The sequence below is a fragment of the Kitasatospora sp. NPDC002551 genome, from assembly GCF_040296005.1.
GTDB lineage: Bacteria > Actinomycetota > Actinomycetes > Streptomycetales > Streptomycetaceae > Kitasatospora.
The window spans coordinates 1-57,671 of record NZ_JBEOWI010000038.1 but is presented as its reverse complement, the minus strand read 5'-3'; the positions used below and the strand labels follow the sequence as shown (position 1 = coordinate 57,671).

Below are 57,671 nucleotides of genomic sequence, written 5' to 3'. Positions count from 1 at the left end.
CGCGGTGCCCGCCCCGGACGCCGTCCCGCAGCAGCGCGGCCCGCTGGAGTCCCGCGGCATCGTGATCGACCGCGAACGCCGCCGGGTCAGCGTCGACGGCCGGGACGTCCCGCTCACCCGCAAGGAGTTCGACCTGCTGGCGCTGCTCGCCCAGAGCCCCGGCGTGGTCTACCGCCGCGAGCAGATCTTCAGCGAGGTCTGGCGCAGCGGCTGGGAGGGCAACGGCCGCACCCTGGAGGTGCACATCGGCTCGCTGCGCACCAAGCTCGCCCTGCCCGGCCTGGTCGAGGCCGTCCGGGGCGTCGGCTACCGGCTGATACCCGAGTGCCCGGCCGCGGCCGGTGACACCCCGCCCCCGGCCCGCGCGGAGCGCTGACCGCACGTGCGCACCCGCCTGCTCGGCATCCTGCTCGCGCTGATGCTCTGCGTGCTCGCCGCGCTCGGCATGCCGCTCGCGGCGGCGTTCGCGGCCGCCGAGCAGAGCCGGGTGGTCGTCGACCGGCTCGACGACGCCGCCCGGTTCGCCCAGGACCTGCCGACCTCCGGGCTCTCCGGTCTGGAGTCGGCGCTCAAGGGGGACCCGCAGCCCGCCCCCGGCGACGTCAGCCGCCGGCACGCGCTGGACGCCGAGGTGGCGCGCTACCACGAGCTCTACGGGGTGCGGATCGGCATCTTCCAGCGCGACGGCATGCCGATCGCGGTGGCACCGGCCGGCTGGGGGGTGCCCTCGGAGGGCTGGGGCGACCAGGCCTTCCAGGAGGCGCTGGACGGCCGGCGCAGCCACAATCCGCCGCAGGTGTGGCCGTGGACCCCGGACCGCACGCTCACCGTCGCCACCCCGGTGGTCCGCGACGGCGACGTGGTCGCCGTGGTGCTCAGCGAGTCCCCGACCGCCGCGCTGCGCGCCCGGGTGGTGCGCAAGTGGCTGGTGATCGGCGCCGGCGAGGCCGCCGCGATGATCGTCGCGGTGCTGCTCGCCGCCCGGCTCACCGAATGGGTGCTGCGTCCGGTCCGCACCCTGGACCGGGCCACCCACGACATCGCCACCGGCCGGATGAACGCCCGGGTGGCGTCCGGCGGCGGCCCGCCCGAGCTGCAGCGGCTGGCCCGCTCGTTCAACGAGATGGCCGACCACGTGGTGCTCGCCCTGGACCAGCAGAAGGCCTTCGTCGCCGACGCCTCGCACCAGCTGCGCAACCCGCTGGCGGCGCTGCTGCTGCGGGTCGAGGTGCTCGGTCTGGAGCTGCCCGAGGGGCACGAGGAGGAGCTCGGCGGGGTCCGCGAGGAGGGCGTCCGGCTGGCCCGGGTGCTCGACGACCTGCTCGGGCTGGCCACCGCCGAGCACGCCCGCCCCGAACCCGAGCCCACCGACCTGGCCGTGCTCACCCTGGAGCGGGTGGACGCCTGGCGGCCGCTGGCCGGTCAGCGCGGGATCGAGCTGGCCTGGGAGGGCCCGGCGCTGGCGCTCGGCCTGGCCGACCCGATCGGCTTCGGCAGCGCGCTGGACGCGGTGCTCGACAACGCGCTCAAGTTCGGCCCCGGGGGGAGCCGGGTGCGGGTGCTGGTCGCGGTGCGGCGCGAGGAGGTCGCGGTGACCGTCTCGGACCAGGGCCCCGGCCTCACCGAGGAGGAGCTGGCCCGGGTCGGCGACCGCTTCTGGCGCAGCACCCGGCACCAGAACGTGGACGGGTCGGGCCTGGGCCTGTCGATCGCCCGCACCCTGCTCCAGGCGGCCGGCGGCTCGCTCACCTTCGGGACGGCGACCCCGTCGGGCCTCGCCGTCACCCTCGCGGTGCCCCGGGCCGGGCGCAAGAAGGCCTAGCGGGAAGGACCGGCGGGAAGGCCCGGCGGGAAGGCCTCAGGGCTTCACCGAGCGGTAGTAGCGGGCGGCGCCCTCGTGCAGGGGGAGGGGGTCGGTGTAGACGGCGGTGCGCAGGTCGACCAGCTGGGCGGCGTGCACCTGGGCGCCGATCTGGTCGCGGCTGTCGATCACCGCCCGGGTCATGCCCTGGACCAGGTCGGCGTTCACGTCGGCCCGGGTGATCAGCAGGTTGGGCACGGCGACGGTGGCGACCTCGTCCTGGGGCTCGGCGTTGGGGTAGGTGCCCTTCGGCATGGTGGCCGCCCGGTAGGCGTCCGTGCCGCCGCCCTCGACCAGGTGGATGGTCTCGGCGAGGTCGCCCAGTGGCACGATCCGGATCCGGACGTGCTCGGACAGCGTGGTGAGCGCGCTGGTCGGCAGGCCGCCGGACCAGAAGAACGCGTCCAGCCCGCCCGCCCGCAGCTCGTTCGCGGCGTCGGTGATGCCCAGGAAGGCCGGGGCGATGTCGCGGTCGGGGTCCAGCCCGGCAGCCGCCAGCAGCCTGCGGGTCACCAGGTTCACGCCGGAGAGCGACTGGCCGACGCCGACCCGCAGGCCCTTGAGGTCGGCGGCGCGGCGCACCGGGGAGTCGGCCGGCACGACCAGCTGCAGGTAGTCGTCGTAGAGCCGGGCGATGGCCCGCAGCTTCTCCCGGCCGGGGCCGGTGTACTGGGCCACGGCGTCGGCGGTGGCGATCGCGAAGTCGTCCCGGCCCGAGGTGACCCGGGCCAGGTTGTCGATCGAGCCCTCGGAGTTGTCCAGCTCCAGCCGCACCCCCGGCATGGCCTTGGCGAGGTGGGCGTCCAGCAGTTGCCCGTACCGGTCGTACACCCCCTGCTTCACGCCGGTGGCCAGCCTGGTCTCGCCGCGCGGGTAGCCGGTCGAGCCGCTCTCCGACAGCCACCAGCCGCCCAGGCCCGCGAGCACCAGGACGAGGACCAGCACGATCCGCCACAGCGGCCGGCGGGCCGCGGCGCGTAGGCGGGAGGGAGTGCTGGGGGCCATGCAGGGATAGTGCCAGGCGGGGGAGAAGAACGGGAGGGGGAAACCTCTTCACCGGTGCCCGTACCCTGGTCGGGTGAGCGGTGACAGCGGATCGAAGAGCTACAAGGTCGTCACGTACGGCTGCCAGATGAACGTCCACGACTCCGAGCGGCTCTCCGGGCTGCTGGAGGACGCGGGGTACGTCAAGGCGGGGCAGGACGGCGACCCCGACCTGGTGGTGTTCAACACCTGCGCGGTGCGGGAGAACGCCGACAACAAGCTGTACGGCAACCTCGGGCAGCTGGCCCCGGTCAAGAGCCGCCACCACGGCATGCAGATCGCCGTCGGCGGCTGCCTGGCGCAGAAGGACCGCGACACCATCGTCCGCAAGGCCCCCTGGGTCGACGTGGTCTTCGGCACCCACAACATCGGCCACCTGCCGGCCCTGCTGGAGCGGGCCGCGGTCGAGCGCAAGGCCCAGGTCGAGATCCTGGAGTCGCTGGAGACCTTCCCCTCCACGCTGCCCACCCGCCGCGAGTCCGCCTACGCCGCGTGGGTCGCGATCTCGGTCGGCTGCAACAACACCTGCACCTTCTGCATCGTCCCCGCGCTGCGCGGCAAGGAGGAGGACCGCCGCCCCGGCGACGTCCTCGCCGAGATCGGGGCGCTGGTCGACGAGGGCGTCATCGAGGTCACCCTGCTCGGCCAGAACGTCAACGCCTACGGTTCCGACCTGGGCGACCGCGAGGCCTTCTCCAAGCTGCTGCGCGCCGCCGGGCAGATCGAGGGCCTGGAGCGGATCCGCTTCACCTCGCCGCACCCGCGCGACTTCACCGACGACGTGATCGCCGCGATGGCCGAGACCCCGAGCGTGATGCACCAGCTGCACATGCCGCTGCAGTCCGGCTCCGACCGCGTCCTCAAGGCGATGCGCCGCTCCTACCGGCAGGAGCGTTTCCTCGGCATCATCCGCAAGGTGCGCGAGGCGATGCCGGACGCGGCCATCTCCACCGACATCATCGTCGGCTTCCCCGGCGAGACCGAGGAGGACTTCGAGGAGACCATGAAGGTCGTCCGCGAGGCCCGCTTCACCAACGCCTTCACCTTCCAGTACTCCAAGCGCCCGGGCACCCCGGCCGCCGAGATGGACGACCAGATCCCGAAGGCGGTCGTCCAGGCCCGCTACGACCGGCTGATCGCCCTCCAGGAGGAGATCTCCTGGGAGGAGAACAAGAAGCAGGTCGGCCGCACCCTGGAGATCCTGGTCGCCGAGGGCGAGGGCAAGAAGGACGACCGCACCGACCGGCTCTCCGGCCGGGCGCCGGACAACCGGCTCGTTCACTTCACCCGGCCCGCCGAGCCGGTCCGCCCGGGTGACACGGTCACCGTGGAGATCACCTACGCCGCGCCGCACCACCTGCTGGCCGAGGGCCCGGCGCTCGCCGTGCGCCGCACCCGGGCGGGCGACGCCTGGGAGAAGCGCCAGGCCAAGCCCGCCGCCAAGCCGGCCGGCGTGATGCTCGGCCTGCCGTCGATCGGCGCCCCGACGGCGCTGCTGCCGGCCGCCCCGGCCGGCGGCGCCTGCTGCGGGGACTGACCGCGCCGGAGCACGCGGGACGGCCCGGTGGGACCCCTCGGTCCCGCCGGGCCGTCCCGCGTTCTTGGCTAGAGTGATCCACATGCTGGTTGCCGCCGCCGTCTGTCCCTGTCCGCCGCTGCTCGTCCCGGAGGTCGCCGCCGGGGCGGCGCCGGAGCTGGAGCCGCTGCGCGCGGCCTGCGACGAGGCGCTCGCGGTGGTGCTGGCGGCCGCTCCGGAGCTGCTCGTGGTCGTCGGCACCGGGCCGCAGGCCGAGGTGTGGACCGAGGGCGGGGCCGGGTCGTTCCACCGGTACGGCGTGCCGCTGGTGGCCGCGCTGCCCGGCGGCCGGGCCGAGGGGCCGGAACTGGCGCCCGCGCTGACCGTCGGCGCCTGGCTGCTCGGCCGGGCCGGGGTGACGCTGCCGACGCACGCCTGCGCGGTGCCCGCCGACGCGCCCGCCGACCGGATGCTCGGGCTGGGCCGGGGGCTGGCCGGGCTGGCCGACCGGGTCGGGCTGCTGGTGATGGGCGACGGCAGCGCCTGCCGGTCGCTGAAGGCGCCCGGCTACCTGGACGAGCGGGCCGAGGGCTTCGACGCCGGGCTGGCGCGGGCGCTGGGCTCGGCGGACACCACCGCGCTGGCCGCGCTGGACCCGGGGCTGGCCGCCGAGCTGAAGGCCGAGGGCCGGGCGCCCTGGCAGGTGCTGGCCGGCGCCGCCGAGGGCGCCGGCCTCACCGCGCGGCTGGGCTACCAGGACGCCCCGTACGGCGTGGGGTACCTGGTCGCCTCCTGGAGCTGAGCCTCCCGGAGCCGGGCCGCGGGGCCCCGGCGGGGCCGGTCAGGCGGTCGGACCCGGGGAGCCGTCCGTCGGAGTGCCGGGAGCGCCAGGAGCGCCGGGAGTGCCGGGAGCGCCGGGCTTGTGGGCGAAGTCGTCGACGGCGTCCTTGGCCTTGCTGGTGCCGTGCTCGATCTTCTCGGTGTACTTGCCCTTGGTGGCCTTGTCGATCGCGCCGCCGGCCTTCTCCACCGCGCTCCCGATCTGATCGCTGTGCTTGCCGGCGAACTCGCTGGCCTTGTCCTTGAGCTCTCCGGCCTTGCCCTTGAGGTTGTCCATCAGACCCATGGCGCCTCACCCTTCCTCTCTGTCCCTCTCACAACGTCCGGCAGGACGGAACCGTTCGCAAGGGGACGGGCCGGTGGAAAACGGGTGCAACCGGGGCGCGGCGGGCCGGGCCGACGGCGGGCCGGCGTTCCCTGGCAGACTTGACCGGTGAGCAGCTCCACCACCGCCCAGTCCGCCCGCCCCCGCGTCGTCTCGGTCGTCGGCGCGACCGCCGCCGGCAAGTCCGACCTGGCCGTCGCCCTGGCCCGCGCCCTCGGCGGCGAGGTGATCAACACCGACTCGATGCAGCTCTACCGCGGCATGGACATCGGTACGGCCAAGCTCACCGAGGAGGAGCGCGGCGGCATCCCGCACCACCTGCTGGACGTCTGGGACGTCACCGAGGCCGCCAGCGTGGCCGAGTACCAGCGGCTGGCGCGGGCCGAGATCGACCGCCTGCTCGCGGCCGGACGCACCCCCGTCCTGGTCGGCGGCTCCGGCCTGTACGTCCGGGCGGCGATCGACGAGATGGACTTCCCGGGCACCGACCCCGCGGTCCGCGCCCGGCTGGAGGAGGAGCTGGAGCTGGCCGGCCCGTTCGCGCTGCACCGGCGGCTGGCCGAGCTGGACCCGCCCGCCGCGGAGGCGATCCTGACCAGCAACGGCCGGCGGATCGTCCGGGCGCTGGAGGTCATCGAGATCACCGGGCAGCCGTTCACCGCCAACCTGCCGAGCAACACCGCCGTGTACGAGGCGGTCCAGATCGGCGTCGCGGTGCCGCGTCCCGAACTGGACGAGCGGATCACCCTGCGGGTGGACCGGATGTGGCGGGCCGGGCTGCTGGACGAGGTGCGGGAGCTGGAGGGGGCCGGGCTGCGCGAGGGGCGGACGGCCTCCCGGGCGCTCGGCTACCAGCAGGTGCTGGACCACTTCGCCGGCCTGTGCACGGAGGACGAGGCGCGCGCCGAGACGGTCCGGGCCACCAAGCGCTTCGCCCGCCGCCAGGAGTCCTGGTTCCGTCGGGACGACCGGATCCACTGGCTCGCACGGCCGGCCGGCACCGACCCGGTCGAGCTGCTGGACCGCTCGCTGGAACTGATCGACCATCAGGAACTCGCCGTCCGACAGGCGCTTTCCGGCCATCCGGCGGTGCAGTTGCGCGCGCAGACGGGCGTGCAGGACGGCATGGCGGTCACGGCCGGATCACGTGATGGCCACGGATCACCCGCCGACCCCGGTCAGGCCCGGAACGCCACTCTGGACATGCCATCATCGATGCCGTAAGGGTCGGCCCGGCGGGCCGGCCGTGCCCGGCCGCGAGTCCGCGCTCGTGTCGAACTGTCAGGGGAGGCCGCGTGTCCACGGGTACCGGCCCCGAGACCGGCCGGAGCGCCAGGTCCGCGAACGGCGCGTCCGGCAACGGTGGTGGCCGTGCCACGGCGCAGGCCGGCGACCTCGACGCCTCGACGCTGCCCGACCTGCCGGTGCTGCCCGGCCTCGACGCGCCCACCTCGTACGCGGTCGCCCTGCCGGCCCTGGACACCCGCGCCCCCTCCGGCGCGGTGCACGAGCGGGAGATCCGCCCGCGCCGCCGGCTGCGCTGGTGGCAGACCCTGCCGATCGCCCTGGTGGCCACCGCCGGCTCGCTGATGTTCGCCTTCCCGCTGGCCTTCGGCTCGGCCGGGGCCGGTTCGGCGATGATCGGGATGCTCGGCCTGCTGCTCACCGCGGCCTCGCTCGGCTGGGGCGCGATGGCGGCCCGGCACGCGGGGTACAAGTGGCCCGGCCTGCCGCGCCGCGGCACCGGGGAGCGGGCCGGGTGGAAGGCGATCGTGATCTACACGCTGGTCGTGCTGGCCGCCTGCGCGCTGGCCCTGTGGCGGGTCGTCCGGCTGTCGGGTCGCTGAGGCGCCTGCGGGCCCTCCGGCTGTCGGGTCGGCAGCGGCTCGGGGCGGAACCGGAGGGTGCGGGTCCGGGGCGTCTCGGTACCATCGGGAGGGTGACCGCATCCTCCGCGCAGCCCGTCGGCCTCCCCTTCCTCAAGGGGCACGGCACCCAGAACGACTTCGTCATCGTCCCCGATCCGGACGGCCGGCTGACCATCGGCCCCGAGGCCGTGGCCGCGCTGTGCGACCGCCGGTCGGGCATCGGCGGTGACGGGCTGCTGCGCGTGGTGCGCTCCGCCGCCGACCCGGTCGCGGCGGGCCAGGCCGACCGGGCCGAGTGGTTCATGGACTACCGCAACTCCGACGGCTCGATCGGCGAGATGTGCGGCAACGGCGTCCGGGTCTTCGCCCGCTACCTGGTCGAGGCCGGGCTGGCGAAGCCGGGCGAGCTGCCGGTGGCCACCCGGGCCGGTCTGCGGACCGTACGGGTCGCCGAGGACGCCGAGGACGGCACGCCCGGCGAGATCACCGTGGACATGGGGCACGCGCTGCTGCCCGGTCCGGACGGGATCGAGGTGGCGGTCGGCGGGCGCAGCTGGCCGGCCCTGAACGTCAACATGGGCAATCCGCACGCGGTCGCGTTCGTCGAGAGCCTGGACCACGCCGGCGAGCTGCGGACCGCGCCGCCGGTGAGCCCCGAGGGCGTCTACCCGCAGGGCGTCAACGTCGAGTTCGTGGTGGACCGCGGGCCGCGGCACGTCGCGATGCGGGTGCACGAGCGCGGCTCCGGCGAGACCCGCTCCTGCGGCACCGGCGCGTGCGCGGTCGCGGTGGCCGCCGCCCGCCGGGACGGCGTGGACCCGGCGGTCACCGGCGAGGCCGTGACGTACGCGGTGGACGTGCTGGGCGGCCGGTTGACGATCACCGAGCACCCGGACGGCCGGGTGGAGAAGACCGGACCCGCGGTCATCGTCGCCCGCGGCGAGCTGGACCCCGCCTGGTCGGCGCTGGTCCTGGGGATCTGACCCGCCGTCGGCCGCCCGGGCCCGCCCGCTGGTGCGGGCCGGGGGCCGGCCGACTCGCGTTTGCCCAATTCGTCCTCGATCGAATCCCCCCGTTCGGGTGATACCCCTGACGGACGGGAAGCGGGGCCCCACGGAACGTGCTCTGCTCGGTAGCATGGACCACCGGGTCGGCCCACGCCCCCGGTACCGCTGCCGGAGGTGCCGATGACCATCGAAGCCGGGCAGCCCCTGGCGGGGCAGCCGACGTCCGCACGGCAAGCCGGGCCCAGACGCCCGCTCGGAGAGCTGGGCCGGGCCGCGCTCGGCCGCGCCGGGCGCGCCGCGCTGCTGGCCACCGGCCGTCCGCCGGTGCCGGACGCGCTGGAACCGCTGGTCCAGGCCCACCGCCGGCACCATCCGCAGGCCGACCTCGGCCTGCTCGGCCGGGCCTACCGGCTGGCCGAGGCGAGCCACCGCGGCCAGAAGCGCAAGAGCGGCGAGCCGTACATCACCCATCCGCTGGCCGTCACCATGATCCTCGCCCAACTCGGCGCCGGGACCACGACCCTGGTCGCCTCGCTGCTCCACGACACGGTCGAGGACACCGAGTTGACGCTGGACCAGGTGGCCGAGGGCTTCGGGCCCGAAGTCGCCTACCTGGTCGACGGGGTGACGAAGCTGGAGAAGGTGGACTTCGGCGCGGCGGCGGAGGCCGAGACCTTCCGCAAGATGCTGGTCGCCACCGGGGACGACGTCCGGGTGATGGTCATCAAGCTCGCCGACCGGCTGCACAACATGCGCACCATCCGGCACATGAAGCCGGCCAGCCAGGTGCGGATCGCCAAGGTCACCCGGGACGTGCTGATCCCGCTGGCCGAGCGGCTGGGCATCCAGGTGCTCAAGGCGGAGCTGGAGGACATCGTCTTCGCCACCCTGCACCCCGAGGAGCACACCCGCACCCGCGCCCTGCTCGGCCGGCACGAGGCCGGTCCCGACACCCTGCTGGCGCCGTTCGCGCGTGACCTGGCCCGCCAGCTCGCCGAGGCCGGGATCGTCGCCGAGGTGACCGTCCGCCCCCGGCACTGCGTCTCGCTGCACCGGGTGCTGCTCAAGCGGGCCGCCGCCCCCGGGCCGGACGGCAGGCCGCAGGGTCCGCAGCCGGCCGACTTCGGGCGGCTGCTGGTGGTGGTCGAGGAGAACGCCGACTGCTACGCGGTGCTCGGCGAACTGCACACCTGCTGGACCCCGCTGCCGGGGGAGTTCAAGGACTTCGTGGCCGCGCCGAAGTTCAACCTGTACCAGTCGCTGCACACCGCGGTGGCGCTGGCCGGCGGCGCGGTGGTCGAGGTGCTGGTGCGCACCCGGCGGATGCACGAGGTCGCCGAGACCGGGGTGGTCGCGCTCGGTGACCCCCGGCAGCCCGGGGCCGGCGCCGGCGAGCAGGGCCGGGACGAACTGGACCGCACCGACCCGGCCCGGCCGGGCTGGCTCTCCCGGCTGCTGGAGTGGCAGCAGGAGACCCCGGACCCGGACGCCTTCTGGTCCGCGCTCACCGCCGACCTGGCCGGGGACCGCGAGATCACCGTGGTCACCGAGCGTGGCGAAACGCTTCAGCTCAGGGCCGGCGCCACCTGTGTGGACGCCGCCTACCTGCTCGGCGAGGAGACCGGCCACCGCTGCATCGGGGCCCGGGTGAACGGCCGGCTCGCGGCGCTCTCCACCGTGCTGCACGACGGCGACCGGGTGGCGATCCTCACCGAGGAGGCCGCCGGACCCGCGCCCGAGTGGCTGGCGCACGCCCGCACCCCCGGTGCCCGGCTGGCCATCGAGCGCTGGCTGGCCGACCACCCGCCGCGCCGCCCGGTGGTCCGCACCGGCCCGTCCGCCGGGCAGCCCGCGCCGCCCGACCGCCCGGTGGCCGCGGGCCGGCCCGCCGCGCCGGTCACCGTGGCGGGCCGCCCCGGGGCGCCCGTCCGGCTGGCCCGCTGCTGCACCCCGGTGCCGCCGGACGAGATCGCCGGCTACCCGATCCGCGGCGGCGCGGTCGCGGTGCACCGGGCCGGCTGTCCGGCGGGGGAGCGGATGCGGGCCGACGGGCGCGGCGCCCTGGAGGTCCACTGGCGTCCCGGCGGCGCCCCGGCGGCCGGCTACCGGGCCACCCTGCGGGCCGAGGCGCTGAACCGGCCCCGGCTGCTGGCCGACCTCACGGCCGCGATCTCGGGGGAGGGCGTCGGGATCGTCGCGGCCGAGGTGGAGCCGCCGCAGGAGCTGCGGGTGCGGCACACCTACACCGTGGAGCTGCCGGACCCGGCCGCGCTGGCCGCGGTGCTGCGGGCCATGCTGCGGGTCTCCGGGGTGTACGACGTGGAACGCCCGCACGCGCCGGCGGGCGGCGGCCCGGGCCGGGCCCCGGCCGCCCCGGCGAACGCCCCGGCGCCGCTGGAGGAAATGAGGATGACCGGCACGCGCCCGGCGTGCGACCATCATGGGGAATTCACGGCCGGACCGCGGCGTTGACCGGGCGGAGGAGTCTCAGCCCGTCCCGCGGCCCCGAGGGGTAGCTCACACCTCGCCCGAGTGCTAGACGGGGCGGCAGCTGGGCAGACTCCGGGCACGACCGTCCGTACGGTCGCGCACAGGCCACCCGTTCCAGCAGCCAAAGGACAGAATGACCTCCACGTTCGACACCCGCGACCACGCCGACGCCCCGCGCCGCCTCGGCGGTCTGCGAGCGGAAGCCCTCATGGACGAGGACCTCGCGGCCATCGACGAGGACCTCGGCCACCACTACGACGGCGACCAGTACGACCGCAGCGAGCGTGCCGCGCTCCGCCGTGTCGCCGGCCTCTCCACCGAACTCCAGGACGTCACCGAGGTCGAGTACCGCCAGCTCCGCCTGGAGCGCGTGGTGCTCGTCGGTGTGTGGACCGACGGCACCCTGGAGGAGGCGGAGAACTCGATGGCCGAGCTCGCCGCACTGGCCGAGACGGCCGGCTCCGAGGTGCTGGACGGCGTCATCCAGCGCCGCGACAAGCCCGACGCGGCCACCTACATCGGCTCCGGCAAGGCGCAGGAGCTGCGCGACATCGTCTCCTCCACCGGGGCGGACACCGTGGTCTGCGACGGTGAGCTCACCCCGGGCCAGCTGATCCACCTCGAGGACGTCGTCAAGGTCAAGGTCGTCGACCGGACGGCCCTGATCCTGGACATCTTCGCCCAGCACGCCAAGTCCCGCGAGGGCAAGGCGCAGGTCTCGCTCGCGCAGATGCAGTACATGCTGCCGCGACTGCGCGGCTGGGGTCAGTCGCTCTCCCGGCAGATGGGTGGTGGCGGCTCCGGCTCGTCCGGCGGCGGCATGGCCACCCGCGGTCCCGGTGAGACCAAGATCGAGACCGACCGGCGCCGCATCCGCGAGAAGATGGCGAAGCTCCGCAGGGAGATCGCCGACATGAAGAAGGGCCGCGACACCAAGCGCCGGGAGCGCAAGCGCCACCAGGTGCCGTCCGTGGCCATCGCCGGCTACACCAACGCCGGCAAGTCCTCCCTGCTCAACCGGCTCACCGGCGCGGGCGTGCTGGTGGAGAACGCGCTGTTCGCCACCCTCGACCCGACCGTGCGCCGGGCGCAGACCCCGAGCGGCCGGGTCTACACCCTGGCCGACACCGTCGGCTTCGTCCGGCACCTGCCGCACCACCTGGTCGAGGCGTTCCGCTCCACCATGGAGGAGGTCGCCGACGCGGACCTCATCCTGCACGTGGTGGACGGCTCGCACCCCGAACCGGAGACCCAGCTGGCCGCCGTCCGCGAGGTCGTCGTCTCGGTCGACGCGCAGAACGTGCCGGAGATCGTGGTGATCAACAAGGCCGACGCGGCCGACCCGCACGTGCTGCAGCGCCTGCTGCGCCGGGAGCCGCACGCCATCGTGGTGTCGGCCCGCACCGGCGAGGGCATCGACGAGCTGCTCAAGCTCATCGACGAGGAGCTGCCGCGCCCGGCCGTCGAGGTGCACGCGCTGGTCCCGTACACCCAGGGCGCCCTGGTGTCCCGGGTGCACGCCGAGGGCGAGCTGCTCGCCACCGAGCACACCGGCGAGGGCACCCTGCTGCACGCCAAGGTGCCGGTCGAGCTGGCCGCCGAGCTGGAGCACTTCGCGGTGGCGCTGACGCCGCAGGGCTGAGCCGCGCCGCGCGGACGGGCCCCGGTTCCCTCCCGTGAGGGGGAACCGGGGCCCGCCCCGTGTCCGGCGCGGCTACTTCTTCTTCGCGATCCAGTCCAGCGCCTGCTTGGCGACCGTCTCCAGGTACGGCCCGCTCAGCGAGGTGTGCTCCTGGGTGCCGATCGAGGTGTTGGAGACCAGCGCCAGCCTGCCGTCCGGCATCGGCGCGAACCAGCCGCCGCCGCTGGAGCCCTGGGTCATGTTGCAGCCTATGGTCAGCATCGACGGGCGCTTCGGGTCGAAGGAGAGCCGGGTCGGCTTCCCGCCCTCGCACTTGTAGAGCTCCTGGCCGTCGAACGGCTTGTAGAGCGGGTAGCCGATCGCCGTCACGGCGAGCTTGTCGCGCGGCGCGTCGAACCAGACCGGGACGGCCCCGCCGACCGTCTCCTCCAACGACTTGCCGGTGTCGTTCTGGTTGTTCACCCGCATGATCGCGAAGTCGTACTGGTTCGCGGCGTCACCGGTGCCGCCGCCCTCGACCAGCCACTGCGGCGAGGTCACCACGTCCTTGGCCCACCAGGTGCCGAGCGGCGCCAGCTCGGACAGCGGGGCCTTCTTGCCGCCGCTGGAGGCGCCCGAGTTGTTGTAGGCCGGGACGAAGACCAGGTCCTTGAAGTAGCTGCCGCCCTTGCCGGGGTGGACGCAGTGGCCGGCCGTCCAGACCAGGTTGCTCTTCCCCGGGTGCGCCGGGTCCTGGATCACGGTGGCCGAGCAGTTGCCGCGGCCGCCCTCGGCCGAGAAGAAGACCTTCCCGGAGGGCTGCTTGGTGTACGGGCGCGGCACCGGCGCGGCCTTGACCACCGGCGGCTCGGGGTCGGTGACCCCGGCGTCCTCGGCGGGTTTGGCGGTGGGCGGTGCCGGGTCGGCCGGCTTGGAGTCGCCCATCTTGTCCGGGTTCCAGAAGTCCTTGACGATCGGGTTGTTGAAGACGTGCTTGGACGCCCAGTTGTCCCAGTCCTCGAACTTCCACTTCGTCAGGTCGTCCCAGCTCTTCGGCAGGCCCTCCAGCAGGCCGGTCGGAAGGCCCGAGGGCAGGGTGATGCCGCCGATCACGCCACTGCCGCCCCCCGCGGCGGTGGCGGACGCGGACGCGGTGGCGCCGCCGGAGGGCGGCGGTGCTGCGGTGCCCCCGCCCGAAGGCCCGTCCGGGCCGCAGGCGGTGACGGCGAGCAGGGTCCCCGCGGCGAGGAGCGCCGCCGCGGCTGACCGGTGGATCGCTGGCATGGTGCTGTCCCCCTGGTAGTTCGGTGTGGGCGGCGGACCGCCGTCCTGGAGTCTGCCACTGGCCACCAGGACGGTCCCGGGCGGCCCCCGGGTTCCGCCCCGCCACGGGGGTCACCGATCCGTGACGCGGGGGCGGCCCGCTATACCCCGTGCGGCGGGCCCGGGAGTCCTCGCGAACCGTGAAACCGACGGTCTTCACCCGGACGAGTGAGCCCTCCTTGTGATCACCGCTCAGGGATAGGTAACCCTTACCTGACGCGACGGTGTGAGCGCCCGCCAGTTCCCTCCACCTCCTGCGCGTCGGCACTCCACGCGCCTCAAGGAGCAGCATTGAGCACCGCCCTGACCGGAGCCCCGCCCCGTCTCCCGGCCCGCCGCCCCGCCACCGCCGCCGCCCCGGCCCGGTCCGACCGGCTGCTCCACCCGGACCCGGCCGTCGCCGCCGAACAAGCCGCCCTGGAGGCCCTGCTGCGCTGCTGGGCCCGCGAGACCGGCGCCGTCCCCGGCCCCGACGGGTACCTGCGGATCGCCGTCCTCGGCGGCGCCGCCCGGCTCTCCGCCCCGGTCCGGCACTGGTCGCGGGCCGGCTGGCACCGGTTCGGCCCGGCCGGCCTGGCGGCCGGCGAGGCCAACGCGGTCGGGGACTTCGCCGAAGCCCCGGTGGACGCCGTCACCGCCGCCGCCCTGCTGGCCGCCGCGGCCGCCGAGCGGCCCGACCCGGGGCAGGTCGCCGACCTCGCCGCCAGGGTCGCCGACTCGGTGGTCCGCACCGCCGACATCCTCGCCCACCACCGCGCCGCCACCGCCCCGGTGCCCGGCGGACCCGAGCGCTCGGAGTTCCTCGCCGCCGAGCAGTCCCTGCTGCTCGGCCATCCGCTGCACCCCACCCCGAAGAGCCGCGACGGCCTGGGCCCCGCCCAGAGCGCCGCCTACTCGCCCGAACTGCACGGCTCCTTCCAACTGCACTGGTACGCCGTCGACCGCGACCTGCTCGCCGCCGGCTCCGCCGTCGCCCGGAGCGCCGAGCGGATCACCGCCGGGCTGCTCGACGACCCCGCCCTGCTGCCGCCCGGCACCGCCGCCCTGCCACTGCACCCCTGGCAGGCCCGGGAACTCGCCCACCGCCCGGCCGTCGCCGCCCTGTTCGCCGAGGGCCGGCTGCACGACCTCGGCCCGGCCGGCGCCCCCTGGTACCCCACCTCCTCCGTGCGCACCGTCTACCGGCCCGGCACCCCCTGGATGCTCAAGCTCTCGCTGGGCCTGCGGATCACCAACTCCCGCCGGGAGAACCTGCGCAAGGAGCTCCACCGGGGCCTGGAGATGCACCGGCTGCTGGAGAGCGGCCTCGGCGCCGAGTGGCGGGCCGCCCACCCGGGCTTCGACATCGTCCGCGACCCCGCCTGGATCGGCGTCGACCACCCGGACCTCGGCGACCCGGGCGGCCTGGACACCGTGCTGCGCGCCCAGCCCTTCGCCCCCGGGGACCGCGCCTACTGCGTGGCCGGGCTCGCCGCCGAACGGCCGCACGGCGCCCGCGGCGACACCGTCCCGTCCCGGCTCGGCGACCTGCTGCGCTCGCTCGCCGCCCGCACCGGCCGCCCGCTGCCCACGGTGACCGCCGAATGGTTCCTGCGCTACCTGGACGCCGTCGTGCTGCCCGTCCTGTGGCTGGACGGCACGGCCGGCATCGCCCTGGAGGCCCACCAGCAGAACAGCCTGGTGCTGCTGGACGCCGCCGGCTGGCCCGAGGGCGGCCGCTACCGCGACAACCAGGGCTACTACTACCGGCGCAGCGCCACCGACCGGCTCACCGCCCGGCTGCCCGGCCTCGGCACCCGGAGCGACACCTTCCTCGACGACCCGGTGATCGACCACCACTTCGCCTACTACCTGGGCATCAACCACGTGCTCGGGCTGGTCGGCGCGCTCGGCTCCCAGCAACTCGCCGACGAGGCCGTGCTGCTGGCCGCGCTGCGCCGGTTCCTGGCCGGGCCCGCCGCCACCGCCACCCGCTCCACGCTGCCCGGCCTGCTGCTGGACGCGCCGACCCTGCCCTGCAAGGCCAACCTGCTCACCCGGGTCCAGGGTCTGGACGAACTGGTCGGCCCGGTCGCCACCCAGTCCGTCTACGTCGACATCCCCAACCCGGTGGCCGGCGCGTGACCGGCACCGCGCCGACGGCCGGGCCGGACGCGGGCCGGGACCCGGCCCGGTGGGGCGCCATGCCCACCGCGGCCGGGGAGTTCCGGCTGCGCGGCGTGCGGCTGCCCGCCGACCTCGGCCTGCTCGCCGGCTGGATGAACGACCCCGAGGTCGCCGCCTTCTGGGAACTGGCCGGCCCGCCGGCCGTCACCGAGCGGCACCTGCGCGGGCAGCTCGACGGCGACGGGCACAGCCTGCCCTGTCTCGGCCTGCTCGACGGCGCCCCGATGAGCTACTGGGAGGTCTACCGCGCCGACCTCGACCCGCTCGCCGCGCACTACCCGGCCCGGCCGCACGACACCGGCCTGCACCTGCTGCTCGGCCCCGCCACCAGCCGCGGCCGGGGCCTCGGCGCCGTCCTGCTCGCCGCGCTGGCCGACCGCGTCCTGCGGGAGCGGCCGCGCTGCGCACGGGTGGTGGCCGAACCCGACGTCCGCAACCGGCGCTCCGTCCGCGCCTTCCGGCGGGCCGGCTTCCGGCTCGCCGGCGAACTCGACCTGCCCGGCAAACGGGCCGCCCTGATGGTCCGCGACCGCACCCCGCACCCCGCCTAGGACTGCACCCGCCTCATGGACACCCCAGCACCCCCGCCCGGGCCCTACGACCTGCTCGGCGTCGGCATCGGCCCGTTCAACCTCTCGCTCGCCGCGCTCGCCGATCCCGTTCCCGGCCTGCGCACCCTGTTCTGCGACCGCCGCCCGGAGTTCCGCTGGCACCCCGGCATGCTCGTCGAGGGCGCGCGGATGCAGGTGCCGTTCCTCGCCGACCTGGTCTCGCTGGTCGACCCGACCAGCCCGTGGTCCTTCCTCAACCACCTGCGCGAGCAGGACCGGCTCTTCCCGTTCTACTTCACCGAGCGCTTCCAGCTCACCCGCCGCGAGTACGACCACTACTGCCGCTGGGCCGCCGAGCGGCTCCCCAACTGCCGCTTCGGCACCGAGGTCACCGCGCTGCACTGGGCCGGCGACCGCTACCGGGCCGAGCTGCGCGAGCACCCCGGCGGGCGGGCGCGCACGGTCGAGGCGCGCAACGTGGTGCTCGGCGTCGGCACGCTGCCGGTGCGGCCCGCCGCCTTCGCCGCCCTCGGCGGCCACCCGCGGGTCTTCCACTCCGCCGACTACCTGGACCGGCGCGAGGACCTGGCCGGTGCCCGGGACATCACCGTCGTCGGCAGCGGGCAGTCCGGCGCCGAGGTCTTCCTCGACCTCTTGCGCCGCCACGACGGCGACGGCGTGCGGCTGCGCTGGCTCACCCGGACCAGGGCCCTGGCACCGATGGAGTACTCCAAGCTCGGTCTGGAGCACTTCACCCCCGACTACACCCGGTACTTCCACGGCCTGCCCGGGCCCGTGCGGGACACCCTGGTCGAGGCCCAGTGGCAGCTGCACAAGGCCGCCTCCGCCGAGACCCTGGCCGAGATCCACGACCACCTCTACGCGCGCACCGTCGGCCGGCCGGTCGGTGACGCGCCGGTCGAGATCACCCCCGGCACCGCCGTCACCGGCGCCCGCCCCGGGCCCTGCGGGGGATTCGAACTCGACTGCCGGCACACCGACTCGGGCACCGGGCACGTGCTGCGCACCGACGCCGTGGTGCTCGCCACCGGCTACCGGGCCGCCCGCCCGGCCGCCCTGGAACCGCTCGCCCACCTCGTCGACTGGGACGCCGCCGGCCGCTACCGGGTCGACCTCGACCACCGGGTGGCCACCCTGCCCGAGGTCACCGGCGGCCTGTACGTGCAGAACGGCGAGCTGCACACCCACGGGGTGGGCACCCCCGACCTGGGCCTCGGCGCCCACCGCGCCGCGGTGATCCTCAACGCCGTGGCCGGGCGGACCGTCCACCGGCTGCCCGGGCGCACCGCCTGGACCGGCTTCGCGCCGCCGTCCGCGCCCGCACCCGCCCCGGCGCCCGCCGCCACGCCCGCATCCGCCCTCCCCCGACCCCAGGAGCCGACCCGTGCCGCAACCGCCGGCCGCTGAACCGCCGCTGTACCTGCCGCCGCAGCTCACCGCCGGGAACTGGCAGCGGGCCGGCCGCGCGCTGCTGGCCAAGATGCTCGGCGAGTTCGCCTACGAGGAGCTCGTCACCCCCGTCGGGACCGGCGCCGCCGACGGGTACGCGCTCGGGCTGCCCGGGGCCGAGTACCGCTTCACCGCCCGGCGCGGCGCCTACGGCGGCTGGTCCGTCGACCCCGGCTCGGTCACCTGCGACGCGCCCGGGGGCCCCGACCCGCTGCGCTTCCTCCTGCACGCCCGGCACGCCCTGGGCCTGCGCGGCGAGACCACCGGCCACCTGCTGCGCGAACTCACCGCCACGCTGACCGCCGACGCCCACCTGCTCGCCACCGGGCTCACCGCCGCCGCGCTCGCCGACCTCGGCCACACCGAGCTGGAGGGCCGGCAGGGCGGCCACCCGTGGATCGTCCCCAACAAGGGCCGGATCGGCTTCTCCGCCGCCGACGCCGCCCGCTGGGCCCCCGAGGCCCGCACCCCGCGCCCGCTGCCCTGGATCGCCGTCCACCGCCGGCTCGCCGCGTACCGGGGCGTGGCCGGGCTCACCGACCCCGACCAGCTGTACCACCGCGAGCTGGACGACCCGGAGGCGCTGCGCGCCCCGCTCGGCGCCGCCGCCGACGACTACCTGCTGCTGCCGGTGCACCCCTGGCAGTGGGACGAGACCGTGCTGCCGCTGTTCGCCCCGTGGGTCGCCTCCGGCGAGATCGTCCCGCTCGGCACCGACGGGGACCTGCGGCTGCCCCAGCAGTCGATCCGCTCGTTCTTCAACGAGAGCCGCCCGGAGCGCTGCACGGTCAAGCTGCCGCTGGCCATCCTCAACACCCTGGTCTGGCGCGGCCTGCCCACCGAGCGCACGCTGGCCGCGCCCGCCGTCACCGCCTGGATCCACGGGCTGCGCGACGCCGACCCGTTCCTGCGCGACGAGTGCCGGGTGGTGCTGCTCGGCGAGATCGCCTCGGTCACCGTCGACCACCCGCTCTACCGCGAGCTGCCCGAGGCCCCGTACCAGTACAAGGAGCTGCTGGGCGCGATCTGGCGCGAGCCGCTCGGCCCCGCCCTGGAGCCGGGCGAGCGGGCCCGCACCCTGGCCGCCCTGCTGCAGACCGGCGCCGACGGGCGGTCGCTCGCCGCCGAGCTGATCGCCCGCTCCGGGCTCGCCCCCGCCGAGTGGACCGCCCGGCTGTTCGCCGCGATGCTGCCGCCGCTGCTGCACTTCCTCTACCGGTACGGGCTGGTCTTCTCCCCGCACGGCGAGAACGCCATCGTGGTCTTCGACGAGCGGGACGTGCCGGTCCGGCTGGCGGTCAAGGACTTCGTCGACGACGTCAACCTCAGCGACCAGGACCTGCCCGAGCTGCGCGGCCTGCCCGCCGAGGTGGACGCGGTGCTGCTGCGCGAGGACCCGCAGGGCCTGTGCCAGTTCCTGCACTCGGGGCTGTTCATCGGCGTGTTCCGCTACCTGGCGCCGCTGCTGGAGGCGCGGACCGGCCTGGCCGAGGCGCGGTTCTGGGCGCTGCTGCGCGCCGAGGTGCTGCGCCACCAGGCGCGCTTCCCGGAACTCGCCGACCGGTTCGCGCTGTTCGACCTGTTCCGGCCGCGGATCGACCGGCTCTGCCTGAACCGCAACCGGCTGTTGCTGGACGGCTACGGGGACCGCCCGCACCGCCCGCACGCCGCCCGGCACGGCACCGTGCCCAACCCGCTCGCCGCCGACGGGACGGTCCCGCCGCCCGGTCGGCGGGACCGGATTGTCACCCCCGCCCCGTAGGGTGGGAGGGTCATGACGAACGACTCCGAATCCCAGCTCCCCGCCGAGGACGCCGAGCCGGCCGGGAGCGCCGCGGACGCCCCGGTCGAGGCCGTCCCCCGCTCCCGCGTCCCCGAGCTGCTGCACGCCGCGGTCGCGGCCGTCGGCGGCGTCGAGCGCCCCGGCCAGCTCCGGATGGCCGAGGCCGTCGCCGACGCCGTCGACCACGGCGAGCACCTGCTGGTGCAGGCCGGCACGGGCACCGGAAAGTCCCTCGCCTACCTGGTGCCGGCGCTCGCGCACGGGGACCGCGTGGTGGTCGCCACCGCCACCCTGGCGCTCCAACGCCAGCTCGTCGAGCGGGACTTGCCGCGCACCGTGGAGGCGCTGCACCCGGTGCTGCGGCGCCGCCCGCTGTTCGCGATGCTCAAGGGCCGCTCCAACTACCTGTGCCTGCACCGGGCGAACGAGGGCACCCCGAGCGAGGAGGGCGAGGGCCTGTTCGACCCGGTCGAGGCGATGGGCGGGCCGGCCGGCAAGCTCGGCCAGGAGGTGCTGCGGCTGCGCGACTGGGCGGACGAGACGGAGACCGGCGACCGGGACGACATGACCCCCGGCGTCTCCGACCGCGCCTGGGCGCAGCTCTCGGTCACCTCCAAGGAGTGCCTGGGCGCCACCCGCTGCGCGTACGGGCAGGAGTGCTTCGCGGAGAAGGCGCGCGAGCGGGCCAAGCTCGCCGACGTGGTGGTCACCAACCACGCGATGCTCGCGATCGACGCGATCGAGGGCGCGCCGGTGCTGCCCGAGCACGGGCTGCTGATCATCGACGAGGCCCACGAACTGGTCAACCGGGTCACCGGGGCGGCCACCGCCGAGCTGACCGTCGGCGCCGTGAACCGGGCGGTCAAGCGGGCCGCGCGGCTCGCCAACGAGAAGGCCGTGGACGCGCTGCAGGCCGCCGCCGAGAACTACCACGGCCTGATGGAGACCGCCCAGCCCGGCCGGGTCGAGGAGCTGCCCGAGTACCTGGGGTACGCCGTCACCGCGATCCGGGACGCCGCCCGCCAGGTGATCACCTCGCTCGGCGAGACCAGGGACAAGGGGCTCAGCGACGAGGACGCCGTCCGCAAGCAGGCGATGGCCTCCGCCGAGGCGCTGCACGAGACGGCCGACCGGCTGCTCCAGGACTCCGAGTACGACGTGGTCTGGATCGAGCGCAGCGACCGCTACGGGCTGGGCACCGCCTCGCTGCGGGTCGCCCCGCTGAGCGTCTCCGGGCTGCTGCGCGAGGGGCTGTACAAGGAGCGCTCGGTGGTGCTCACCTCGGCCACCCTCAAGCTCGGCGGGGACTTCAACGGCGTGGCCGCCTCGGTCGGCCTGCCCTCCGAGACCCGGCTGCCGGACGTCCGCACCCCGGGCGACACCCCGGAGGCGGCGGGCGCGGGCTTCGGCGACGAGCCGGTGCCGCACTGGCGGGGGATCGACGTCGGCTCGCCGTTCAAGTACCCGAAGCAGGGCATCCTGTACGTCGCCAGGCACCTGGCCGATCCCGGGCGGGATCCCGAACGGCCGGACATGCTGGACGAGCTGGAGGAGCTGATCGGCGCGGCGGGCGGGCGTACGCTCGGCCTCTTCTCCTCGATGCGCGGCGCCCAGGCGGCCGCCGAGGCGATGCGCGAGCGGCTGGACCAGCGGATCCTGCTCCAGGGGGAGGACACCCTGGGCGAGTTGATCCGCGAGTTCGCCTCGGACGCGAGTACCTGTCTGTTCGGCACGCTCTCGCTCTGGCAGGGCGTGGACGTGCCCGGGTCGGCCTGCCAGCTGGTGGTGATGGACCGGATCCCGTTCCCGCGTCCGGACGACCCGCTGATGAGCGCCCGGCAGAAGGACGTCGAACAGCGCGGCGGGAACGGCTTCATGGCCGTCGCGGCGACCCACGCGGCGCTGCTGATGGCGCAGGGCGCGGGCCGGCTGGTGCGCGCCGCGGACGACCGGGGCGTGGTGGCGGTGCTCGACCCGCGGGTGGAGACCAAGCGGTACGGCGGCTTCTTCCGTTCCTCGATGCCGGAGTTCTGGTACACCACCGACCGCAACCAGGTGCGTCGCTCGCTGGCGGCCATCGACGCCTCGGCGGCGCCGGTGCGGCCGGTGGTGAAGCGGGGCTGAGGGCAGGCCGGAGGGGCTCCGCGCGGTGTGCGGGGAGCCCCTTCCTGCGGGCCGGACGCCGGGGGTGCCGGGGATGGGGGAGCGGGTGACGGGGCGGGCGTCAGAGCCGGCGGAGGACCGCCACGACCTTGCCCAGGATGGTCGCGTTGTCGCCGTTGATCGGCTCGTAGGCCGGGTTGTGCGGCATCAGCCAGATCCTGCCGTCCTCGCGCTTGAGGCGCTTGACGGTGGCCTCGCCGTCGATCATCGCGGCCACGATGTCGCCGTTCTCGGCGACCGGCTGGCGGCGGACGGTGACCCAGTCGCCGTCGCAGATCGCCGCCTCGATCATCGAGTCGCCGCGCACGGTGAGCGCGAACAGCTCGCCCTCGCCGACCAGCTGGCGCGGCAGCGGGAAGACGTCCTCCACCGTCTGCTCGGCCAGGATCGGCCCGCCGGCGGCGATCCGGCCGACCAGCGGCACGTACGAGGTGGAGGGGCGGCCGGCGGTCTCGGCGGTGTTCGGCCGGGCCACCTCGACGCCGCGGACCTCGTAGGCGCGCGGGCGGTGCGGGTCCCGCCGCAGGAAGCCCTTGCGCTCCAGCGCCATCAGCTGGTGGGCCACCGAGGAGGTGCTGGACAGGCCGACGGCCTGGCCGATCTCGCGCATGGACGGCGGGTAGCCGCGCCGCTGCACCGAATCCCGGATGACCTCGATCACCCGGCGCTGGCGCTCGGTGAGGCCGGCCTCGTCGGTGCGGATGCCGGGCGGGCGGCCCGGCGCCGAACGGGTCGGGGCGGGGTGGGCGTCGTCCAGCGCGGGGGAATGCTCGATGGGCTGGTCCGGAACGCGGCCGACGCCGGAAAGGCCCGGGCCCGGGGGTCGGTGGTCTTCGCTACGGTCCATGGGGATGTCCACACTCTGCTGATTCGTGGTGCGCTGCCCCACCTTGAGCTGGGAGTGTTCCTGCACCGGGATGGTGTTGCTTTCGACGGTGTTCACGGCGGCCCCTCTCGACGGCTGTCCTCTCCTTTTTCCAGCCCAACGCACCTCGTATCGAAAGGTTGCGCCAAACACACGTTCGAGTGAATTATTCGGGAGTTGGCTGACTCGATCAAGGCTTTGTTGTACATCGATTAAATGTTCGATCCGAAGGTGACCCGGGAATCCTAGTCCGCGCCGACACGCCCGCGCCTCCGCTTCCGCCACGAACCTAGATGTAGTGGTTAGAGTCCTCTCCGTGGCCCAGTACTTGTGGTCGAGGCCTCAAGATCGGGTTGCTACCAGCGCCCCCGGATCGCATAGACTCGACCAGTCCGCACGTCCTGCCAGGGAGGGATCCTCAGGTGCACTGCCCCTTCTGCCGGCACTCCGACAGCCGCGTCGTCGACAGCCGGACCACCGAGGACGGCAGCTGCATCCGCCGTCGTCGGCAGTGCCCGGACTGCGGCCGCCGCTTCACCACGGTGGAGACGGCCGCCCTGATGGTCATCAAGCGCAGCGGCGTCACCGAGCCGTTCTCCCGGGAGAAGGTCATCTCCGGCGTCCGCAAGGCCTGCCAGGGCCGCCCGGTCACCGAGGACGCCCTCGCCCAGCTCGGCCAGCGGGTCGAGGAGTGCGTGCGGGCCACCGGCAACGCCGAGCTCACCACCCATGACGTCGGGCTGGCCATACTCGGCCCGTTGAAGGAACTCGACGTCGTCGCCTACCTGCGCTTCGCCAGCGTCTACCAGGCGTACGACGGGCTGGAGGACTTCGAGGCCGCCATCGCGGAACTCCGCGCCGAGCGGCCCGCCCCCGAGGCGGACGGCACCCCCGTGTCCGTCGCCGCCGCCGCGCCCTAACCGGCCCGGCCCCTTCACCGGCCCCTTCCGGGGTCGGCAGCACCCACGGCCCCCGCAAGGGCCGACGTGTGCCCGAAAACGGCGCACAGACCATGACAAACCGTGCGTGGCCGGCGAGGACTCCCGCCTGCCCGCACACCGGAAGAGCGAACCAGCCGTGCCCGGACTTTTCAGGGCACTTCGGGCGTTTGCCCAACCAGGAGGAGGAACAGAAGTGACAGACACCACGAGCGGTTCCGCACGCGGGTCGAAGTCCGAGAAGGCCGCGGCCAAGGGCGGCGCCGGCAAGGCCCCCAAGGGCGGCCTGAAGATCGGGCGCATCTACACCACTCCTGGCGTGCACCCTTACGACGAGGTCCGCTGGGAGCGGCGCGACGTCGTCATGACCAACTGGCGCGACGGTTCGATCAACTTCGAGCAGCGCGGCGTCGAGTTCCCCGACTTCTGGTCGGTGAACGCCGTCAACATCGTCACGTCCAAGTACTTCCGCGGCGCCGTCGGCACCCCGCAGCGCGAGTGGAGCCTCAAGCAGATCATCGACCGCGTGGTGCTCACCTACCGCGCCGCCGGTGAGAAGAACGGCTACTTCGCGACCGCGGACGACGCCGAGGTGTTCGAGCACGAGCTGACCCACGCCCTCCTCCACCAGGTGTTCAGCTTCAACTCGCCGGTCTGGTTCAACGTCGGCACCAAGCAGCCCCAGCAGGTCTCCGCCTGCTTCATCCTGGCCGTCGACGACTCCATGGAGTCGATCCTCGACTGGTACAAGGAAGAGGGCATGATCTTCAAGGGCGGCTCCGGCGCCGGCCTGAACCTCTCCCGGATCCGTTCCAGCAAGGAGCTGCTGTCCTCCGGCGGCAACGCCTCCGGTCCGGTCTCCTTCATGCGCGGCGCCGACGCCTCGGCCGGCACCATCAAGTCCGGCGGCGCCACCCGCCGCGCGGCGAAGATGGTCGTCCTCGACGTCGACCACCCGGACGTCGAGGCCTTCATCGAGACCAAGGTGAAGGAGGAGGAGAAGATCCGCGCCCTGCGCGACGCGGGCTTCGACATGGACCTCGGCGGGGACGACATCACCTCCGTCCAGTACCAGAACGCCAACAACTCGGTCCGGGTCAGCGACGAATTCATGACCGCCGTCGAGAACGGCACCGAATTCGGCCTGCGCGCCCGGATGACCGGCGAGGTCATCGAGACCGTCGACGCGAAGAAGCTCTTCCGCAAGATGGCCGAGGCCGCCTGGGCCTGCGCCGACCCCGGCATCCAGTACGACTCGGTCATCAACCACTGGCACACCTGCCCGGAGTCCGGCCGGATCAACGCGTCCAACCCCTGCTCCGAGTACATGCACCTGGACAACTCCAGCTGCAACCTCGCCTCGCTCAACCTGATGAAGTTCCTCCGCGACGACGACTCCTTCGACGCCGAGACCTTCGCCAAGGTCGTCGAGCTGGTCATCACCGCGATGGACATCTCCATCTGCTTCGCGGACTTCCCGACCCAGAAGATCGGCGAGACCACCCGCGCCTACCGCCAGCTGGGCATCGGCTACGCCAACCTCGGCGCCCTGCTGATGGCCACCGGCCACGCCTACGACAGCGAGGGCGGCCGCGCCCTGGCGGGCGCCATCACCTCGCTGATGACCGGCACCGCCTACCGCCGCGGTGCCGAGCTCGCCGGCGTGGTCGGCCCGTACGACGGCTACGCCCGCAACGCCGCCCCGCACCAGCGGGTCATGAAGCAGCACGCGGACGCCTCCAGGGCCGCCGTCTCCTTCGACGACCTGGACGCCCCGGTCTGGGCCGCGGCCACCGAGGCCTGGAACGACGTGCTCCGGGTGGGCGCGCAGAACGGCTTCCGCAACGCCCAGGCGTCGGTGCTCGCCCCGACCGGCACCATCGGCCTGATGATGGACTGCGACACCACCGGCGTGGAGCCGGACCTGGCGCTGGTCAAGTTCAAGAAGCTGGTCGGCGGCGGGTCGATGCAGATCGTCAACGGCACCGTCCCGCGCGCCCTGAAGCGTCTCGGCTACCAGGACGAGCAGATCGAGGCGGTCGTCGCCCACATCGCCGAGCACGGCAACGTGGTCGACGCGCCGGGCCTGAGGGCCGAGCACTACGAGGTCTTCGACTGCGCCATGGGCGAGCGCTCCATCTCCCCGATGGGCCACGTCCGGATGATGGCCGCGATCCAGCCGTGGATCTCCGGCGCCATCTCCAAGACGGTGAACATGCCGGCCTCCGCGACCGTCGAGGACGTCGAGGAGATCTACTTCGAGGCGTGGAAGACGGGCGTCAAGGCGCTCGCCATCTACCGCGAGAACTCGAAGGTCGGCCAGCCGCTCTCGGCCAAGAAGAAGGACGAGGAGAAGAAGGCCGACGAGGCCCCGGCCGCGGTCGAGAAGGTCGTCGAGTACCGCCCGGTCCGCAAGCGCCTGCCCAAGGGCCGTCCGGGCATCACCACCTCCTTCACGGTCGGTGGCGCCGAGGGCTACATGACCGCCAACTCCTACCCGGACGACGGCCTCGGCGAGGTCTTCCTGAAGATGTCCAAGCAGGGCTCGACCCTCGCGGGCATGATGGACGCCTTCTCCATCGCCGTCTCGGTCGGCCTCCAGTACGGCGTGCCGCTGGAGACCTACGTCGCGAAGTTCACCAACATGCGCTTCGAGCCGGCCGGTCTGACCGACGACCCGGACGTGCGGATGGCGCAGTCGATCGTCGACTACATCTTCCGCCGCCTGGCGCTGGACTTCCTGCCGTTCGAGACCCGCTCGGCGCTCGGCATCCACTCCGTCGAGGAGCGCCAGCGCCACCTGGAGACCGGCTCCTACGAGCCGCTGGAGGCCGAGGAGGAGCTGGACACCGAGACGCTCGCCCAGTCCGCCCCGGTCGCGCCGGCCAGGCCGGCCGCCGTCCCGGCCCCGGCCCCGAAGGCCACCCCGGCCCAGGCCCACAACTCGACCGAGCTGATCGAGATCCAGCTGGGCCTGAACGCCGACGCGCCGCTCTGCTTCTCCTGCGGCACCAAGATGCGCCGCGCCGGCAGCTGCTACCTCTGCGAGGGCTGCGGCTCCACCAGCGGCTGCAGCTGAGCACGGCCCGCACCTCGCGGATGAGGTGAGCCACCGCTGAAGGCGGGGCGAGGACACGACGTCCTCGCCCCGCCTTTCGCGTGCGGGGTGACCGAGGGTGGCGGCGGGGTGCCGGGAACGGGGTGAAGTGGTATACGGAGCGTTGCGGGAGGAGACTGACCGTCAACTTGTCGGTTGAGAGCACCGTCTGAATGGATATGATCGGCCGACTGCGTGAACCGAAACACCGCCCGGAGACGTTCCACGACGTCGGCCGGGCGGTCGCGCATTCGCCCGACTTCTGCCGAGGACACCGCACCGATGACAGGACCCACCAGCCCCGACGGCGGGCCGCGCCGTCGACCCGATGTGCGCACCAAGGCCCTGACGGCGGCGGCCGCCCTGCTGGCGGCGGTGGCCGGGCCGGTCGGGGTCACGCGGGCGATCGACGCCGGCCAGCCGCTGACCGCGGGCGCCGTGGCGGCGGTCACGGCGCTCTGGCTGATCGCCGTCTGGCAGGCCGGGAGCGCCACCGAGCGGGCCCGGCGGCTGGAGACCGAGCTGGCCGGGAACGACGAGGAGGCCATGACGGCGCTGGTCGTCGCCGGCGCGGCCAAGCAGGCCGAGACGGCCGCCAAGGCGCGGGCCGCCGCCGCGGAGGCCGAGCGGGACGAGGCGCGCACCGCGCTCGGGCGCGCCGAGGAGGAGGTCACCGCCGCCCGTGCGGAGGCGGCCCGGGCCCGGGCGGAGGCCGAGGCGGAGCGCGCCGAGCGGGCCGCCCTGGACCGGCTGGCCGACGAGGTGCTGCCCGAGCTGGTGAAGCGGCTGCGCGGCGGCGCGACCGTGGACGGCGCGCTGGCCGCCCACCGCGAGCACCCCCAGCGCGCGCTGCTGCGCGCCGTCGCCGAGGAGATCGGCCGCGGCGAGAAGCTGCGGGCCGCCGCGCTGGCGGTCTGCGCGACCGCCGCCGGCCGGGTCCAGGCGCTCGCCACGAGCATGCACGCGGAGCTGCGCGAGATGCAGCACCGGCACGACGAGGAGGTCCTCGGCGATCTGCTGAGCCTGGACCACTCCACCGCCCAGGCCGGCCGGATGGCCGACAGCATCGCGGTGCTCACCGGCGCCCGCTCCGGCCGGCGCTGGGGCAAGCCGATCCCGGTGGAGTCGGTGCTGCGCGGCGCGCTCGGCCGGATCGGGGCCTACCAGCGGGTGCGGCTGCACAGCGCGAGCACCGCCGCGGTGGCCGGGTTCGCCGCCGAGGGCGTGATGCACGCGCTGGCCGAACTGCTGGACAACGCGGCCACCTTCTCCGCCCCGCCGGCCGAGGTGCACGTCTACGTCGAGGAGGTGCCGGCCGGTCTGGCGATCACCGTCGAGGACAGCGGCCTGGGCCTGAGCGACAGCTGGCTGCGCCGCGCCGAACGGGCCGTCTCGGCCGAGCCGCTGGACCTCACCACGCTGTCGGCGGGCACCCGGATCGGCCTCGCGGTGGTCGGCGTGCTGGCCCGCAAGCACGGGCTGCAGATCTCCTTCCGGCCCTCGGCGCGCGGCGGTACCGGCGTGGTGATGCTGATCCCGCAGCAGCTGATCACCCACCCCGCGCCCGACCCGGCGGCCGTTTCCGCACCCGCCGAGCGGACCGCCCGGCCCGTCCCGGGCGCCGCGCGCCCCGCGCTCACCCCCGCCCGTCCGGCGTCCGCCGTTCCCGCCGCGCCGGTGACGGACAGCGGACTGCCGCAGCGCCGCCGCGGTCAGACGCTCGGCTCGGCCGCCCCCGCGGCAGCCCCGGCCGAGCGGCCCGCCCGCCCCGGCGCGGCGGACGCCGCCGCCCGGTTCGGCGCCTTCCGCCGGGCCGCCCGGCCGGCCGCGGACCGTCCGCCGGCCGGGGACACCGCCCCGGCCGAGGACACCCCGGGCACCCGGTCCGCCACCGACCCCGCGTCCGACGTATCCCCCGTCACCGAGAAGGACTCCCGATGAGCAGTGCCACCGACCGCGACCTCGACTGGCTGTTGGAGAACCTGCTGACCAACACGCCCGGCACCCGGCACGCCCTGGTGCTCTCCGCCGACGGCCTCAAGCTCTGCCACACCGCCGGCCTCGGCAACGACCGGGCCGACCAGCTCGCCGCCATCGCCTCCGGCCTGCAGAGCCTGGCGCACGGCGCCTCCATCGAGTTCGGCGACGGCACCGGCGGGGTGCGGCAGTCGATGACCGAGTTCCACGGCGGCGTGCTGTGCATCGTCGCGGCCGGCGAGGGCGCCCACCTCGCCGTGGTCACCGACGAGGACGCCGACGTGGGCGTGGTCGGCCACAACATGCACGGGCTGATCGAGCAGATCGGCGTCCACCTCAGCGCCCCGGCCCGGGAGGACGGCGCGGGCGCCGGGGCCCCGGCCGCCGACGGGAGCGCCCGGGCATGAGCGGGGGCGGGGGGAACACCGACGGGCGTCCGGTCGTGCCGGGCCGGGACGACGACCCGGACCGCCTGTACACCATCACCAGGGGCCGCAGCCGGGCCCCGGAGAACGCCTTCGACCTGGTCACGCTGATCGTCGCCGAGCAGGCGCCGGCGTCGGGCATGCAGTCGGAGCACGCGCGCATCCTGCGGATGTGCGAGGCGCCGACCGCCGTGGTGGAGCTCGCCGCCGAGCTGGCGCTGCCGGTGTCGGTGGTGAAGATCCTCCTCGGCGACCTGCTGGAGGCCGGGTCGATCACCGCCCGCCACCCCCGGTTCGCACCGACCAGGGCCCGGCTGCCCGATCTCGACACGCTGAAGCAGGTACTGCATGGACTCCAACAGCTCTGAGGGCCGGGACGTGCCGGGGACCGGGCGCACGCCGCTGCGCCGCACCGCCGACAACGCGCTGAAGATCGTCGTGGTCGGCGGTTTCGGCGTGGGCAAGACCACCCTGGTCGGCGCGGTCAGCGAGATCCGTCCGCTGAACACCGAGGAGATCATGACCAGGGCCGGTGAGGGGATCGACGACCCCGCCGGCGCCTGGGGCAAGCGGTCGACCACGGTGGCCTTCGACTTCGGCCGGATCACCCTCTCCGCCAGCCAGGTGCTGTACCTGTTCGGCGCGCCGGGACAGGAGCGGTTCTGGTTCCTCTGGGACCGGCTGTTCACCGGCGCCCTGGGCGCGGTCGTGCTGGTGGACACCCGGCGGCTGGAGGACTCCTGGTACGCCATCGACCGGCTGGAGCACCACGGCACCCCGTTCGTCGTCGCCCGCAACAACTTCGGCGAGCCGACCCACACCCTGGCGCAGGTCCGCGAGGCGCTCGACCTGTCGCCCGGGGTGCCGCTGCTGGACTGCGACGCCCGCGACCGGGCGTCCGGCAAGCGGGTGCTGATCGAGCTGGTCCGCCATCTGACCGCCCGGGTCGAGGCCGGGGCGGCGGGCGCCCCCGCCGCCGGCGCGGCCGACCCCGTCCGTGACGTCCTTGAGGAGAGCACCCCGTGACCGAGCCCGCCGCCACCCCGCCGCCGGGCTGCCCGGCGCACGCCGGTGCCGTCCCGCTGTACGGGCCGCGCTTCCAGACCGACCCCTCCCAGGTCTACCGCGAGATGCGGGCCGCCCACGGCCCGGTCGCCCCGGTCGAGCTGGCCGGCGGCGTGCCGGCCTGGCTGGTGATCGGCTACCGCGAACTCCAGCTGGTGACCGGTCAGCCGCAGCTGTTCGGCCGGGACTCCGCCCGCTGGACGGGCTGGTCGGCGATCCCGGAGGACTGGCCGCTGAAGCCGATGATGGCCCCGGTGCCGTCGATCCTCTACACCGAGGGCGAGGAGCACGTCCGGCGCTCGAAGGCGGTCACCGACGCGCTGGCCGCCGTGGACCCGTACGAGCTGCGCAAGCACTGCGAGGAGCTGGCCGACCGCCTGATCGACGGGTTCGCCGGCCGCGGCGAGGCGGACCTGGTCGCGGAGTACGCGCACCGGCTGCCGCTGCTGGTGCTCTGCCGGGTGCTCGGGCTGAGCGAGGAACGGGCGCCGGTGCTCATCGAGAGCCTGCTGACCATGCTGGACGGCGGTCCGGACGCGCCGGCCGGCGCGCAGCGGCTGCTCGCGGTGATGCTGGAGCTGGTGGAGGAGAAGGTCCGGTACCCGGGCGACGACATCGCCTCGCGGATGCTGGCGCACCCGGCCGGCCTGACCCACGAGGAGGTCATGCGGGACCTGCGGGTGCTGCTGATCGCCGGTCACCAGCCGTCCTCGTACTGGGTCTCCAACGCGCTGCGGCTGATGCTGACCGACGAGCGGTTCGCCGCCTCGCTGTCCGGCGGGCGGCGCAGCATCAGCCAGGCGCTGAACGAGGCGCTCTGGGAGGACACCCCGACGCAGATCTTCGCCGGCCGCTGGGCGGTGCGGGACACCCGGCTCGGCGGGCAGCGGATCGCCGCCGGGGACATGCTGCTGCTGGGCTTCGCGGGCGCCAACGCGGACCCGTCGGTGCGCCGGCCGGACGGGCGCCCGGCCGAGGGCAACCGGGCGTACCTGAGCTACTCGTACGGCGAGCACGGCTGCCCGTTCCCGGCCCAGGAGGCGGCCGAGGTGATCGCGACGACGGCGGTCGAGGTGCTGCTGGACCGGCTGCCGGACCTGCGGCTGGCGGTGGCCGAGCACGCGCTGGTGTGGCGGCCGTCGGCCTGGGTGCGCGGGTTGGTGGCGCTGCCGGTGTCGTTCACCCCGGGGTACGCGGGCTGACCCGCGAGCGCGGCAGGACGAGCCCCCTGGACCCCGAAGCGAAGGAGATCCTCAAGCGATGACCGCCCCTGCCCCGATCGCCCTCGACCCGCTGGCGCGGGACAACGCCGCCGAGGGCGCGCTGCTGCGCGCCGCCGGCCCGGTGGTACCGGTGGAACTGCCCGGCGGTGTCGCCGCCTGGGCGGTGACCCGGCACGCGGCCGCCCGTGAACTGCTGACCGATGCCCGGCTGGTGAAGGACGCCCGGCACTGGGCGGCGTACCGGCGCGGCGAGGTGCCGACGACCTGGCCGCTGATCGGCCTCGCGGTGCCGGGCCCGAGCATGGTGACCACCGACGGTGCCGAGCACCGCCGGCTGCGCGCCCTGGTGGCGCACGCGTTCACCCCGCGCCAGGTGGAGCTGATGCGCCCGCGGGTCGCGGCGATCACCGGCGGGCTGCTGGACGGCCTGGCGGCGGGGGAGCCGGTGGTGGACCTGAAGTCCGCCTTCGCCTTCCCGCTGCCGATGACGGTGATCTGCTCGCTGCTGGGCGTGCCCGAGTCGGAGCACGCCCACCTGCGGGACCTCTACGAGCGGTTCTTCGGCGCCCGGCCGAACCCGGAGGGCATCCAGGCGACCATCGCCGGGCTGAACGCCTTCGTCAACGGCCTGGTGGCGCGGCGCCGGGCGACCCCCGGCGACGACCTGGCGAGCGTGCTGCTGCTGGCCGACGCGGAGGGCGGGGCGCTGACCGACGCCGAGGCGGCGGCCACCCTGCGGGTGATCATCGCGGCGGGCCACGAGACCACGGTGAACCTGATCGGCAACGCGGTGCGGGCGCTGCTCTCCCACCCGGACCAGCTGGCGCTGGTGCGGGAGGGGAAGGTCGGCTGGGACGCGGTGGTGGAGGAGTCGCTCCGCTGGACGCCGCCGACCAGCAACTTCCTGTTCCGCTTCGCCGCCGAGGACGTGCCGGTGGGGGACGCGGTGATCCCCCGGGGCGAGCCGGTGCTGATCTCGTACAACGCGATCGGCCGGGACCCGGCGCAGCACGGGGTGACCGCCGAGCTGTTCGACGTCACCCGGGATCCGATCCGGCACCTGTCCTTCGGCCACGGTCCGCACGTCTGCCCGGGCTCGCCGCTGGCCCGGCTGGAGGCGGGGATCGCGCTGCCGGCGCTGTTCGAGCGGTTCCCGGGGCTGTCCCTCGCGGTGCCGGACGAGGAGCTGCGGCCGAGCGGCTCGCTGGTGGTGAACGCGCTGAAGGAGATTCCGGTCCGGCTCTTCTGAGGAAGAATCGTTTCTTCGCAGAGTGGAGCCGTCGTCGCCCGGCCCCCGTTCGGCCCCGTCCGGTCCTTCCGGGCGGGGCCGTCGGCGTCCTGGGTCACAACTGGGGCACGCGGGAGTGAAGGGCGGGTCCGGACCTTGGCGACAGGTGGCCGCTGCGTTAACGTCTTTGGATCGGCCGGCCGCCGCGTCCATGACGAATGTCCAACTCCTGTACAGCGCATTGTCGTTCCGTCGTACAGCCGAGCGCTCACGCCCTGGCGAGGAGGACCGCGTTGACTCCCACCCCGACCGTGCCGTCCACGACCGAGCCCGTACCGCCCGCTTCCCGCGCACCACAGGCCGCCCGTCGGCGCAGACGCCGCCCGCTCGCCGCGGTGGCGCTGCTGGCCGCCGCGGCGCTGACCGCGGCCTGCTCCAACAGTTCGGACAGCTCCGGGAGTTCGGGGGGTTCGGGAGACGCCGGCCAGACCCTGTCCGGGGACTGCGCCAAGTACCAGCCGTACGCCGGGCACGCCGGCAAGACGGTGACGATCTTCGCCTCGATCCTCAGTCCGGAGTCGGACAACCTGGAGAAGTCCTGGGCGGAGTTCAGCAAGTGCACCGCCATCAAGATCAGTTACGAGGGCAGCAACGACTTCGAGTCCCAGCTGCCGGTGCGGGTGAGCGGCGGCAACGCCCCGGACTTCGCGATCATTCCGCAGCCCGGCCTGCTGGCGCAGATGGTCAAGAGCGGCAAGGTGGCCAAGCCGCCGGCGCAGACCGTCGCCAACCAGGAGAAGTGGAGCCCGGTCTGGAAGACCTACGGCTCGGTCAACGGCACCTTCTACGCCGCGCCGATGAGCGCCAACATGAAGTCCCTGGTCTGGTACTCGCCCAAGGCGTTCAAGCAGGCCGGCTACGCCGCCCCCAAGACCTGGGCCGACCTGATGGCGCTCAGCGACCGGATCGCCAAGGCGGGCGGCGGCAAGCCCTGGTGCGGCGGCATCGCCTCCGGCACGGCCACCGGCTGGCCGGCCACCGACTGGCTGGAGGAGGTGGTCCTCGGCTCGTACGGCGGTGAGGTGTACGACCAGTGGGTGAACCACCAGGTGAAGTTCTCCGACCCGAAGATCGCCGCGGCGATGAAGACGGTCGCCGACTGGATGCAGAACCCGGCCTGGGTGAACGGCGGTTACGGTGACGTGAAGTCGATCGCCACCACGACCTTCCAGGACGCGGGCGCGCCGATCCTCAGCGGCAAGTGCTTCATGCTCCAGCAGGCGTCCTTCTACAAGGCGCAGTGGCCCAAGGACACCAAGATCGGCCCGGAGGGGGACATCTTCGCCTTCCAGCTGCCCGCGGTGAACCCGTCGGTGGCCAGCCCGGTGGAGGGCGGCGGGGAGTTCCTCACCGCGTTCGCGAGCCGGCCCGAGGTGCAGGCGGTGCAGAACTACCTGTCCAGCAGCGACTGGGCGAGCAGCCGGGTGCGGACCGCGACCGGCTGGGTTTCGGCCAACCAGGGCGTGGACAAGAGCCTGTACACCGATCAGATCGACCGGCTCTCCGCCGACGCGCTCACCGACCCGGCGGCGACGTTCCGGTTCGACGGGTCGGACCTGATGCCGGCCGCGGTCGGTGCCGGGCAGGAGTGGAAGTCGCTCACCGCCTGGTTCGCCGAGGGCCAGTCGATCCAGAAGACCGCCGCGGACATCGACGCCGCCTGGCCGCAGTAAGGGCGCACGCCGTCGCGCCGGCGGCGCGCCGCAGGACCACCTGCCGAAGGGCGGTGCGGGGCCACCCACCCGCACCGCCCACCCCTCGCCGACCCGCTCCGCACCGCGCGCGGGGAGGCACCGCTTGCGCATGTCCCGGTTCCCCGTTCCGCCCTCCGTTGGGAAAGGACGTCCCGCCATGTCCCTCTCCGCCGGCGCCTGGGGCGACGCGATGGTCAAGTTCGGCAACAGCTTCGGAGCGATCGCCGGCTTCCTCGGCATCCTGTTGCTGGTCTTCCTGGTCGCCGGCCGCGCCTCCGGCCGGATCGCCCGCCCGCTGGCCGTGCTGGTGCTGCTCGGCCCGGCGCTGGTGCTGCTGCTGGTCGGCCTCGTCGCCCCACTGGTCCGCACGGTCTACCTGAGCCTCTACAGCGACGACAGCAGCCGCTTCGTCGGCGGCGAGAACTTCGGCTGGGCGCTCACCAGCGACTCGGTGCGCGACGTGCTGGTCAACACCCTGCTCTGGCTGGTGATCGCCCCGCTGGCGGCCACCGGGCTGGGACTCGTCCTGGCCCTGCTGGTGGACCGGATGCGCGGCCAGGCGCTCTACAAATCGCTGATCTTCATGCCGATGGCGATCTCGCTGGTCGGCGCCTCGATCATCTTCAAGTTCGTCTACGAGTCGCGCGATCCCTCGCAGAAGCAGATCGGCCTGCTCAGCCAGCTGGCGATCGCGCTCGGCTGGGACGATCCGCCGAACTGGATGCTTTCCCAGCCGCTCAACACCTTCCTGCTGATGGCCGTCATGGTGTGGGTGCAGACCGGCTTCGCGATGGTCGTCCTCTCGGCGGCCATCAAGGCGATCCCGGACGAGGTCACCGAGGCGGCCCGGCTGGACGGCGCCCGGGGCGTGCGGCTGTTCTGGTACGTCACCGTGCCGATGATCCGCACCACGGTGGTGGTGGTGCTGACCACGGTGATGATCACCACCCTGAAGGCCTTCGACATCGTCCGCACCATGACCGGCGGCAACTTCGGCACCCAGGTGCTGGCCAACGAGATGTACTCGCAGTCCTTCGTCCAGTTCAACACCGGGCGGGGCAGCGCGCTGGCGGTGATCCTCTTCCTCGCGGTGCTGCCACTGGTGGCCTACAACATCCTCCAGCTGCGCAAGGAGCGTGCGGTCCGATGAGCGTACGGCGCGACGGCAACGCCGTCCGGAAGGCCTTCTCCTCCCCGCTCGCCTCGGTCTTCGTGATCGCGGTGACGGTGCTGTGGACCCTCCCCACCGTCGGGCTGCTGGTCACCTCGCTGCGCCCGAAGCAGGACGTCACCGCCGACGGCTGGTGGAACGCCCTGCTCCACCCCGACCTCGGCCTGGACAACTACCACACGGTGCTGTTCGAGGGCGGCTCCGGCGTCTCGACCGGTCTGATGCCCTTCCTGGTGAACTCGCTGGCGATCAGCGTGCCGGCCACCCTGTTCCCGCTGGCGCTGGCGGCGATGGCCGCGTACGCCCTGGCCTGGGTGCGGTTCCGGGGCAGCGACACGCTGTTCTTCGTGGTCTTCGCGCTCCAGGTGGTGCCGCTGCAGATGGCGCTGATCCCGCTGCTCCAGCTGTTCTCGGGCGGGGCGCACCTGGGTTCGCTGACCCTGCTGCCGGCGCTGGACCTCAAGGGCACCTACGCGCCGGTCTGGCTGGCGCACACCATGTTCGCGCTGCCGCTGGCGATCTTCCTGCTGCACAACTTCATCGCCCAGCTGCCGCGCGACCTCATGGAGGCGGCGGTGGTGGACGGCGCCTCGCACTTCAAGATCTTCCGGTCCATCGTGCTGCCGCTCTGCACGCCCGCGCTGGCCTCCTTCGCGATCTTCCAGTTCCTCTGGGTCTGGAACGACCTGCTGGTGGCGCTCACCTTCGCCGGCGGCACACCGGAGGTGGCGCCGATGACGGTCCGGCTGGCTCAGCTCTCCGGCTCCTTCGGCGGGCGGTGGGAACTGCTCACGGCGGGGGCGTTCCTGTCGATCGTGATCCCGCTGGGGGTGTTCTTCGCGCTCCAGCGGTACTTCGTGCGAGGCCTGCTGGCGGGTTCGGTCAAGGGGTGAGCCCGGTCAAGGGGTGAGCCCGGTCCGGCCGGGAGCCGGGGCGGCTTTTGCCGGGGGAACGTCGGGGTTCACGCCGTTCGGCGGCGAATGCGGCGGTTCCGTGGACAGGGTCGGCGGCCAACCGGTACACCGTTGGGGGGAGTTGGCCGAGACGGCACAGGGGGGCGGTCATGGCGGACACGGACACCGGCACACCCGCACGGGCGGGTACGAGCGAGGGCAGGGGCGGCCGGGGGTGGTGGCGGCGGGCCGTGGGCCTGCTGGCGGCCCTCGCCGCGGCGGCGGCGCTGGCCGGCGGGCCGGGCGCGCCCCCGGCGGCGGCCGCCACGGCGACCCTGGGCAGCACCGAGCCCGGCACCGCCACCGACTCCGCGGACTCCCACCACCTCAACGCCTCGCGCTACGTGACCGGTTCGTCCGGCGGCACGGTCAGCAGCATCTCCGTGTACGTGGACAGCGTGGACGCCGCGCCGAACAACCGGTTCCAGACGGCGATCTACCGGGACAACGGCGGCAGCCCGGGGGCCCTGCTGGCGAGCAGTGACACCGCGACCCTCACCGGGCCGGGCTGGAACAGCGTCCCGGTGGCGGCAACCCTGGCCGCCGACACCCCCTACTGGCTGGCCTACAACACCAACGGCTCCGGCCCGGCCGTCAACAACCTGCGCTACCGCCCGGGCGGCACCAGCGCCTACAACGGCGGTCAGACGTTCGGCAGTTGGCCGGCCACCGCGGGTGCGGTCACCACCGCCGCCGTGAGCTTCTCGATCCACGCCACGTACACCGCCGAGGTGGCCCCGCCAGCCCCGGCCCCGGGCGCCGGACCGGGCGCGGAGGGCCCGATCCTGCTGGTCACCAGCCAGGCCAACCCGTACACCCGCTACCTGGCGGAGATCCTCAAGGCGGAGGGCCTGAACGCCTACCGCCAGGTGGACATCTCGGCCGTCACCGCGGCGGTGCTGGCCTCCGCCGACGTGGTGCTGCTCGGCGAGATGCCGCTCACCGCCGCCCAGGCGAACCTGTTCGGCAGCTGGACCAACGGCGGCGGCCGGCTGGTGGCGATGCGCCCGGACAAGCAGCTCGCGCCGCTGTTCGGACTCACCCCGGCGGCCGGCACCCGCGCCGACGCCTACCTCAGGGTGAACACCGGAGCCGCGCCCGGCGCGGGGATCACCGGCGAGACCATGGGCTACCACGGCGCCGCCGACCTCTACACGCTGAACGGGGCCACCGCCGTCGCCACCCTCTACGAGGACGCGGCGACCGCGACCGCCAACCCGGCCGTCACCCTGCGCGCGGCCGGCAGCGGCCGGGCCGCCGCGTTCAGCTACGACCTGGCCAGGTCGGTGGTGCTGACCCGCCAGGGCAACCCCGCCTGGGCCGGCCAGCAGCGCGACGGCGTCGACGGCTACCAGGCCAGCGAGATGTTCTTCGGCACGGGCGGCCAGCCGGACTGGAACGACCTCGACAAGGCGCTGATCCCGATCGCCGACGAGCAGCAGCGGCTGCTCGCCAACCTGCTCACCCAGCTGGCCTCCCACGACAAGCCGCTGCCCCGGTTCTGGTACTTCCCGCGCGACGTCAAGGCCGTCGTGGTGATGACCGGCGACGACCACGGCGTCGGCGGCACGGCCGGCCGCTGGGACGGCTACCTCGCGCAGAGCCCGCCGGGCTGCTCCGTCGCCAACTGGGAGTGCGTCCGGGGCTCCTCGTACGTCTACACGGACGACCCGCTCACCCCGGCCCAGGCCAAGGCGTACAGCGACCAGGGCTTCGAGATCGGCGTGCACGTCACCACCGACTGCCGCCCCTGGGGCAGCACCTCGGCGCTGCAGGGCCGCTACCGCGACCAGCTGGCCGCCTGGCGGGCCAAGTACCCGAACCTGCCGAACCCGTCGAGCAGCCGGACGCACTGCGTGGAGTGGGACGACTGGGCCACCCAGGCGAAGACCAAGCTGGCCAACGGGATCCGGCTGGACACCGACTACTACTTCTACCCGTCGAACTTCACCCAGGACCGGCCCGGTTACTTCAACGGCACGGCCCAGATCATGCGCTTCGCGGACACCGACGGCAGTGTGATCGACGAGTACCAGGCCACCACCCAGCTCACCGACGAGTCCGGCCAGACGTACCCGGACACCGTCACCACCCTGCTCGACGCCGCGTACGGCTCCCAGGGCTACTACGCGGCGCTGACCGCCAACCTCCACACCGACTTCGCGGCCTCCGCGGCCTCGGACGCGGTCGTCGCCGCCGCCAAGGCACGGGGCGTGCCGGTGGTGTCCGGCCGGCAGATGCTCACCTGGCTGGACGGGCGCAACGGCTCGGCGTACTCCGGGCTCTCCTGGCACCCGGGCGGGTCGGGCGGGGGCTCGCTGACCTTCGACATCACCGGCGGGGCCACCGGGCTGCGCGCCATGCTGCCGTTCGACGCGGCCTCCGGCACGCTCACCGGCATCACCTCCGGGGGCCGGCCGGTGCCGTACCGGATCGAGACGGTCAAGGGCGTGGCGTACGCGTTCTTCGACGGCGCGGTGGGTTCCTACACGGCCGAGTACGGCCACGACTCCACCGCGCCGACGGTGATCGGCACCACCCCGGCCGGCGGTGCGGAGGGGGTGGCGCCGGGGACGGCGGTGCGGTTCTCCTTCGGCGAGCCGCTGGACCCGGCGAGCGTGACCGGCGCCTCGGTCACCCTGCGGCCCTCGGCGGGCGGCGCGGCCGTCGCGGGGACGGTCGCCCACGACGCGGCCGCGAGCGGCGTGGTGTTCACCCCCGCCGCCCCGCTGGCGCTGACCACCGGGTACACCGCGACCGTCCAGGGCGTCCGGGACCTCGCCGGGAACGCGCTGGCGGGGCCCTACGCGTTCGCGTTCACCACCGGGGGAGCGGAGCCGCGCAGGATCGGCAACGCCACGGTCGGCTCGCTGATCGACGACACCGACTCCAACCACCTGAACGGCAGCCGGGTGACGACCGGCGCCGAACCGGTGCGGCTCACCGCGCTGAGCGTGCACGTCGGGCCGGTCGGCGCGGGGCCGAACGACCAGTACCAGCTGGCCGTCTACACGGACGCGGGCGGCTCGCCCGGGTCGCTGGTCGCCCGCACCGGGACCGGCACGCTGACCGCCAACGCGTGGAACTCGCTGCCGGTGGACCTCACGCTGAGCGCCGGCACCTCGTACTGGTTCGTCTACAACAGCAACGGGACGAGCTCCGCGGTCAACAACATGAACTACTCGACGGGTGCCGTCGGGCAGGGCGCGTACAGCAACACCGTGGTGCCGTTCGGGACGTGGCCGGCGGACTTCGGCCCGGCGGTGAAGGACGCGTTCCGCTACTCGCTGTACGGGACGTACTGACGCGGGAGCCCCGGGCCGACTCCGGTCCGGGGCGGTGTCCGGGCAGCGGACCCGGCTCTGTCACAGGGGTGTGACAGAGCCGGGCCGAACGTTTTTGAACCTGTTCAGAATGGTCTACAGTCGGCTTCGGCCGTGGTGCCCGGTGCTCTCGCCGGTCTGGTTCCGCGTGCCCGTCGGCGGACCGCCCGGAGGGTGGGTTCCGCACGCCCACCCGACCTCTGAGGGGGACCCATGTCCGGATTCAGCGCACCCGCGGCGGACGGAACGCCGCCCGGCGGTGCCGGGGGCGGACCGGGCCACGGTCCCGCCGCCGGGCCGTACCGGGCGCCCGGTACGCCCGCGCCGCAGCCGTTCGCCTGGCTGCGGCCCAGCGAGCCGGAGCGCAAGGCCCCGGCCACCGGCCGGACGGTGGCGGCGGCGGTGCTGACCGGTCTGCTCACGTCCTGGCTGCTGGCCGCCGGACTCGGCGTCAACCTGCTGCTCTGCGCCGCGTTCGCCGCCACCGGCGCCGGGATCGCCGCCCGCACGGCCGGCCGCCGCCCGCGCGTCTGGACCTTCGCGTGGAGCGCGCTCGCGCTCGCCCTGCTCGCCGTCCCGGCGCTCTGGGAGGCCGGCTGGCCGGTGCTGCTGAGCACGGTCTGGGCCGTCGGCCTGGCCTCCCTCGCGCTGCACGGCGGACGGCGCTGGAGCGGCGTCCTGCTCGCGCTGCCGGGCCTGCTCTGGCAGCTCCTCCCGGGCCTGGTGTGGGCCCGGGGGGCCCTGCGCGGGCGCGGCGCCGCCGGTCGCGGCCGGGCGGTCGCGGCGCTCAAGGGGGGCCTGGTGGCGGCCGTGCTGCTGGTCGTCTTCGGAGCCCTGTTCGCCGGCGCCGACGCGGCCATGGCCGACGTCCTCGGGAGTCTGGTGCCCAGCGTGGAGCTCGGCGAGTTCCCGCTCCGCGCGGTCCTGTTCGTCCTCGGCCTGACGACCGCGCTGGGCTTCGCCCACATCGCGGCCGGCCCGCGCCGCTGGGACCGCACGCCGGTCCGGCCGGGCCGGGCCAGGGGCCGGCTGGAGTGGGCGCTGCCGCTGGCCGCGCTGAACCTGATGTTCGGCGCCTTCGCCGTGGTGCAGGCGGTGGTGGTGCTCGGCGGCGGGGAGGCGGTGCTGGAGCGCACCGGGATGAGCCGCTCCGAGTACGCCCGGCAGGGCTTCTGGCAGCTGCTGGTGGTCACCGTGCTGACCCTGGTGGTCGTCGCGGTCGCCAAGCGCTGGGCGCCGCGCGCGACCGAGGCCGACCGCCGGCTGGCGCGGCTGCTGCTCGGCGCGCTCTGCCTGCTGACCCTGGTCGTGGTGGCCTCGGCGCTCGGGCGGATGTGGTTCTACGTGGACGCCTCCGGGCTGACCGTGCTGCGCCTGTGGGTGCTGGCCGTCGAGATCTGGCTGGGCGTGGTCTTCCTGCTGCTGATCACGGCGGGCCTGACGCCGTCGGCCGGCTGGCTGCCGCGCGCGGTGGTGCTCAGCGCGGCGCTGGCCGCCGCCGGGTACGGGCTGATCGGGCCGGACGCGCTGGTCGCGGAGCAGAACGTGGCCCGCTTCGAGCGGACCGGGACGATCGACCTGCGCAACGTCCGCAGCCTCTCGCCGGACGCCGTCCCGGCGCTGGACCGGCTGCCGGGGGACTACCGGACCTGCGCGCTGGGCGTCATCGCCGCCGGCCTGGAGCACGACGGTCCCACCCCCTGGTACGCCGGCAGCCTGGCGGGCGCGCGGGCCCGGGACATCCTCGCCGGGCGTCCGACAGCCGACCGCCTCGTGGACCGCGGGTACGCCTGTGACCGGGTCGGGCTGCGCCACGGCGAGGTCTTCGGGGGCTGAGCCCGGCGGGGACGGCACGGGGCCGGCCGGGAGCGTTCTGCTCCCGGCCGGCCCCGTGCCGTCCGTCCGCCCGCCCCCCACGGGCGGGCGGCCGGTCAGTGCATCGCGACACCGGCGGTGTCCGACGGCAGGTCGGCGGCCTTGGCCTTGACCACGACGGCGGCGACCACGAAGGCGACGACCGCCATCACGGCGCCCACGATGAAGCCGTGCGAGATGCCCTGCGCGAGCACCTCGTTGGCCGCGGTGGTGCCCTTGGGGAACTCGTGCTTCTCCGCCAGCCAGGCCTGTTGCTCCGGGGTGGCGGTGGCCAGGAAGCCGGGCAGCTGCGCCGCGCCCTCCTTGGTCGCGTAGTGCGCGAACACCGTGGTCAGGATCGACAGGCCGAGCGAACCGCCGATCTGCTGCATGGAGTTCAGCAGACCGGAGGCGGCGCCCGTCTCCTGGCCGGAGACGCCCGCGACGGCGAGCAGCATCACCGGGACGAAGACCAGGCCCATGCCGAAGCCGAAGACGACCGTGGGGCCGAGGATGCCGTCCACGTAGCCGCTGTCGGCGTCCATGAAGGTCAGCCAGCCGAGCCCGACGGCGACCAGCAGCGAGCCGCCCGCCATGAACGGCTTCGGGCCGTACTTGACCTGCAGGCTGGAGGCGAGCTGGGCGGCCACGATGATCGACGCGCTGATCGGCATGAACGCGAAGCCGGCCTTGAGCGGGCTGTAGTCCAGCGGACCCTGCACGAAGAGGGTGATGTAGAAGAAGATGCCGAACATGGCGGCGGCCAGGCAGAGCATCATCACCAGGCCGCCGGTGCGGTTGCGGTCGGCGAACAGCTTCAGCGGGGTGATCGGCTGCGCGGTGCGGGTCTCGATGACCACGAACGCGGCCAGCAGGATCAGGCCGGCGGCGAAGGAGCCGAGCGTCAGCCCGTCCGACCAGCCGTCCGACGCCGCGCGGATGAAGCCGTAGACCAGGCCGACCAGGCCGAGCGTCGAGGTGAGCGCGCCGGGCAGGTCGAAGCGGCCCGGGTGGCGCTCCGACTCGGCGATGAAGCGCGGCGCGGCGAACGCGATGAGGACGGCGATCGGCACGTTGACGAAGAACACCCAGCGCCAGTCGAGGTACTCGGTGAGCACACCGCCGGCCAGCAGGCCGATCGCGGCTCCCGAACCGGCCACCGCGGAGAACACGCCGAAGGCCCGGTTGCGTTCGGGCCCTTCGTCGAAGTTGGTGGCGATCAGCGCGAAGGCGGTCGGCGAGCAGATCGCGCCGCCGATGCCCTGGAGCGCGCGGGCGGCCAGCAGCATGCCGCCGTCCTGCGCGAAGCCGCCGAGCAGCGAGGCCAGGCCGAACAGCAGCGTGCCGGCGATGAAGACCCGGCGCCGGCCGAGGATGTCGCCCGCGCGCCCGCCGAGCAGCAGCAGGCCGCCGAAGGTCAGCGTGTAGGCGTTGATCACCCACGACAGGTTGGTGGTGGAGAAGTCCAGCGCGTCCCTGATCTGCGGCAGGGCGATGTTCACGATGGTGGCGTCGAGCACCACCATCAACTGCGAGGCCGCGATGACGGTCAGCGTGATGCCCTTGTTCGGGCTGCGGCCGCTTCGCGACGGGGTCTTGCTGAGCGTGTCGGAGATAGCCAAGTTGATGCCCCCTGCTGGCTATTGCTTCGTATGCTGCGGACCCTCGGGTCCGGCGCGGCCCGACGGCGTCCCGCGGGCTATGAAGGAACGGAATCGTTCACTACTGTGGACGATAGCGTTGGCGAGATTATGAACGCAAGCGTTCCTTAGGGTTGGTGACGATGGATCAGTTGGTTCGGCAGCAGGCGGCGGGCCGCCCCGCCGGCCCGGCGGCGCAGCGGGCGCCCGAGGCCGTGCGGTCCTCCTGCCCCGTCCAGGTCGTCGCCGGGGCCCTGGGCCGGCCGGCGCGGCGGCGGGGGAGGGAGCTGGAGCTGGCGATCTTCGAGGCGACGCTCGATCAGCTCACCTCCGGCGGGTTCGCGCGGCTGACGATGGAAGGCGTCGCCGGCGCGGCGCGGACCGGGAAGGCCGCGCTGTACCGGCGGTGGGCGTCCAAGGTGGAACTGGTCATCGACGCCCTGGACTCCACTCTCCCACGCCCTGCCGACACCCCCGCGCTCGGGTCCGCCCGTGAGGAACTGCACCACCTCGTCGAGGGTTTCGTCTCCGTCGCGAGCTCCCGGGCGGGCGGTGCGATGAGCGCGGTGCTGGCCGAGCTGGACCACGAGCAGGCGGAGCTGTTCAAGGACTTCATGGCCCAGCGGATGCTGCAGCCGACCAAGGACGTGATCCTGGACATCCTGCGCCGGGGTGCCGCCCGCGGCGACGTCCGGGCCGACGCCGCCACCCCGGTGGTCGCCGACGTCGTCCCGGCGATGCTGCTGTACCGGGTCAAGGTCCTGGGCTGCCGGATCGGCCCCGAGTTCGTCGACCAGCTGGTCGACGAGGTGCTGGTCCCGCTGATCCGGCCCTGAGCGTCCCCGGGCCCGTCCGGGGCCGCCCGGGCCTGCGGGCGGTTGGCATAGGCTGGAGGCCGACCAGCTGAACGGATCCCCTCATGCCCATCGTCCCGCCGACGCATTCCGTCGAGCGCTCGCTGCGCCGCGCCGGCGCCAGGACCGTCGTCGGCCTCGACGAGGTCGGGCGCGGTGCCTGGGCCGGGCCGGTCACCGTGGGGGCGGCCGTCACCGGCCTGCGCCGGCCGCCGGAGGGGCTGACCGACTCCAAGCTGCTCACCGAACCGCGCCGCCGCGCGCTCGCGCCCGTGCTCGCCGACTGGGTCACCGCGTACGCGCTGGGCCACGCCTCGGCGCTGGAGTGCGACGAGCTCGGGATGACCGCCGCGCTGCGGCTGGCCGCCGTCCGGGCGCTGGAGGCGCTGCCGGTGGAGCCGGACGCGGTGATCCTCGACGGCAAGCACGACTACCTCGGCGGCCCCTGGCGGGTGCGCACGGTGATCAAGGGCGACCAGTCGTGCATCTGCGTGTCCGCCGCCTCGGTGCTCGCCAAGGTCCACCGCGACGGCCTGATGGCCAGCCTCGGCGAGGAGCACCCCGCGTACGGCTTCGCCGACAACGCCGGCTACCCCTCCCCGGTCCACCGGGCCGCGCTGGAGGAGCTGGGCCCGACCGAACACCACCGCCTCTCCTGGTCCTACCTCGACGGGCTGCCCCGGTGGCGCCACCTGAAGCGGATCCGGGTGCTGCCCGGATCCGGCGGGGCGGGCTCCGCGGAGGCCGCCGGGGAGCAGCTCGCGCTCGGATTCTGACGGTTCGTCGGGAAACTCCCGCGGCGGTGCGCGGGGCGCGCGGTGCCCAAGGGGTGGGGCGCCCGTGCGCGTTCGACCGGCATTTGATAGATATCCGGGTATGCCTGTCTTCCCCGAGGAGCCGGAGATCAAAGAGAGCCTCCCGGGCCCCGGCGTTCCCAGCCCCCGCGAGTCGGACGCACAAGCCCTCCGCGCGCCGGCCACCGGCGCGACCGCCGCCGTACCGTCGGCCACCGGCGTCACGCCGGCGCCGGTGCCGGGCCCCCGCCCCGCGCCGCCGCGGCCGGCACCGCCGCGTGCGGCGGCCGCGCGTACGGACCGTCCGGGGCCTTCGCCGCGCCCGAACCCGATTCCCAAGCCCAGCCCTCCGCGGCCCGCGCCCCGCCCGGCGCAGGTCGAGGTCCGGCACGTCCCCGCCGCGGAGGCGGAGGCGCTGGACCGCGCGGACGAGACCGTCGACCTGCTGCTGGAGGCCGGCCGCGACCCCGGTGCCGTCCTGGTGCTGACGGTCGGCGCGGCGCACCCGTGGCAGCAGCACGAGCTCTCCTTCGGCGAGGAGCGCTACTGGGCGCAGCTCGCCGAGGGCGGCGACGTGTTCTACGCCGACGCCGGGCTGACCCGCCCGGCCCGCCGGCCGGTGGTCGTGCTGGTCGTCAACGGCGGCCCGGCCGACACCGCCGCGGCGGTGTACACCAAGGCGCTGCGGCACGCGGAGTCGCTGCTGGTGGTCTGCGGCGGAACCGACCCGGCCGCCGCCGGTGCGCCGCTCGCCGCCCCGGCCCCCCGCAAGCTGCCCGCCTGAGAACCGTCCCGGCCCGGTACCCCCCGCGGTGCCGGGCCGCGGCGTTCCCGCCGCCCGCCGGCGCCCGGGAGCGGCCGGCCGGTCAGCGGGTGCCGGTGCGCCGGGCCGGGCCGATCGCCGCGACCCGGGCGGGCCAGGCGCGCTCGGACTGGCGGGAGCGCGGTGACCGCTCGCCGCGCTGCGGGCGCTGGCCGCGCGGGGGCTCCAGCGCCGTGCGCGGCGGCAGCTCCGTCACGGTGTGGACCGGCCCGTCCGCCCACGAACCCGCGTGCGGATTGCGCCCGCCGCGCCCGTCGCCGAGGACCTGCCAGCCGGCCGGGGTCAGGGCGACGTACGCCCCGCAGCGCAGCCCGTGCAGGCTCGCCGCGTCCCGCAGGGCCCACATCCAGGCGCCGTCCTGGTCCGTCCAGCCGGCCGCGCCCTCGCGGCAGCGCAGCAGGACGGCCGTCCGTTTCGGGGCGGGCAGCCGCAGGTCGTGCGGGGTGACCTGGCGCAGCTGGGTGAGGACCGCGTTGCGGTGCTGCCAGCCGTCCGTGTCGTGCGGCCAGGGCGCGAACGAGGCCGAGGCGGTGACCCGGTGCAGCGCGTCCAGGACGGCGACCACCACGGTGCCGGGCTGCGGCAGGTGGCGCCGGTGCAGGTCCAGGACGAGTTCGCGGGGGTCGCGGAGCAGCGGGATCCCCGAGGCCGCCCAGGTCTCCAGGCCGAGCTCCCGTCTGGGGGCCGAACTCCGGACGGGGGGATACTGACCTCGGTCGTTGCCGCTGATCACGACCCTCCTTCCGACCCACGGGCGCGCGGGTGTCTGCGTACGCCGGAGGAACGGTCCGCAGGACCAGGCTCCGGGTACGGTCCAATTCTCAGGGCAGATGGGGTGGAGCGGCAACGATGAAATGATGAACGCCGCCCGAAAGCCCATGTTCTGCCGGAATTATTCACCGGGCGCAACACTCTCCGGCCGGCGCCCGGCGACTGCTCCGTTCGGGTGGGCCGGACCGCTTCCCGGCCGCCCGCGGGCCCCCGCCGGCCCGGCGGTCCGGGCCGAGGTGGCGGATTGTCCCCGCCGTCGGGTTGCATGGGGGCATGAACGATCTGGAGCTGCGCACCGAAGCCGATGCCGTCCTCGCCGAGCTGGTCGGTGATCCGACGGGGACGGCGCGGCTCCGGGAGGACCAGTGGCAGGCGGTGGCGGCGCTGGTCAGGGAGCGCCGCCGCGCGCTGGTGGTGCAGCGCACCGGCTGGGGCAAGTCGGCGGTGTACTTCGTGGCCACCGCCCTGCTGCGCCGGCGCGGCTCCGGCCCGACGGTGATCGTCTCGCCGCTGCTGGCGCTGATGCGCAACCAGGTCGACGCGGCCTCGCGTGCCGGCATCCACGCGCGCACCATCAACTCGGCGAACCCGGAGGAGTGGGAGACGATCCACGCCGAGGTCGAGCGCGGCGACGTCGACGTGCTCCTGGTCAGTCCCGAGCGCCTCAACTCCGTCGACTTCCGCGAGCAGATGCTGCCCAAGCTGGCGGCCACCACCGGCCTGCTGGTGGTGGACGAGGCCCACTGCATCTCCGACTGGGGGCACGACTTCCGCCCCGACTACCGCAGGCTGCGGGCGATGCTGGCCGAGCTCGCCCCGGGGGTGCCGGTGCTGGCCACCACGGCGACCGCCAACGCCCGGGTCACCGCGGACGTGGCCGAGCAGCTGGGCACCGGCGGCGGCGAGGCCCTGGTGCTGCGCGGCCCCCTGGAGCGGGAGAGCCTGCGGCTGGGCGTGGTGCGGCTGCCGGACGCCGCGCACCGGATGGCCTGGCTGGCGGAGCACCTGGACGAGCTCCCGGGCTCCGGGATCGTCTACACGCTCACCGTGGCCGCGGCCGAGGAGGCGACGGCGTTCCTGCGCCAGCGCGGCCTGGTGGTCTCCTCGTACACGGGCCGGACCGAGAACGCCGACCGCCAGCAGGCCGAGGACGACCTGCTGCACAACCGGGTCAAGGCCCTGGTGGCCACCTCCGCGCTGGGCATGGGCTTCGACAAGCCCGACCTCGGCTTCGTGGTCCACCTCGGGTCGCCGTCCTCCCCGATCGCCTATTACCAGCAGGTGGGCCGCGCCGGCCGCGGTGTGGAGCACGCGGAGGTGCTGCTGCTGCCGGGCCGTGAGGACGAGGCGATCTGGCGGTACTTCGCCGAGACCGCCTTCCCGCCGGAGGCCCAGGTGCGCCAGACCCTCGCGGTCCTCGCCGAGGCGGGGCGGCCGCTGTCCGTGCCGGCCCTGGAGACCTCGGTGGACCTGCGCCGCAGCCGGCTGGAGACGATGCTGAAGGTGCTGGACGTGGACGGCGCCGTGCGGCGGGTGAAGGGCGGCTGGACGTCCACGGGCGCCGACTGGGCGTACGACGCGGAGCGGTACGCGCGGGTGGCCCGGCAGCGCGCGGCCGAGCAGGAGGCGATGCGCTCCTACGTCACCACCACCGGCTGCCGGATGGAGTTCCTGCGGCGCCAGCTGGACGACGAGGAGGCCGTGCCGTGCGGCCGCTGCGACAACTGCGCGGGCGCCTGGGCCAGCGCCACCGTCTCCACCGAGACCGTGGCGGGGGCGACGAAGGAGCTCGGCCGTCCCGGGCTGGAGATCGAGCCGCGCCGGATGTGGCCGACCGGCATGCCGGCGCTGGGCGTCGACCTCAAGGGGCGCATCCCGGCCCAGGAGCAGTGCTCGCCCGGCCGGGCGCTGGGCCGGCTCTCCGACATCGGCTGGGGCAACCGGCTGCGCCCGCTGCTGTCCGAGCAGGCGCCGGACGGGCCCGTCCCCGAGGACGTGCTGAAGGCGGTCGTGACGGTCCTCGCCGACTGGGCGCGTTCCCCGGGCGGCTGGCTGGCGGGCGGACCGCAGGCCCCGGCCCGGCCGGTCGGGGTGGTCGCCGTACCGTCCCTGTCCCGCCCCCGGCTGGTCTCCTCGCTCGCGCAGGGGGTCGCGGGCATCGGGCGCATCCCGTACCTGGGGGAGCTCGCGTACACCGGCCCGGGCGGTGCCCACGTGGCGCCGCGCAGCAACTCCGCCCAGCGGCTGCGGGCGCTGGCCGCCGCTCTCACCGTCCCCGGGGAACTCGCCGCCGCGCTGGCCGGCGACCCGGGGCCGGTCCTGCTCGTGGACGACAGCACCGACTCCGGCTGGACCCTCGCGGTGGCCGCCCGCCTGCTGCGGCGGGCGGGGGCCGGAGAGGTCCTGCCGCTGGTGCTCGCGGCGGGCTGACCGTCCCGCCCGCCGGGAGGGCCGGCGCCCCCGTCCGGGGCGCCCGGGGCGGTAACCGGAGGCGAGTCGCGCAGATCGTTTGACATCGGCACGGAGCGTGGTAAGCCTCGACGGACGGTAGACCACGGATTCAGGGGGGCGTGGGCCATGTCCAGCATCGAATTCTTAGCCTTACTGGCTGCGGTGGGGCATCCGCAGAGGCTCAGAATCATCGCCGCACTCGCGGAACGGCGGATGTACATCAGCGAGCTGGCCCGCCGTCTGGGGATGTCCCGCCCGCTGTTGTACATGCATCTGGACCGGTTGGAGAAGGTCGGCCTGGTGGAGGGGAGCCTGGACCTGTCCGAGGACGGGAGGGCGCTGCGGTACTTCGAGCTGGTGGAGTTCGAGCTGGACGTGGACGTCGAGACGATACTGGCCGCCGTGCGGTCCGACGAGGAGCAGGGGGCGGCGGAGCCCGCGTCGAAGGACGAGGAACCGCCGCCCGGACCGTAAGGGTCTGTCTCTCGGATCCTTGCCGGGGCTGATCCGACAAAATCCAGGAGACAGACCCCGGGCCTCAGACCCCGGCCCGCCGGGCGCCGGAGGGCGGACCCTGGCTCCCGACCTCCAGTCTCGGGTTCCCGGAGCCCGCCCCCGGTGCCGGGGAGGGCTCCGTTCCGTCGCCCGCGCCGCGCAGCCGGTTGAGCGCCGGGGAGGTGAGGGCCGTGGTGACGAGGGCCATCAGCACCAGCATGGTGAACAGGTCCTGGCCGATGACGCCCAGTTCGAGTCCGATGTTGAGGATGACGAGCTCGGTCAGTCCGCGGCAGTTCATCAGCGCGCCGACCGAGAGCGAGCTGCGCCAGCTCTGTCCGCAGGCGCGCGCCGCCGCGGCGCTGCCGCCCCACTTGCCGAGCACCGCGACGGCGAAGACCGCGAGGGCCCACAGCCACAGCGCCGGGTCCGACCCCAGCATGCCGATGTCCGTGCGCAGCCCCGTGTGCGCGAAGAAGAGGGGCAGCAGCAGCGGCACCACGACGGTGCGCAGCCGGGAGGCGGCGCGGTGGATCTCCGGTGACGTGCGCGGCATGACCATCCCGAGGGCGAACGCGCCGAACAGGGCGTGCAGGCCGATGCGGTCGGTGGCCAGCGAGGACAGGCACAGGCCCGCGAACAGCGCGAGCAGGACGAGGTTGTCCCGCCCGCCCTCGGCCGGGTCCCCGTCGGCCCCGGCCGTCCGCGGTCCCGCGGTGAGGGCGGCCCGCCGGGCCAGCCGGTCGAGCAGCGGCCGTACCGCGTACAGCATGAGCGCGATGAAGCCCGCCGACATCAGGGCGGTGAGCACCGGCTCGAAGGCGGAGCCGCTGTGGGTGACGGTCACCACGATCGCGAGCAGACACCAGGCCATGGCGTCGTTGACGGCCGCGCAGGCCATCGCGAGGGCGCCCAGCGGCGAGTGGTAGATGCCCCGGTCGGTGAGGATCCGGGCCAGCACCGGGAAGGCCGTGATGCTCAGGGCCACGGCGATGAACAGGACGAACGGCAGCCGTCCGACGCCGTCGGGGGCGAGCGGGCCGTACATGCCGAGCGCGAGCGTCGCCCCGAGGGCCAGCGGCAGGAGGATCCCGGCCTGGCTGACGGCCAGGGCCGTCCGGCCGAGGCCGCGCAGCGTCCCCAGCTCCAGTTCCAGGCCGATGAGGAACATGAAGACCAGCAGGCCGAGCTGGCCGAGCACCCCGGTGTACGGGATGGACTGCGGGGGGATCAGCAGCCGCTGCGCCTCGGGCCACAGCTGGCCGAGCAGCGAGGGGCCGAGCAGGATGCCCGTGGCGATCTCCCCCACGACGGGCGGCTGTCCGACGCGGCGGGCGAGGGCGGCGCCGGCCCGGCAGGCGACGATCACGGTCGGAACGGCGATCAGGAGTCCGGGCAGCGGATCGGTTGCGGACACGGGCGCTTCCTTCCGGGCGAAGGGGCCGTCGGGCGGGGCCGCCGGGCCTTCACGGTGGGCGAGGTGGGCGACGGATCGGGCGGGTGCCCCCACGAGGCGCTGCGGGAGCGGGCGGAGCCGGAACCCGTCCAGGGTGGGAGCGGGACCTATACCTGCCCTATAGGGCCCGCGGGTGCGGCGGCGGGGCGGAGGGCGGCAGAGACGGAATATAGGGCGGGCTCGGAGGCTGGGAGGCCGGTAACCCCTCTTCGGAAGGAAGCCATGAACCGCACACAGCGCTTCGCCCTGACGGCCGCCGCCGTCATGGCCGCCACCGGCCTCGGCGGCCTCGCCCCGGTGGCCCAGGCCGCGCCGGCGGCCTGCACCTACCGGCCCAGCCAGCTGCCCGTCCCGGCCGGCGCCACCGCGGGCGTGGTCACCGCGATGGCCGGTACGGACGTCTACGCCGGGCGGATCGAGTACCCGGTCTCCGGCGGGACCCAGCCGCACGCGGCGATCTGGTCGGGCGGCACCGTCACCGACCTGGGAGTCGTGACCGGCGCCGACACCACGCTCGGCGTCTTCGACGTGAACGCCTCCGGCGTCGCGGTCGGCTACGCCTGGCAGCTCACCGGCTCCGACGACGGCTGGCCGACCGGGAAGGACTTCCCGATCCGCTCCCGCAACGGGCGGCTGGAACTGCTGCCGCTGCCCGCGGGGGCCTACGACGTCGTGGCGCGGGTGGTCACGGCGAACGGCGACATCTACGGCGACGGCTACGCCGATGACCCCAACCACCGGGTCGTCTTCCACTGGCCCGCCGGCAGCACCGGGCCCGCGGTCCGGCCGTCCGGGTTCCCGGTCGGCAGCCGGGTCGAGGGTGTCGACACGGACGGCACGGTCGCGGTCACGGCCGTCGACGACATCAAGGGGACCACCCGCCCCTACCTCTGGAAGGCCGGTGTCGCGCGGGCGCTGCCGATTCCGTCCGGGGCGGTGAACGCCACCATCTCGGCGATCTCCAACGGCGTCGTGTCGGGCGACGGCCAGGCCGCGGACTTCAGCCGGTTCGGCGTCGTGTGGGGCGCCTCCGGCCAGGCCGCGCGGCTGACCGACAGCTACGGGACCTCGGACGTCAACAGCACCGGCCTGATCCTCGGCACCTCCGGCAGGTCCCGCTCGACCACGCTGTGGCAGGGCACCGCCACGGCGGCCACGGTCGCCGGCGACGGCCAGGTGTACGCCCTCAACGACGGCGGGACGCTGGGCGGAGCGAACGCTCCGGCCGGCACCACCTACCCCAGGTTCCCCGCTGTGTGGCGCTGCTCCTGATGCCCGGTCAGCACTGAGGAAGGGGCCCGGCCGTCTCGGCCGGGCCCCTTCTGCATTGGCAGATGACAAGAGAAATGAGTACCTGCTAACGTTCCTTTGCATGTGCTGGGTGTTGCGATGAAGACGCCACTGCCAACCGGTGATGAGCTGGTGCTGATGTTGGCGACCCTGGCCAACCCGCACCGCCTTCGGGTCGTCGCGGTGCTGGCCGGGGGGCGCAAGTACGTGAGCCAGTTGGCTCGGGACATGGGGATCAGCCGCGCGCTGCTCCAGGTCCACCTGAAGAAGCTGGAGACGGCCGGGCTCGTGTCGGCGCAGCTGGAGATCTCACCCGATGGGAAAGCGATGAAGTTCTACGAGGTGACACCCTTCGCGGTGCACCTGACGCCGGAGTCGATCGCGGCCGTGATGCCGACGCTGACCAGTGCCGACGCGGCGCCGGGGCGCGAGGAGAAGGGGGGGGACCGATGAACGGGTCCGACTGGACGGAGATCATCGGGGCGCTGGGCCTCTTCCTCCTGGTCACCGTGGTGCTCGCGGTGCTCATCTGGCAGTTCGGTGCCACCTACCGCGCCAAGGCGGCGCTGGCCCGCGAAGGGGAGTACCGCAAGCTGGCCGAGACGGCCGTCGCGGTCCAGCAGGACACCGAGCGAGAACTCTCCGAGATGCGCGGGCGGCTGGAGTCGCTGGAGCGGATCCTCAAGGAAGTCGAGTAGGAGGCGGGCGCGCGTCGCCTTCGCGCACCACGCGACACATCGAGCGGGGCCGCCGAGCGGCAACTCGGCGGCCCCGGTTTCGGAAGGCATCTCCCTCGCCGACAGGCGAGTTTTCCCTGGACAAGCACCTCCATCTCAAGGAGAGCAGTTCATGCTGCGCAAAGGCAAGCCGGATGCCGCGCCTTCCGGCGGCGGGACACCGGACGTGACGGCCGCCAAGGGCGGCGTCGTGGAATCCGTCGTCGGCTGGTCGGTCCGCCACCGGACGCTGGCGATCACCGGCTGGCTGGCCCTCGTGATCGTCGCCGTCCTCTCCAGCTCGTTGATCAGCGGGCGCGACGCCCGCTCCACCGACCCGGGCGACGCCGGGAAGGCCCAGCGGATCGTGCGCGCCGAGGACGCCGGCGACTCCATCCGCGAGAACGTCCTGATCCAGGCCCGCGAGGCCGGCGGCCCCGCGTTCCTGTCCAGCCCCGAGCTCAAGGAGGCCGCGCAGAGCCTGGTGACGGCGCTGCAGGGCACCGGAGAGGCGGTGGCCGACATCGGTTCGCCGCTGGGCGCCGACGGCGGACGCTGGATCTCCCAGGACGGCCGCTCCGGCCTCGTCACCTTCGAGCTCGCCGGCCCCCTGGAGAACCGCAAGCAGAACTACCGCGCGGTCCTCGACCTCGTGAAGAAGGCCCAGGACACCCATCCGCAGCTGCGGATCGTGCAGGCGGGCGACCGCAGCCTCAACGCCGTCGTGGACGACGCGATCAAGGACGACTTCAAGCGCTCCGAGGTCACCTCGCTGCCGCTGACCCTGGTGATCCTGCTCGTGGTCTTCGGTTCGCTGATCGCCGCGGGCATCCCGCTGCTGCTGTCGGCGACGGCGGTCATCGCCACCTTCGGCCTCCTGCAGACCATCGGCAAGGTGGTGCCGGTCAACAGCGCCGCCTCCTCCATCGTGCTGCTCATCGGCATGGCCGTGGGCATCGACTACTCGCTGTTCTACCTGCGCCGGGAGCGCGAGGAGCGGCTCGCCGGACACGACACCCGCACGGCGCTCGCGATCGCGGCCCGCACCTCCGGCCACGCCGTGGTGGTCTCCGGGCTCACCGTGATGGTCTGCGTGTGCGGCCTGCTGTTCACCGGGCTCGACGTCTTCAAGGGCCTGACGGCCGGCACCGTGGTGGTCGTCGGCCTGACGGTGGTCGGCTCCGTGACGGTGCTGCCGGCGCTGCTGGCCGCCCTGGGCCACCGCGTCGACAAGGCCCGCATCCCGTGGCTGGGCCGGCGCCGGACCGCGGCCCGCGAGTCGCGCACCTGGTCGTCCATCGCCCGCGGCGTCGTGCGGCGCCCCGCGCTGACCGGTGGCATCGCCACGCTCGTCCTGCTCGTCATGGCCCTGCCCGCGCTCGGCATGCACCTGCAGGACCCGGCCACCACCGACAGCCTGCCGCGCAGCGTCGCCCCCGTGGACGCCGCGGTGCGCATGAACGAGGCGTTCCCCGGTTCGGCGAGCCCCGCCCGGGTCGCGATCGCCGACCGCTCCGGCGGGAAGGTCGACACCCCCGCCCTGCGCGAGGCGGTCGGCGCCCTGCACAAGCAGGCCGCCACCCCCGGCAGCGGCATCGCCGAGCCGATCACCGCGGTGCCGATCGGCGACGCGATGGTGGTGCGGGTGCCGCTGGTCGGCAAGGGCACCGACGACACCTCCAACCGGTCGCTGGAGAAGCTCAGGGACACCGTGCTCCCCGCCACCGTCGGCGCGGTGCAGGGCGTCGACTACGCGGTCGGCGGCAAGACGGCGCAGCCGTACGACTTCGCCCAGCGGCTGAACGGGCGGACCATCGCGGTCTTCGCCTTCATCCTCGCCCTGGCCTTCGTGCTCCTGCTGGTCGCCTTCCGCTCCTGGGCCATCCCGCTGGTGTCGATCCTGCTCAACCTGCTCTCGATCGGCGCGGCCTACGGCGTGCTCACCTGGGTCTTCCAGGACGGCAACCTGGCCTCGCCGCTCGGCTTCACCTCGTACGGCGGTGTGGTCGCCTGGCTGCCGCTGTTCATGTTCGTGATCCTGTTCGGCCTGAGCATGGACTACCACATCTTCATCCTCAGCCGGATCAGGGAGCGCTGGGCGAAGGGCGCCAGCTCGAAGAACGCGATCATCGGCGGCATCGGCAGCAGCGCCGGCGTGGTCACCAGCGCCGCCGCCATCATGACCGCCGTGTTCACGGTGTTCGTGAGCCTGACCGCCATCGAGTACAAGATGATGGGCGTCGGCATGGCCGTGGCCATCCTCATCGACGCCACCGTCGTGCGCGGCGTGCTGCTGCCCGCGGCGATGGCCCTGCTGGGCGACCGCGCCTGGTCGGCCTCCGGGCGCGGCCGGCACCGCCCGGCGGCGCAGGAGTCCGCGGCGCCCACCCTTGAGCCGGTACGCCCCGCCCACCATTCCCCCGTGTCGTAGGCGGGGCGTACCGCACCACCGAAGCGCCCCGTCCCGGGAGTCAGGCATCCGCCGGCTCCCGGGGCGGGGCGCTTCGCGCGTCCGCACACCGGCCGGGGCGCGCCCGTGGACGCCCGCATAGCTCCGGTATAGGCGAAGTATCGGGCGGTCGAGAAAGCTTCAGACGTTGATCGACGAGCATCCGAGAATCCGAACTCCGTCTCTCATGTGAGGACTTCTGATGGCTGAAGAGCGGGACGACGCCGAGATCTACCTGGTCGTGGTCAACGACGAGGAGCAGTACTCCGTCTGGTGGGCCGACCGGGAGCTGCCCGCCGGGTGGCGTGCCGAGGGCACCACGGGAACCCGTGCCGCCTGCCTGGAGCACATCGGCGAGGTGTGGACCGACATGCGTCCGCTGAGCCTGCGCCGGCGCATGGAGCAGCAGCCCGCGCACTGAATTCCCGGCCGCCGGAGGCCGGTCGAGGAAAAGCGAGCAAGGTCCCACATCAAGTCGGCTACGCAGTAGCGGTGGCAGAGGAGCAGCTGAGATGAGCGCCGGTAACAACAGGGACGGCGCTGCCGTCGACGCCCTTCGGGAAGAGCTCCTCCGCCGCCGGCTCAGCGGGGCGGCACCGCGCGGAGGCCGGCCGGGCATCGGTCCCGCGGACCGGACCGCCCCGCTGGTGCTGTCGCACGGGCAGCGGCAGATGTGGTTCCTCAACCGGCTCGAACCGGGCAGCCCCGAGTACCTGGTGCCGTTCGCCTTCCGGCTGCGCGGCGCGCTCGACGTCGCCGCGCTGCGCCGGGCCTGGACCGAACTGACCGCCCGGCACGAGGTCCTGCGCACCCGGTACGCGCTGGCCGGCGCGGAGCCCGTGCAACTCGTCGACGACGCGGCCGCCGAGCCGGAGCTGCCGCTCGTCGAGGCCACCGGCGCCGCGGCGGACCGGATCCTCGCCGAGGAGGCCGTCACCCCCTTCGACGTCGAGCGGCAGTGGCCCGCGCGGGCGCGGCTGATCCGCACCGGCCCCGACGAGCACATCCTCACCGTGGTCTTCCACCACATCGCCTTCGACGCCTGGTCCACCGGCGTGCTCGGCGGCGAACTCGCCGCCCTCTACGAGGCGTTCCGCGAGGGCCGGCCCTCCCCGCTGCCCGCCCTCCCGGTCCAGTACGCCGACTACGCGGCCTGGCAGCGCGCGGAGCTCTCCGGCGACGCGCTGGAGCGGCACCTGGCGTACTGGCGCGAGCGGCTCGCCGGCCTGCCGTCGACCGACCTGCCCGCCGACCGGCCGCGCCCGGCCTTCCGCAGCTCCGCGGGCGGCGACGTCTCCTTCCCGGTCTCCGCCGAACTGTCCGCCGCCGTCCGGGACATCGCGCGCCGCCACGGGACCACCCCGTTCGTCGTGCTGCTCTCGGCGTTCCAGCTCCTGGTGTCCCGCTACACCGGTCTGCGCGACGTCCCGGTCGGCACGACCGTCTCGGGCCGCGTCCACCCGCAGCTGCAGGACATGATCGGCTACTGCGTCAACAGCCTGGTGATGCGCGGCCGCTGGCAGGAGGACACCGGGTTCGACGACCTGGTGGCGCTCAACCGGGCCGCCCTCGCCGACGCCTACGACCACCAGGCGGTGCCCTTCGCCCAGCTCGTCGACGAGCTGCGGCCGGAGCGCGACATGTCGCGCACGCCGCTGTACCAGGTGGCCCTCACCATGCACCAGCGCGGCGACGGCGGCCTGAGGCTGGCGGACCTCGACGTCGTCCCCCACCCGATGACCAGCCGCATCGCCAAGTGCGACCTGGAGCTCCAGGTCGACGACGCGGGACAGGACGGCTTCCGGGCCCAGCTGGTCTATGCCACCGCCCTGTTCGACGAGGCCACCGTCGAGCGGATGGCCGGGCACTTCGTACGGCTCCTGGAGTCCGCCGTCGCCGAGCCCGGCCGTCCGGTCGCCCGGCTCGGCATGCTCGGCGCCGGTGAGCGGGAGTGGTTGCTGGCGGCGGGTGGTGAGGGGTCCGTCGCGGCGGATCCGCGGGTCGTGCACGAGGTGTTCGAGGCGCGGGTGG

The 57,671-nt window shown here is 74.0% G+C and carries 44 protein-coding genes and 1 pseudogene (1 of these 45 running past the window's edge); 38 read left to right on the top strand and 7 right to left on the bottom strand.

Translation table 11 applies throughout. From position 1 onward, the window contains the following. Positions 1-376, top strand: the 3' portion of a protein-coding gene (locus ABT093_RS27710; RefSeq protein ID WP_350569093.1) for a response regulator transcription factor. The gene continues 380 nt to the left of window position 1, outside the view; the window shows 376 of its 756 coding nt (coding positions 381-756); the start codon falls outside the window, past its left edge; its stop codon occupies positions 374-376. A gap of 6 nt (positions 377-382) precedes the next feature. Then, positions 383-1,822, top strand: a complete 1,440-nt coding sequence (locus ABT093_RS27705; protein WP_350569092.1) for a sensor histidine kinase — start codon at positions 383-385, stop codon at positions 1,820-1,822. A gap of 36 nt (positions 1,823-1,858) precedes the next feature. Here ABT093_RS27705 and ABT093_RS27700 read toward each other — a convergent pair whose 3' ends face one another. Continuing rightward, entirely contained in the window at positions 1,859-2,866 is a 1,008-nt protein-coding gene (locus ABT093_RS27700) for a TAXI family TRAP transporter solute-binding subunit (protein ID WP_350569090.1), read from the bottom strand. A 73-nt stretch (positions 2,867-2,939) separates the two neighbouring features. Here ABT093_RS27700 and miaB point away from each other — a divergent pair, with 73 nt between their 5' ends. Both miaB and ABT093_RS27690 read left to right on the top strand, forming a co-directional pair. After that, the gene (gene miaB, locus ABT093_RS27695; RefSeq protein ID WP_350569089.1) at positions 2,940-4,442 is read left to right on the top strand and encodes a tRNA (N6-isopentenyl adenosine(37)-C2)-methylthiotransferase MiaB; all 1,503 of its coding nucleotides are present in this window, start codon (positions 2,940-2,942) and stop codon (positions 4,440-4,442) included. 82 nt (positions 4,443-4,524) lie between these two features. Beyond that, a complete protein-coding gene (locus tag ABT093_RS27690; protein WP_350569087.1) occupies positions 4,525-5,223 on the top strand; it encodes a class III extradiol dioxygenase subunit B-like domain-containing protein in 699 nt (232 codons plus the stop codon). Positions 5,224-5,262: 39 nt separating this feature from the next. Here ABT093_RS27690 and ABT093_RS27685 read toward each other — a convergent pair whose 3' ends face one another. Further along, the gene (locus ABT093_RS27685; protein WP_350569085.1) at positions 5,263-5,547 is read right to left on the bottom strand and encodes an antitoxin; all 285 of its coding nucleotides are present in this window, start codon (positions 5,545-5,547) and stop codon (positions 5,263-5,265) included. 147 nt (positions 5,548-5,694) lie between these two features. On the opposite strand from ABT093_RS27685, the pseudogene miaA reads away from it, so the two are divergent. From miaA to hflX, 5 genes and pseudogenes are all read left to right on the top strand, one after another. Beyond that, positions 5,695-6,630, top strand: a pseudogene (miaA, locus tag ABT093_RS27680) (tRNA (adenosine(37)-N6)-dimethylallyltransferase MiaA); the annotation flags it as partial. Between the two features lie 251 nt (positions 6,631-6,881). Then, a complete protein-coding gene (locus tag ABT093_RS27675; protein ID WP_350569084.1) occupies positions 6,882-7,433 on the top strand; it encodes a hypothetical protein in 552 nt (183 codons plus the stop codon). A gap of 92 nt (positions 7,434-7,525) precedes the next feature. Next, complete coding sequence (gene dapF / locus ABT093_RS27670) at positions 7,526-8,437, top strand: diaminopimelate epimerase (RefSeq protein ID WP_350569083.1); 912 nt, start codon at positions 7,526-7,528, stop codon at positions 8,435-8,437. A gap of 204 nt (positions 8,438-8,641) precedes the next feature. Further along, positions 8,642-10,933, top strand: coding sequence for a RelA/SpoT family protein (locus ABT093_RS27665; protein WP_350569082.1), 2,292 nt, complete (start codon positions 8,642-8,644; stop codon positions 10,931-10,933). 151 nt (positions 10,934-11,084) lie between these two features. Further along, positions 11,085-12,593: a GTPase HflX gene (gene hflX, locus ABT093_RS27660; protein ID WP_350569080.1), complete on the top strand. Its 1,509-nt coding sequence runs from the start codon at positions 11,085-11,087 to the stop codon at positions 12,591-12,593. Positions 12,594-12,665: 72 nt separating this feature from the next. Here the strand turns inward: hflX and ABT093_RS27655 are convergent, their stop codons facing one another. After that, entirely contained in the window at positions 12,666-13,856 is a 1,191-nt protein-coding gene (locus tag ABT093_RS27655) for a trypsin-like serine peptidase (RefSeq protein WP_350569078.1), read from the bottom strand. Positions 13,857-14,186: 330 nt separating this feature from the next. Here ABT093_RS27655 and ABT093_RS27650 point away from each other — a divergent pair, with 330 nt between their 5' ends. Genes ABT093_RS27650 through ABT093_RS27630 form a run of 5 tightly spaced genes read left to right on the top strand, consistent with a single transcriptional unit; the run spans position 14,187 to position 21,989 of the window. Continuing rightward, positions 14,187-16,019, top strand: a complete 1,833-nt coding sequence (locus tag ABT093_RS27650) for an IucA/IucC family protein (RefSeq protein ID WP_350569077.1) — start codon at positions 14,187-14,189, stop codon at positions 16,017-16,019. After that, positions 15,911-16,612 (top strand): GNAT family N-acetyltransferase, encoded by a 702-nt coding sequence (locus ABT093_RS27645; RefSeq protein WP_502884333.1) that lies wholly within the window; start codon positions 15,911-15,913, stop codon positions 16,610-16,612. Before ABT093_RS27650 ends, ABT093_RS27645 begins: the two co-directional genes overlap by 109 nt. Positions 16,613-16,627: 15 nt before the next feature. Further along, a complete protein-coding gene (locus ABT093_RS27640) occupies positions 16,628-18,040 on the top strand; it encodes a lysine N(6)-hydroxylase/L-ornithine N(5)-oxygenase family protein (RefSeq protein WP_350569073.1) in 1,413 nt (470 codons plus the stop codon). After that, a complete protein-coding gene (locus ABT093_RS27635; RefSeq protein ID WP_350569072.1) occupies positions 18,018-19,844 on the top strand; it encodes an IucA/IucC family protein in 1,827 nt (608 codons plus the stop codon). Before ABT093_RS27640 ends, ABT093_RS27635 begins: the two co-directional genes overlap by 23 nt. Before the next feature lie 12 nt (positions 19,845-19,856). Next, positions 19,857-21,989: an ATP-dependent DNA helicase gene (locus ABT093_RS27630; protein ID WP_350569071.1), complete on the top strand. Its 2,133-nt coding sequence runs from the start codon at positions 19,857-19,859 to the stop codon at positions 21,987-21,989. A gap of 100 nt (positions 21,990-22,089) precedes the next feature. On the opposite strand, the gene lexA is transcribed toward ABT093_RS27630, so the two are convergent. Beyond that, complete coding sequence (gene lexA, locus ABT093_RS27625; RefSeq protein WP_502884330.1) at positions 22,090-22,971, bottom strand: transcriptional repressor LexA; 882 nt, start codon at positions 22,969-22,971, stop codon at positions 22,090-22,092. Between the two features lie 344 nt (positions 22,972-23,315). Between lexA and nrdR the strand changes: the two genes are divergently transcribed. From nrdR to ABT093_RS27560, 13 genes are all read left to right on the top strand, one after another. After that, positions 23,316-23,813 (top strand): transcriptional regulator NrdR, encoded by a 498-nt coding sequence (gene nrdR / locus ABT093_RS27620; protein WP_350569069.1) that lies wholly within the window; start codon positions 23,316-23,318, stop codon positions 23,811-23,813. A gap of 214 nt (positions 23,814-24,027) precedes the next feature. Then, positions 24,028-26,910: a vitamin B12-dependent ribonucleotide reductase gene (locus ABT093_RS27615; protein ID WP_350569068.1), complete on the top strand. Its 2,883-nt coding sequence runs from the start codon at positions 24,028-24,030 to the stop codon at positions 26,908-26,910. A gap of 300 nt (positions 26,911-27,210) precedes the next feature. Next, positions 27,211-28,869, top strand: coding sequence for a sensor histidine kinase (locus tag ABT093_RS27610; RefSeq protein ID WP_350569066.1), 1,659 nt, complete (start codon positions 27,211-27,213; stop codon positions 28,867-28,869). Continuing rightward, positions 28,866-29,312 carry a roadblock/LC7 domain-containing protein gene (locus ABT093_RS27605; RefSeq protein WP_350569065.1) on the top strand — a complete coding sequence of 149 codons (447 nt, stop codon included), beginning with the start codon at positions 28,866-28,868 and terminating at the stop codon, positions 29,310-29,312. The genes ABT093_RS27610 and ABT093_RS27605 overlap by 4 nt, the downstream gene beginning before the upstream one ends. Beyond that, positions 29,309-29,698 (top strand): DUF742 domain-containing protein, encoded by a 390-nt coding sequence (locus tag ABT093_RS27600; protein ID WP_350569063.1) that lies wholly within the window; start codon positions 29,309-29,311, stop codon positions 29,696-29,698. Before ABT093_RS27605 ends, ABT093_RS27600 begins: the two co-directional genes overlap by 4 nt. Beyond that, the gene (locus tag ABT093_RS27595) at positions 29,679-30,356 is read left to right on the top strand and encodes a GTP-binding protein (protein ID WP_350569061.1); all 678 of its coding nucleotides are present in this window, start codon (positions 29,679-29,681) and stop codon (positions 30,354-30,356) included. The genes ABT093_RS27600 and ABT093_RS27595 overlap by 20 nt, the downstream gene beginning before the upstream one ends. Beyond that, the gene (locus ABT093_RS27590; protein WP_350569060.1) at positions 30,353-31,597 is read left to right on the top strand and encodes a cytochrome P450; all 1,245 of its coding nucleotides are present in this window, start codon (positions 30,353-30,355) and stop codon (positions 31,595-31,597) included. Before ABT093_RS27595 ends, ABT093_RS27590 begins: the two co-directional genes overlap by 4 nt. Positions 31,598-31,655: 58 nt before the next feature. After that, complete coding sequence (locus ABT093_RS27585; protein ID WP_350569058.1) at positions 31,656-32,867, top strand: cytochrome P450 family protein; 1,212 nt, start codon at positions 31,656-31,658, stop codon at positions 32,865-32,867. Positions 32,868-33,139: 272 nt separating this feature from the next. Beyond that, positions 33,140-34,579 (top strand): ABC transporter substrate-binding protein, encoded by a 1,440-nt coding sequence (locus tag ABT093_RS27580; RefSeq protein WP_350569057.1) that lies wholly within the window; start codon positions 33,140-33,142, stop codon positions 34,577-34,579. 178 nt (positions 34,580-34,757) lie between these two features. After that, a complete protein-coding gene (locus ABT093_RS27575) occupies positions 34,758-35,750 on the top strand; it encodes a carbohydrate ABC transporter permease (protein ID WP_350569055.1) in 993 nt (330 codons plus the stop codon). Further along, positions 35,747-36,664, top strand: coding sequence for a carbohydrate ABC transporter permease (locus tag ABT093_RS27570; RefSeq protein ID WP_350569053.1), 918 nt, complete (start codon positions 35,747-35,749; stop codon positions 36,662-36,664). Before ABT093_RS27575 ends, ABT093_RS27570 begins: the two co-directional genes overlap by 4 nt. A 170-nt stretch (positions 36,665-36,834) precedes the next feature. Continuing rightward, positions 36,835-40,029: an Ig-like domain-containing protein gene (locus tag ABT093_RS27565; RefSeq protein ID WP_350569051.1), complete on the top strand. Its 3,195-nt coding sequence runs from the start codon at positions 36,835-36,837 to the stop codon at positions 40,027-40,029. Positions 40,030-40,260: 231 nt separating this feature from the next. Continuing rightward, on the top strand, positions 40,261-41,883 hold the full coding sequence (locus ABT093_RS27560) for a DUF4153 domain-containing protein (RefSeq protein ID WP_350569049.1): 1,623 nt from the start codon (positions 40,261-40,263) through the stop codon (positions 41,881-41,883). A gap of 95 nt (positions 41,884-41,978) precedes the next feature. Here ABT093_RS27560 and ABT093_RS27555 read toward each other — a convergent pair whose 3' ends face one another. Next, positions 41,979-43,517: an MFS transporter gene (locus ABT093_RS27555; RefSeq protein ID WP_502884332.1), complete on the bottom strand. Its 1,539-nt coding sequence runs from the start codon at positions 43,515-43,517 to the stop codon at positions 41,979-41,981. 167 nt (positions 43,518-43,684) lie between these two features. Between ABT093_RS27555 and ABT093_RS27550 the strand changes: the two genes are divergently transcribed. The 3 genes from ABT093_RS27550 (at position 43,685) to ABT093_RS27540 (ending at position 45,973) form a co-directional block, all read left to right on the top strand. Continuing rightward, a complete protein-coding gene (locus ABT093_RS27550) occupies positions 43,685-44,377 on the top strand; it encodes a TetR/AcrR family transcriptional regulator (RefSeq protein WP_350569045.1) in 693 nt (230 codons plus the stop codon). Positions 44,378-44,460: 83 nt separating this feature from the next. Continuing rightward, a complete protein-coding gene (gene rnhB, locus ABT093_RS27545) occupies positions 44,461-45,171 on the top strand; it encodes a ribonuclease HII (protein WP_350569044.1) in 711 nt (236 codons plus the stop codon). A 100-nt stretch (positions 45,172-45,271) separates the two neighbouring features. Further along, on the top strand, positions 45,272-45,973 hold the full coding sequence (locus tag ABT093_RS27540) for a hypothetical protein (RefSeq protein WP_350569042.1): 702 nt from the start codon (positions 45,272-45,274) through the stop codon (positions 45,971-45,973). Between the two features lie 82 nt (positions 45,974-46,055). On the opposite strand, the gene ABT093_RS27535 is transcribed toward ABT093_RS27540, so the two are convergent. After that, positions 46,056-46,745: a hypothetical protein gene (locus ABT093_RS27535; protein WP_502884329.1), complete on the bottom strand. Its 690-nt coding sequence runs from the start codon at positions 46,743-46,745 to the stop codon at positions 46,056-46,058. 311 nt (positions 46,746-47,056) lie between these two features. Here ABT093_RS27535 and ABT093_RS27530 point away from each other — a divergent pair, with 311 nt between their 5' ends. Both ABT093_RS27530 and ABT093_RS27525 read left to right on the top strand, forming a co-directional pair. Beyond that, the gene (locus ABT093_RS27530; RefSeq protein ID WP_350569041.1) at positions 47,057-49,213 is read left to right on the top strand and encodes a RecQ family ATP-dependent DNA helicase; all 2,157 of its coding nucleotides are present in this window, start codon (positions 47,057-47,059) and stop codon (positions 49,211-49,213) included. 147 nt (positions 49,214-49,360) lie between these two features. Continuing rightward, on the top strand, positions 49,361-49,708 hold the full coding sequence (locus ABT093_RS27525) for an ArsR/SmtB family transcription factor (protein ID WP_350569039.1): 348 nt from the start codon (positions 49,361-49,363) through the stop codon (positions 49,706-49,708). Between the two features lie 64 nt (positions 49,709-49,772). On the opposite strand, the gene ABT093_RS27520 is transcribed toward ABT093_RS27525, so the two are convergent. Further along, the gene (locus tag ABT093_RS27520) at positions 49,773-51,146 is read right to left on the bottom strand and encodes a cation:proton antiporter (RefSeq protein ID WP_350569038.1); all 1,374 of its coding nucleotides are present in this window, start codon (positions 51,144-51,146) and stop codon (positions 49,773-49,775) included. Between the two features lie 261 nt (positions 51,147-51,407). On the opposite strand from ABT093_RS27520, the gene ABT093_RS27515 reads away from it, so the two are divergent. The 6 genes from ABT093_RS27515 to ABT093_RS27490 form a co-directional block, all read left to right on the top strand. Beyond that, a complete protein-coding gene (locus tag ABT093_RS27515) occupies positions 51,408-52,457 on the top strand; it encodes a hypothetical protein (RefSeq protein ID WP_350569037.1) in 1,050 nt (349 codons plus the stop codon). A gap of 117 nt (positions 52,458-52,574) precedes the next feature. Beyond that, the gene (locus tag ABT093_RS27510; protein ID WP_350569036.1) at positions 52,575-52,928 is read left to right on the top strand and encodes an ArsR/SmtB family transcription factor; all 354 of its coding nucleotides are present in this window, start codon (positions 52,575-52,577) and stop codon (positions 52,926-52,928) included. Next, entirely contained in the window at positions 52,925-53,173 is a 249-nt protein-coding gene (locus ABT093_RS27505; RefSeq protein ID WP_350569034.1) for a hypothetical protein, read from the top strand. The genes ABT093_RS27510 and ABT093_RS27505 overlap by 4 nt, the downstream gene beginning before the upstream one ends. 151 nt (positions 53,174-53,324) lie before the next feature. Continuing rightward, on the top strand, positions 53,325-55,622 hold the full coding sequence (locus tag ABT093_RS27500; RefSeq protein WP_350569033.1) for an MMPL family transporter: 2,298 nt from the start codon (positions 53,325-53,327) through the stop codon (positions 55,620-55,622). Between the two features lie 220 nt (positions 55,623-55,842). Further along, positions 55,843-56,061, top strand: a complete 219-nt coding sequence (locus ABT093_RS27495; RefSeq protein WP_350569032.1) for an MbtH family protein — start codon at positions 55,843-55,845, stop codon at positions 56,059-56,061. A 91-nt stretch (positions 56,062-56,152) separates the two neighbouring features. Then, positions 56,153-57,671 (top strand): condensation domain-containing protein (locus ABT093_RS27490; RefSeq protein ID WP_350569031.1); only part of this gene is annotated, 1,519 nt, incomplete at its 3' end.

Bases quoted from the DNA above. Each gene is read 5' to 3' on its own strand.
- ABT093_RS27700 (WP_350569090.1), bottom strand. From the start codon at position 2,866: ATGGCCCCCAGCACTCCCTCCCGCCTACGCGCCGCGGCCCGCCGGCCG.
- ABT093_RS27690 (WP_350569087.1), top strand. From the start codon at position 4,525: ATGCTGGTTGCCGCCGCCGTCTGTCCCTGTCCGCCGCTGCTCGTCCCG.
- ABT093_RS27685 (WP_350569085.1), bottom strand. From the start codon at position 5,547: ATGGGTCTGATGGACAACCTCAAGGGCAAGGCCGGAGAGCTCAAGGAC.
- ABT093_RS27665 (WP_350569082.1), top strand. From the start codon at position 8,642: ATGACCATCGAAGCCGGGCAGCCCCTGGCGGGGCAGCCGACGTCCGCA.
- hflX (WP_350569080.1), top strand. From the start codon at position 11,085: ATGACCTCCACGTTCGACACCCGCGACCACGCCGACGCCCCGCGCCGC.
- ABT093_RS27655 (WP_350569078.1), bottom strand. From the start codon at position 13,856: ATGCCAGCGATCCACCGGTCAGCCGCGGCGGCGCTCCTCGCCGCGGGG.
- ABT093_RS27640 (WP_350569073.1), top strand. From the start codon at position 16,628: ATGGACACCCCAGCACCCCCGCCCGGGCCCTACGACCTGCTCGGCGTC.
- ABT093_RS27630 (WP_350569071.1), top strand. From the start codon at position 19,857: ATGACGAACGACTCCGAATCCCAGCTCCCCGCCGAGGACGCCGAGCCG.
- ABT093_RS27610 (WP_350569066.1), top strand. From the start codon at position 27,211: ATGACAGGACCCACCAGCCCCGACGGCGGGCCGCGCCGTCGACCCGAT.
- ABT093_RS27605 (WP_350569065.1), top strand. From the start codon at position 28,866: ATGAGCAGTGCCACCGACCGCGACCTCGACTGGCTGTTGGAGAACCTG.
- ABT093_RS27600 (WP_350569063.1), top strand. From the start codon at position 29,309: ATGAGCGGGGGCGGGGGGAACACCGACGGGCGTCCGGTCGTGCCGGGC.
- ABT093_RS27595 (WP_350569061.1), top strand. From the start codon at position 29,679: ATGGACTCCAACAGCTCTGAGGGCCGGGACGTGCCGGGGACCGGGCGC.
- ABT093_RS27585 (WP_350569058.1), top strand. From the start codon at position 31,656: ATGACCGCCCCTGCCCCGATCGCCCTCGACCCGCTGGCGCGGGACAAC.
- ABT093_RS27575 (WP_350569055.1), top strand. From the start codon at position 34,758: ATGTCCCTCTCCGCCGGCGCCTGGGGCGACGCGATGGTCAAGTTCGGC.
- ABT093_RS27570 (WP_350569053.1), top strand. From the start codon at position 35,747: ATGAGCGTACGGCGCGACGGCAACGCCGTCCGGAAGGCCTTCTCCTCC.
- ABT093_RS27565 (WP_350569051.1), top strand. From the start codon at position 36,835: ATGGCGGACACGGACACCGGCACACCCGCACGGGCGGGTACGAGCGAG.
- ABT093_RS27560 (WP_350569049.1), top strand. From the start codon at position 40,261: ATGTCCGGATTCAGCGCACCCGCGGCGGACGGAACGCCGCCCGGCGGT.
- ABT093_RS27550 (WP_350569045.1), top strand. From the start codon at position 43,685: ATGGATCAGTTGGTTCGGCAGCAGGCGGCGGGCCGCCCCGCCGGCCCG.
- rnhB (WP_350569044.1), top strand. From the start codon at position 44,461: ATGCCCATCGTCCCGCCGACGCATTCCGTCGAGCGCTCGCTGCGCCGC.
- ABT093_RS27540 (WP_350569042.1), top strand. From the start codon at position 45,272: ATGCCTGTCTTCCCCGAGGAGCCGGAGATCAAAGAGAGCCTCCCGGGC.
- ABT093_RS27530 (WP_350569041.1), top strand. From the start codon at position 47,057: ATGAACGATCTGGAGCTGCGCACCGAAGCCGATGCCGTCCTCGCCGAG.
- ABT093_RS27525 (WP_350569039.1), top strand. From the start codon at position 49,361: ATGTCCAGCATCGAATTCTTAGCCTTACTGGCTGCGGTGGGGCATCCG.
- ABT093_RS27515 (WP_350569037.1), top strand. From the start codon at position 51,408: ATGAACCGCACACAGCGCTTCGCCCTGACGGCCGCCGCCGTCATGGCC.
- ABT093_RS27510 (WP_350569036.1), top strand. From the start codon at position 52,575: ATGAAGACGCCACTGCCAACCGGTGATGAGCTGGTGCTGATGTTGGCG.
- ABT093_RS27505 (WP_350569034.1), top strand. From the start codon at position 52,925: ATGAACGGGTCCGACTGGACGGAGATCATCGGGGCGCTGGGCCTCTTC.
- ABT093_RS27500 (WP_350569033.1), top strand. From the start codon at position 53,325: ATGCTGCGCAAAGGCAAGCCGGATGCCGCGCCTTCCGGCGGCGGGACA.
- ABT093_RS27495 (WP_350569032.1), top strand. From the start codon at position 55,843: ATGGCTGAAGAGCGGGACGACGCCGAGATCTACCTGGTCGTGGTCAAC.